Below are 56,229 nucleotides of genomic sequence, written 5' to 3' on the forward strand. Positions count from 1 at the left end.
CCGCGCAAACAGGCCGGACAGATGACCGCACCCTGACAGGTCCAACCATCAAATCAATTTAACCCTTGCGCAGGGGCCATCCACAGATGACAGCACCGGTTGTCGTATGGCGAAGATGGTGCTGTCTCGACCAGCGGCATGCCGCGTTCCCTTGAGGCCATGCCATGCGCGCGCCGCAGGGCAGCGATCAGTGTTCGGTCGCGTTGACGGGGATTGCGCCTGCCGAGTATGATATGGCGCTTGCCGCCGGTGAGCGGCAAGGCAAGCTCGACCTCGATGACGGTGCGCTGCCTGCCGGCCGAGACCATGCGCTCGCCTTCTTCCAACGCATGGGCGAGCGCGATCGAGTGGTCGCCGCCAAGGGAGACAAGTAATCCGTGCGCGGTGAGCCGAACTTCCTCAAGGTCAGCCAAGGGATCATCGCTCCTTGGCAGCCAGCGAGTGAGCAGCTCGCTGATAATGGCATCAAGCCTGGGACCGGGCAGGCGCCGGACGATGTCGTCATCGAGAACGCTCTGGCCCTGCTGGAGCGGGGCCGAGACGTAGTAGCGGTAGAGCTTGCCATGGCGGTTGCGGGCAAAGGCAGGTGTCATGATTTCTCCAGCCGCATCGATGAGCTTGCCGGTGAGCGGGGCCTTGGCAACCGTGCGCTTGATCCCTGCTGCACGCCGCCGCGAGTTCGCATCGAGCTGCTGCTGGACCTGGTCGAACAGGCCTGCGTCGATGATCGCGTCGTGCTCGCCCTGGTGGGTCTCGCCCTTGTGAGTGATGAGGCCGAGATAGGTCTTGTTGCGCAGGAGATGGAACAGCGCGCCGCGGCTGAAGTGCGCGCCGCCCAGTACCTTGCCCTTCTGTGTCACATGCCGCTTGGAGGTGATGCCATCGGCCTCGAGCTCGCGCTGCAAGGTATAGACCGAGCCCAGCGCTAGATAGCGATGGTAAATATGCCGCACACGCTCGGCTTCTTCTTCGATCAGACGCAGCGTTCGCGATCCCGGCTCGGGGATATTATAGCCCAATGGCGGCAGCCCGCCCATCCACATGCCGCGGGCCTTGGACGCTGCGATCTTGTCGCGGATCCGCTCGCCGGTGACTTCGCGTTCGAACTGGGCAAAGGAAAGGAGCACGTTGAGCATCAGCCTTCCCATCGAACTCGTCGTATTGAACGACTGGGTGACCGAGACGAAGCTGACGTTCGACTTCTCGAAGATCTCGACGATCCGGGCAAAGTCAGTGAGCGAACGGGTCAGCCGGTCGATCTTGTAGACCACGACCACATCGATCAGTCCCGCTTCGATATCAGCCAGCAGGCACTTGAGGCCGGGGCGTTCCATATTGCCGCCTGAGAAACCGCCATCGTCGTAGTGCTCAGGGATGAGTGTCCAGCCTTCGCCGGCCTGGCTCATGATATAGGCCTCAGCGGCAACGCGCTGGGCATCAAGCGAGTTGAAATCCTGCGCGAGCCCTTCTTCGGAAGACTTGCGGGTATAGACCGCGCAGCGGATGGTATCCGTTTTGACCGTGCCCATTACTATTGCCTGAGGCCAAAGTAGCGCGGACCGTTCCAGCGGATACCGGTGATCGCGCGGGCAGCGGCCGAGAGCGAGGGATAGAGCTGGCCCTCCCAGCGAAAGCCATGCTCCTCGACCGTGACTTCGATCTGCCTGCCTTTCCAGTTGCGAGTGAGGCGTGCACCGATTCCGAGTTCCTTGCCTTCAGGTTCGACCGATCCGCTGCGGGCAAGTGCCTTCCTGGTCTCCGCTTCGAGACCGCCGAAGGCTTCGGCCTGCACGCGCCAGGCGAGTTGCAGCCGCATGAGCGGCAGCGAGCGCAGCTGCGGAGGGGCGCCAAAGCGCCGCCTCCATAATGCGCGCAGCTGATGGAGCTCCATCTCGCTTATGGCTGCAACCAGTTCCTCGACATCGGCAGTCATGCCGATTTGCCTGCGCGGTAGCGGCGCACCCCATCGATCTTCTCCGATGTTATGATGAGCCCGCGTTTCTTCAGTGCTCCGGCCATGGCGCCGCGCACCGAGTGCGTCTGCCATCCGGTGGCCTCGGTCATCTCGGCAATGCTGGCGCCGTCCTTGCGCAGGAGCAGCGCTTCGAGCTGGTCGAGCTTGCTTGCCGATTTGGTCGTCGTGTCGGTCATGGTTCGTCTCCGCTGATGCGGCGACCAGAATAGCCGCCGTCACCGGGACAAGCCCGAACAAGCCGGGCGCACAAACAGCAATGCTCGACTTGACAGTGAAGTCCAGTCGAAACCGCGAGGTCCCGCGGCTTGCTCATCGATTGGGGAAAACGGTTCTTGCGGTCTTCCTGTTCACGTCTTGTTCGCATAGAATATAGGCATGAACAAACCGATGCATGCGGCAGCCTCTCCTGCCGATCGCCGGCTTGAGGTCACCTACCGTGACCCGGCAAGCCTTGTTCCCGACCCCCGCAACGCCCGGACGCATCCCAAACGGCAGATCGCGCAGATCGTCGCTTCGATCCGCGCCTTCGGCTTTACCAACCCGGTGCTTGTTGATCCCGGCGGGATCATCATCGCCGGACACGGTAGGCTCAAGGCGGCCAGGGAACTGGGCCTCACGGAAGTTCCAGTCATCGAACTCGACGGTCTCAGCGAAGCCGAGAAGAAGGCGCTCAGGCTCGCTGACAACAAGATCGCGCTTAATGCCGGGTGGGATCTCGAGATCCTCAAGCTCGAGCTGGCCGAGCTCTCATTGCCCGAGATCGATATTGATCTGGGCCTGACCGGCTTTAGCCCGGGCGAGATCGATGTGGTTCTCTCCGACATCCCCGATCCTGATGACGAGGTCATTCCTCCAGTTCCTGAGAATGTTCGGGTTCGGTCCGGCGATATCTGGCAACTGGGTGAACACCGTGTTGCCTGCGGTGACGGCAGGGACAGCGCCTTCCTTCAGAGGCTGGTTGGCGAAGATGCCCGGATCGACTGTGCCTTTCTTGATCCCCCGTACAATGTGAAGATCAACGGCCATGCCAATGCCAAGGGTCGTCACCGCGAGTTCGCCATGGCTTCGGGCGAGATGAGCGAAGCTGAGTTCCGCACTTTCCTTGCCGATACGCTGGGCGCCTGTGCGTCTGTCTCGCGCTCAGGTGCGGTGCACTTCATCTGCATGGACTGGCGCCACATGGACGATGTCACGGCGTCGGTCAGCGATGTCTACTCCGAGCTGCTCAACATCTGCGTTTGGAACAAGAGCAATGCCGGAATGGGCTCGCTCTATCGTTCGAAGCACGAGATGGTGTTCGTCTACCGGGTCGGCGACACCCCACACACCAACAATGTCGAACTGGGAAAGCACGGCCGCAACCGCACCAATGTGTGGGACTATCCCAGCGTCAACTCGATGCGCGGGTCACGCCGCGAGGACCTTGCGCTGCACCCGACGGTCAAGCCGGTTGCCATGGTCGCGGACGCTTTTCGTGACGTGACCCGCCAGGGAGAACTGGTGCTCGACACCTTCCTTGGTTCAGGCACCAGCCTCATCGCTGCCGAGCGCGTCGGTCGCAGGTTCCGCGGCCTCGACATCGATCCCGCCTATGTCGATCTTGCCATGACCCGCTGGTCCGAGATCACCGGCAAGGAACCCAGGCTGCTCCATCGCGAAGCGGGAGGAAATGCGGCATGAGCAGCGACACGCGCTTCAAGCCGGGCCAGTCCGGCAATCCAAGGGGGCGGCCGAAGGCGCGCCGGCCCAATATATCGGCCTTTGACATCATCCTCGACAAGCGCCTGACCGTCAAACAGGGCGGCGTCGAGCGCGAACTTACCATCGAGGAAGCGCTGCAGCTCCAGACCTACCAGGACGCACTCAAGGGTAGCCGCATGGCGATCCGCAAGGTTCTCAAGATGATCGAGAAGCGCGAGGCAGCGCTTGCCCGCAATAACCCGCCGCGGCTACAGCCGGTAAAGATGGTCACTGAGTACGATGCCGACAATGCCTATGGAGCACTCAAGCTCCTCGGGATTATCGAAGCTGACCCCAAGTGGAGCGGTGAAGGCGACGACACCCGGCTTTGCGTATCGACCTGGGCGGCACAGGCTGCGCTCAGCAGGCCGGGCCGAAAGAAGTTTAGCGAGAGGCAAGAGCAGGACATCAAGCTCTACACCCTCGATGCGGATAAGCTGCGCTGGCCGCGCGGGTGGACCGTATGAGCTGCGAGGAGCCGATCGGCTATGCCAATCCGCCTAGCTCGTCCCGGTTCCGCAAGGGCCAGTCCGGCAATCCACGTGGACGGCCGAAGAACCGGCATCGAGAAATCCCCTACGACGCCGTGCTCGGCCAGATGGTAACGATCAGGGAAGACGGCCGTGAGCGGCGGGTTACCGCCGCCGAGGCCTTCCTGCTGCAGCTGACGCAGAAAGGCCTCGTTGGTGACAGCGCCGCGGCGCGCGCATCGCTTGACGCTATCGAAGCTGCGCGGGCTGCGAGAGGCGCCGATGAAGCTAAACCGTTTAATTTAACTATCTCGATCATCGGCATGAGCGTCGGGGTGATACTGGACACCTTGGGCCTGGCGTTCAAGAGATACCCCCGCGACGAGAAGCGCGTGCGCAGGGAGATCAATCCCTGGATCGTCGAGGCAGCACTAGCAAGGATGGGTGAGCGCAAGCTTACATTCGATGAGCAGCGCGAGGTGTTCACCAACACCCGCACCCCGCACAAGGTCACATGGCCCGAGTGGTGGGAAGTGAAGGATTGAAGGTCCACTTTGCGCCCCAATCCAAGACGTAGGCTTCCGATTTCTTAGTTCCCGAAAGCGGACCTTCTCTGCGGCCATTCCGGCCAAGGAGAATGAAGATGACATACTCACAATATGACCCAGTGGGGCACAACCGTGTGCCGTGGAACTTTGGCGCCAAGATCGGACCCAAACGCCCGTTCAATCAGAAACAGATCTGGGCGATCCGGTTCTTCCTAGATCGCGAGAAACGCATTCGGGATCGAGCCCTTTTCGATTTGGCAATCGACAGCAAGTTGAGAGGCTGTGACCTCGTCGCGCTCAAGATCGGAGACTTGGTCAGTGGGCCAGAAATCAGGACACGGGCCACAATCACCCAACGTAAAACCGGGCGCCCAGTTCAATTTGAAATAGCATTGGACGCCAGAGCAAGTCTGTTAGCTTGGCTTGAACGTCGAGGTGGCTCCGTGGATGACTATGTTTTTCCAAGCCGCGTCGATCACACGCGGCATCTCAGCACGCGCCAATATGCTCGGCTGGTTGATGAGTGGGTAGAAGGAATTGGGCTCCGCACCGACGAGTACGGAACCCATTCGCTTCGTCGCACGAAAGCGTCGATCATCTACAAAGCCACCGGAAACATACGGGCGATCCAAATACTGCTTGGCCACTCCAAGATCGAGAACACAGTCCGTTATCTTGGCGTGGACATTGAGGACGCGCTCACACTAGCCGAGAAGACGGAGATTTGACCCATACTGGGCGCCAGCTTTTGATCGGTTGGCGCCCCTTGTTGGTATTTATGGAAATCTGAGGCCCTTACCAGCCGAATTCGAAAGAGAGCGTCAGTGAGCTCGCCACAGCTCCAAGAGGATCGCAGATGTCATGCCATGCGGACAGCCAAAAATCGATTTCTGCAGTTCGCGGGATTAATTTTGTGTTTAGGATCGTCTTACATTTGCAGTCGCACAGGATTTGATGTTGGACCAGTTCGAAAAGGATCTGGTGGATTTGATCCCACGTCTGCGTCGGTTTGCTCGATCGCTTACGGGAAATGCCGTTGAGGCAGACGATCTCTGCCAGGCAGCCATCGAAAAAGCGCTCAAGCATCGAATACAGAAACGGTCGGATGGTCGGCTGAGAAGGTGGATCTTCATGATTGCGCGCAATCACTGGCTGGACGAAGTGCGCAAAGGTCAGCGCATTAATTCCCATTTTGTATCGATCGATGACGCGAGCGTAGCCCTGGTCTCGAACTCTTCGACTTGGGATGATCCGGAAAGCGCAGTGACTGTGCATCAGTTACTTCAGGCGCTTCCGCTAGAGCAACGCGAGGCAGCCGCTCTCGTTTGGGTGGAAGGCTTTGCCTATCGAGAAGCGGCTGCCATGCTCGATATCCCCATAGGAACTCTCACCTCGAGACTGTCGCGGGCAAGAAGCCGCCTGATAGCAGAATTGGAGGAGTCATGATCACTGAAGCACAATTGATGGCTTATCTTGATGGCGATCTGACTGTTAAACAGCAGAAAGAGATCGAAGCAGCGCTTCTGGGCAACGTCCACTTGCAAAAGCTGGTGAAGGACGAGCTTACCCTCAGGCGCAAAGTGGGGCAGTTTTATGCTCCTGTCCTGGATGAGCCTGTACCCGCGCGCCTGTTAAGCCCGATTGTCGAGGGTATCGGAAAGTCCGCAGTTTCAGTGAGGTCGTGGTTTGATATCGGCAGGTGGGGCTGGAGCCTTGCCGCGCCTCTTACGGCATCCCTCGTCATTGGCATATCTCTGGGATTCGCACTTACAGGCTCTGACAAAGCAGAAATTGGTGCTACCTCAGCACCAGATCCCAGGGTGGCCATGGCGCTTGAGGCTCAGCTGGCATCAACCCAGGGGCCAGACGCCGAGGTTCAGATCGGCATTACATTCGCACGTGCTGATGGGCAGATCTGCCGAACCTACCAGACGGCAGATGGTTCGGGGTTGGCTTGCTATGCCAATTATGAGTGGCAGAATTTGCTTTTCATTCCAGGCAAGGATGGCCAAACCGGCCAGTATCGTCAGGCGAACAGTTCGGCAGCTATAGTAATGAATCATGTACAAGAAATGATTGTCGGAGAGCCAATGGACGCAGAGCAGGAACGCAAAGCTCGTGATGCAGAATGGGGCTCCGATTTCGTGCAATGACCCTCACAATTTTTTCTCGGAGCTGGTTTCGCATTTGCGCGCTTAGCCTGATCGTAGCTGCCCTTTCGGTCAGTTCGGCAAGCGAAATGGCGGCGGCTCAGAGCCAGGCCCAACGCGGCGTTGATGCAGCTACTCAGGCTCAGCATCGTGCGACCGATGCAATCGACCGGGCGAATGCTGCACAGGCACGCGTCGTTGCGGCGGCGGAACGGGCCGCAAGTGCGCAGGATCGTGCAAGCAGCGCAATAGAAAGTGCGAGCAATGCGCTTGAGCGAGCTTCGGGTGCATCGGGCAGGGCCAATCAAGCAGCAAGCGATGCTTTGGACATTGCGAATTCCGCTAGAAATGCGGATCACAGCCCAGACTTGAATGGCAAGCGATACGAAGCGCTGGCCCAAGCCAATCCCGATGCCATTGAGCTCGTAGGCGGCGTAGCGGCAGTGCGCGGGGAGATCGTTGCGGTCGATCCAGGTGACAATGTGCTCAATGCGATACTCCGAGCCGGATTCACGCTCACTTCGGAAGAAATCATAGAGGGAATCGAGCTACGCCTCGCTACCTTGCAGGTGCCAAAGGGCCAGACGATTGAACAGGCACTTGATGTGCTTCGCCGGATCAGTGCCGATACGCAATTCACCGCCAACCACATTCATTTACAAAGCAGCACGACATTGTCCGAGCGTTCGCCTGCTCCGCTCGCACCTTCATTGCCCATCGCGCAAGCTGGCATCGGCCTGATTGACGGAGGCGTTGCCAAAACCCCTTTCAATTCTCGCTTGATGCAGAGGGGTTTCGCTCGCGGAGCCCCGGTATCTGATTCCCACGCCACAGCGCTTGCTTCGCTTGCAACTGGCACAGGAAAGATCAAAAGCGCTGCTCCCGGAGCTCCACTACTGGTCGCCGACATTTACGGAATCGATCCCCGCGGTGGCAGTGCCGTCGCACTGGCACGCGCGCTTGGATGGATGGCAACGCAGCGGGTGCCAGTCATTATTGTCGGACTGGTTGGGCCTGCCAATCCCATTGTCGAGCGCGCAGTGCGGAGCGTGCAGGAACAGGGGATCCTGATTGTCGCAGCAGTCGGGAATGCTGGTGCGGCAGCTCCGCCTATGTATCCCGCCGCATACCCCTCGGTCATCGGGGTGACCGGGGTTGATCGGCGCAACCGAGCACTCGTCGAAGCTGGCCGAGGCCCTCATGTCGACTTTGCTGCGCCTGGCGCGGATATTTTCGGAGCTTCAGCGACGGGTGAAATGGTTCGTGTGCGAGGGACCTCCTACGCTGTACCGCTGGTGGCGGGCAGGCTGTGGCTGTTGCATGATCTGCCAGATGCTGTCGCGGCGCTGATAGAGGAAGCCGCCGACCTTGGCGAACCTGGGAACGACTCAATTTTTGGCCACGGATTGGTGTGTGGCGCCTGCAGGTAATTTTCAGCGTTTGGGGATTAAAACCGGGTCAGTGATCGTCTTACCAATGTGTTTGTCAAAAAAAATGGAGATAGAGATGAAGCTTCTCAAGATCACAGGCAGTGCGCTTTTGCTTGGAACCAGCAGTTTTGCGCTCGCACAGGACGCTCCTGAAGAAGCCGAAGCGCAGGACGAGTTCGGAGCAATGGTAAGTGCCTATGCGCAGGAAAATGCGCAGAATGGCGGCATCGGCGAATATGTCAGTGAGCAGGCGCAAGCCCTTGCCGCACAGCGCCGCGGCCAAGACGATGGCGATGCTGATGCCGAAGAAATTTCGGAAGATGAGGAATCTGAAGGAATTGGCGAGACTGTAAGTGCGGCAGCGCAGGAAGCTGCGCAATCGGAAGACGGCGAACCTGGCAGTGTTGCTGATGCAGTGCTCGCGAATACACCTGCCGCCGACGAGGCGCGCGATGCCGTTGCGGATGCTGCTGCGGCAGCTGCCGATGGCCGAGCCCGCGCCGATGAAGCGCGCCTGAGTGCGGCTTCAGCTGCGTCGGCCGCGCGCGAAACGGCCGATGCCGCAAGGCAAAATGCGGCAAATGCTCGTGAAGCAGCGCAGAGTGCGCGTGACAATGCCCGCAACATTCCGCGTCCCGGTCGACCGGGTTGAACGGGCGGTTGAACACTTGATTGGATTGCAAGGGCGCGAGTTGTATTGGCTCGCGCCACAAAAATTTGGGGAGAGTTATGAGGAAACTTCTGGCAATCGCCGCTGTGGCTCCGGTGTGCCTGGCTTCGGCTCCGGCTATAGCGCAAGAGGTTACAGTTTCTACCGGCGTGGACTATAGCGAAGGTGAATTTGGCACGGGTATAGACACCACCATCCTGGTGGTGCCGTTTTCAGTGCGTACGAGTTTTGACGGATTCTCGCTGACTGTCACCGTGCCCTATCTCGAAATCGACGGTTCGACATCCGTGATCGGTGGTGGGGAAGGGCCGATCATCATCGATCCCGATCTCATTGAAGCCAAACGCAGCGGTATTGGCGATGTCAACATCCGCGCAAGTTTGGATCTGATCGATCTTGGTGGCGCAAAACTGGCAGCGAATGGCCGGGTCAAGGTGCCCGCCGGGAGCAGATCAAAGGGACTTTCTACCGGAGAAGTAGACTTTGCTGGCGGCATTGAGCTGGCTGCGACGCAGGGCGTTGTGCAACCATTTGGCGAGATTGGATATCGAGTTCTGGGTGATCCCGAGGGAATTGATCTTCAGAACGGAATTTACGGTTCGGCAGGGGCCATCGTGCTATTTCCCGGCAATTTGGTCGGCATCGCCAGCTATGATTATGTCGAGGCCAGTTCGAGCACGATCGAGGACACACACAGTCTCTTTGGTGGTCTGGTCATTCCAGCAAGCGATCGGTTGAACCTGACAACCTACGGAACAGCGGGCCTTTCAGAAAGTGCCGCGGATTGGGGGGTTGGCGTATTGCTCAGCCTCAAGCTCGGCAGCTGAGATATTCGGATCGACCGGGCTGCTGCCCGCGATAGATTTGCATTCGCTGAAGCGACGAACCCAAATAAGCAGCGCACACATGCGCGCTGCTTATTTGTTCTAGGATCTAGATGCGAAAATCGCCGTACCGGGCGCTAACGCACGCCGATCGGATCGGGGTTTCCGTCTGGATCGCCCTTGACGGTCCCGTTAGAGTTCGGCGCCCCATGCAGTAAAACACCTGCGAGGTGCGGTGCTGCCATCGAGGTTCCGCTAATCGTATTGTAGGAACCGTCCTTCCAAGTAGACTTGATCGAAACACCGGGCTCGGCAAAGTCGACAGGCGGATTGCCGTAGTTGGAAAATGAAGCCCAGTTGTCGCCTTCGGAGAAGGCAGAAACGGTGTAGATGTTATTGCCGTTTGCACTGGCGGGTGAATAATTATTCGCATCGTCGCCACTATTGCCGGCTGCCAGGGTGAACTTGATGCCCGAGTTCGCTGCGGCAATCACAGCATCATTGAGTGCTTGCGAGAACGGCCCGCCCAAACTCATGTTGGCAACATCGCCGACCGATCCGTTTGCTGCCACATAATCCACGCCTGCAATGACGCCTGAATATGAGCCGCTTCCGCGCCGATCGAGAACGCGCACCGCCACAACTGGGGCCCCAGCCGCGACGCCAACCACCCCTAAATCATTGTCGATCGCAGCGATCGTGCCCGCGACATGGGTGCCATGGCCGTTCTCATCGTCGGCCCCTTTGCGGCTATTGGTGAAATCCTTGCTCAAGGTGCGATCTACGTTGAGGTCTGGATGGTCGAGGTCGATGCCAGAATCGATCACCCAAGCCAACCCGCTTGTACCGGTGCCAGCGCCACCAACGCGCGTAATGCCCCAGGGGGTGGATTGCGGGGACGTGGTGTCGCCCCCGCCGCCAGGTCCCTTTCCAGGCGGTGGAGCCAAAGGTTCAACCCGCATGACCTGATCGGGTTCGCAATAGGCAAGGCTAGGGTTCTGGGAGAGCATGCTCCTGACTGCTTGTTCCGATGCCCGAACAACGAATCCGCGAATAGTATTGGAAAAAACCCTGCCGACCTGACCGCCCGCATCACGTGCGACCAACCGGGCTTCGGCACCGACACTGCTGCCTGGGACAGCATAGTGCGGGCTAAAGACGCATATAAACTGGCCTGCGATTACCTCAGCTCGCGGGGGTGCGTCCCTGACGTCCGCCTGCGCCAATAAGGCTGTTGATGAAATCGCGAATGTTCCAGCTGCTAAAGCGAACAACTTTCCTATTTGCATGTGAAACCCCTCCTACCCAACCATCGGAAGCTTACACCAATGCTGATTGGATGACTAGTCTTGGGCAATTCGGACGCTGATTGTCCAGCGTCTCATTCGCGCAGTCTCAGTGGGCACGACAAGCTAACAGCAAATGATCGGCAACTAGGGCGTTTGTCGAGCGGCAACACGCCACCTTTTGCCAGCCAAAATCAGACATTCCGCTACCGGCCCAGGTCCGGCCAAAGAAAGGCCCCGCACGCCTTGGAGGCGGCGGGGCATCAGGAGAGGGATCGGAATGTCCGAGCCCTTCGGGTCGCGATATCTGCCTAGGTTGTCATTGTGACGAAGCTGAGAAGGGGTGTCGTTAAAATCGCGTGACCGCGATTGCGCCGTAACATGGATGCCGGTGCTACTTCTGAGCGAGCATCCTGCGTGTTTGCTCGCTCCAGTGGGGCGCAATCGCACCGGTTGCCAGCAGCGCCTTGGCATCAAGCGCAGCGGGCGTTTTGCCTGCCAGGATCGCCTCGACCACTTGCGGCGAGAGGAAGGCGAGCCGAGCCACGCGGGTAATCCAGGACACACTGACGCCTTCCTGGTTGGCAAGCCGGGTGGCGTCGATTTCGCCGCGCGAGAGAATGCCCCACCATTGATGCGCCTGGGCAAGCAGCCTCAGGAGCGTCGGGTCTGGGCCGCGCGATCCGGCCGGGATTCCGCTGTCGTCGACCAGCCTGAGCGATTGCCCCGAGCGGGTCAGCCGTATGTTCGCCATGTGCCGGATCGTCGATGGCGCATCGGAGCCAAGGTTCAGCTCGAGCATGTCAGCGAGCGCCTGGGCCGAGATGACAAGCTCGAGCCGATCGGGATGGATGACCACGTGATCGATGAGGGACTTGATCGAAGAGCGACGGAGTCGACCAAGTTCGGTGCGTAATTGCTCGAGCGTGTTGGTTGCCTTGGCGAACTGGGCGGGTGAGATATCGATCTTCAGGTGCCGGGCGAGGGCGAGCGGGTCAGCGAGTACTTCCACCAGTTCGCTTGCGACTGCCTGCTCGATTTCCCTGGCCGGGATGCGCATGCTGTCGCGCGGCGAGCTTCCGGCGTCGTGATGCGCGGACTTTGAGACATAGTAACGATACCGCCTGCGGGTAGTTGTCCCTCCGCCGGTGCAGGGCTTGCTGGTGTGAACCGGGATTAGCGTCTCGCCGGATTGATCGAACAGCTTTCCGGCGAGGAGGGCAGTGCTGACCTCGCGCGCCGTGCGCGTGCCGCGGACATTCTCCGTCAGCTGCTGCTGGACTTCATCCCATTCCTCGCGCGGTATGATGGCAGGATGATTGCCGGGATAGACCTTGCCCTTGTGCGCGATGTCGCCGGCATAGATCGGATTCCTCAGGAGATGATAGAGCTTGCCGCGGGTGAAGGCGCAGCTGCCATAGCTCTTGCCATTGGCAGTCTGGCGCCGCGGTGTTTTGATCCCTTCGCGCGCCAGCTCTTCTGCCACCAGCCTGACATTGCCCAGCCGGCGATAGCGCGCGAAGATATCGCGGACGAGGACGGCGTGCTCCTCGACAATCCTGAGGCTACGCCCATCAGGCTCATAGCCCAGCGGCGGAATCCCTCCCATCCACATGCCCTTGGCCTTGGAGGCGGCAATTTTGTCGCGAATACGCTCGGCAGTGACTTCGCGCTCGAATTGCGCGAAGCTCAGCAGCATGTTCAAGGTCAGCCGTCCCATGCTGGTGGTGGTGTTGAACGACTGGGTGACCGAGACAAAGCTGACCCCTGCATCGTCGAAGGTCTCGACCAGCTTGGCAAAGTCGAGCAGCGACCGCGTCAACCGGTCGACCTTGTAGACGACGATGATGTCGATCCTGCCTTCCTTCACATCGGCCAAGAGGCGCTGGAGGGCAGGGCGCTCGAGCGTACCGCCCGAAAGCCCGCCGTCGTCATAGAAATCGGGGAGGAGCTTCCAGCCTTCCGATGCCTGGCTCAGCACATAGGCGCCGCAGGCTTCGCGCTGGGCATCAAGCGAGTTGAAGTCCTGCTCAAGCCCCTCCTCCGATGACTTGCGGGTGTAGATTGCGCAGCGGATGATCTTGCTCATGCTGCCCTTTTCGTCTGCTTCAGCCCGAAGAAGGCAGGGCCCGACCAGCGTGTGCCGGTGATTGCCCGGGCGAGGCTGCTTAGCGAGTTCCATGTCTTCTCGTTCCAGCAGATCGCACCATCATCTCCGATAGTGACCACATGCAGCACGCCATTCCATTCGCGCATCAATCGCATGCCGGGCTCGTGCCTGCGGGTCTTGGTCTTGCCCGCTGCGAGCTGATCGAGTGTCTGCTGCACCTGTCGTGACAGGCCTCCATGTGCCGCGGCCTGCACCTCCCATGCCAGCGCCAGGCGCAGCAGTGCGGCGCTTACACGCGGGACTGGCCGACCGGTGAGACTGGACCATCGCGCGCGCAGCTGCGCCAGAGGCATCGCCTCCAGCGCAGCCAGTTCATGCTCGAGATCGCATTTGCCTCGTTGCGTCATCAATCCGCTTCCGCGATCCGGTAGCAGGTGACGTCATCGCGCTTTGACTTCACGATCGTGTGGCCCTTCTTCCTCAGGCCCGTCAGGACAGCGCGTGCGGAATGTGGTTGCCAGCCCGTGGCATCGGTCATCTCGGCCAGCGTCGCGCCTTGCTTGCGTTCGAGCATGGCAGTGACCTGGTCGATCTTGCTGGCGGGGCGAGGGACTGAGGTTGTGGTTGCAGGTGAAGCCTCGGCGGTCGCCGGTCCCTTGGGATTGCTCTTTGCCTTCGTAGTCATGGCGGTGTTCCTTGTTCCGGAGCAGCGTGATTGCTGCTCCCACCACCCAAGGCCCCGATGCGCATCAAGCGGTGGGGCTGCGACGGCCGTCAGGACCGCGATTCAACAGCGACAGCAATGCTTGCTTCGTGCGCCAAGTCCAATGGAATGTGCTGGAAAGGCTAGGGATTGGAGTAATAGGCGCGTCATTTGGGAACTGTGCACTCTTGCGCTTTTTCGGAGTCGAAATCAGATAGGGTCGGGATCTGAAACCGGGGGCACACCATGACCATTGAGCCACAGGCGTTATCGGCGTCAGCGTGCCGCGATGCCCGAGCCCTGCTTGATCTCACCCAGGAAGAGCTAGCATCAGCCGCAAGTATCAGCGTCTCGACACTACGTCGCTGTGAGCGCGGCGAACCGGTGAGCGATTATGCAAGAAAGCAAATCCTCGCTGCGCTCGAAGCGCAAGGTGCGACATTTATTGGGGCAAAAGCGTTAGAAAAGCTTGGCGGAGTCCGACTTGAAGAATGATAAAGCGATCTATGTGAAGTGGGCCGCCGAGCTGAATTCGCGTTGGACTAACAGCACCGAAAGCCGGATGAATTAGATTCCGATCGCTGGTCGGGTCAGCTTTGCGTCATGGTCGGCATACAGACACCATCGAGCGCAAGAACGTGGGTAAAGCGTCCCAGCGCCATCCAAGAGCCGATCGAGAAGGTCAGGTCGACAATCTCGCGATCGCTAAAATGGGCGTGCATCCGTTCCCAGAAATCCTCGTCATCGTCCATCGATTGCGGTGTTTCACCGAGCCGTTCGGCATATTCGATCGCCAGCCGCTCGCGCTCGCTATAGGCATCCGAGGTACGCCAGTTCAGCACCTCCGTGTAGAAGCGTTCGTCCGGCGGAGTGTTGTCGCGCGCCTTCGCGGCCTTCTCGACGCTGCCACCGCTGCGCTCGATATGGCCGGGCAGATCGCGCGCCGCCCGCATTTCACGACACAGATTGCAACCGTTGATCAATGCGGTGCGCATACGGGCTGCTTCCATTTCGCGCATGGAAAGCTGTGAATTCTCGTAAACCGCCAGCGAATAGCCCGCCGCCGCCGTGCCGATTTCGGGCGTGTATTCGGCCCAAACATAGGCCAAGGGGTCGTGCGCGTGCTCTTCGGGAACATGTACGCGAGGCATGATTTTCTCCTCTCCTTCGACTTGTGATTTTGCGGTATCCACTGATCGAGGCACGATTGTGGCCGTGCGGCTTTGTCAAAGCAATGGCGGGTGGTCGGCGAGACTGCTTGCCGGAGTGGAATCGCTTCGGCCCTATGTTCGCGACCGATATCAGGCGACAGCGCATCAGTCGCATCAAGGGCTACTCCCAGTGGCGTTGATATCTCGACGAGTGCTTCGTCAAGATCAACGGCGAGACACATTACCTCTGGCGCCCTGTCGATCATGAGGGTGAAATCCTGGAAAGCTACGCGAAGAAAAAGTGCCATAAATCAGCTGCAATGGCTTTCTTCTAGAAGACACTGAAACGCCATGGAAGCCCAGTCGAGATCGTGACCGAGGGGCTCAAATCTTTTCCTGCTGCATTGAAAGAGCTGGGCCTGAATGTCCGTTAAACGCGGAACCGTCTTATTTGCGGACGGGTCGCAGGTCGAGGATGACCTTTTCGAGGTGATCGATCACCAGTTTGACCGTATCCTCATTGATGCCATGGGTCAGCCGGTTGATCGCCATGCCTTCGAGCGTGCTTTGCGTCAGCGCCAGAGCAACCTCGAATGCCTGGGGATCGTCACGCCATTCCGGAAATAGTTCGATGGCCAGGTCGTGCCAACGCTCTCGGAATTCGAGCCGGACGGGTTCGAGCGTTACAGCGAGCTCCTTGTCTGTGCGCGAAGCAATCGCGAGTTCCTGGAAAGCGATGAAATTCGGCCGGGTCAGTTGGCCCCAATAGGCATGGAGGAGAGTGCGCGCATCATGATCCAGCGTGCCTGCTGAACGTCGGAAGGCGCGCAATTGCTTGTGATGCAGCTCTATCAAAGTCGCCTGGAGCAGTTGCCGCCTGGTCTCAAAATGGTGCAGCATGGCGCCACGCGACAGTCCGGCATCGTCTGCGACCTTGGGCGTCGTGGTGTTGGAATAGCCGTATTTCACTAGGCAGCGGATGGTCGCCTCGATCAGGCGGGCACGGGTCTTTGCGCTCTTGATCGCCTGGGCGGTCGGTTCGATGATTGGCTGGGCACTGGCTGGACCCCTCTCCTTGTTGCGCTGCGTTGACGAACTGCGTGGCATATTCGGGGCCTCATACAAAATAAGCAGGCGTGCCTGTTTTTAATGATGACATATCTTGTGCAAAAAGGACTAGTCAAACGAATCAGTTGGAGAGCTATCGTCATGGGCAAACTGGAAGGCAAGACCGCGCTCGTCACAGGGGGTGGTTCGGGGCTTGGCAAGGCCGACTGCTTGCGTCTCGCGGAGGAAGGCGCGATAGTTTATGTGACGGATGTGAATGCGGATGCTGCTGCTGCGGTGGCCGCGCAGATCGGCGGTGCTGCTGTTGCGCTAAGGCATGATGTCGCATCCGAAGCAGACTGGCAGGCGGTCTATGACCGGATCGCAAGTGACCACGGTCGCCTTGATATCCTCGTCAACAATGCGGGGATTGTCTTGGTCGCGGACCCGGAAGCGACCACGGTCGCGCAGTTCGACCGCGTCATGGACATCATGTGCAAGGGCGTTTTCCTGGGCTGCAAGCTTGGTCTGCCGCTTCTGGCGAAGTCGGATAACGGTTCGATCATCAACATGTCTTCGACCGCCAGCCATTTCGGTTATGCTCCGTTTTTCGCCTATTCCGCAGCCAAGGGCGCAGTGCGCTCGATGAGCAAGTCGATTGCAGTGCATTGCCAGGACCAGGGCTACAAGGTGCGCTGCAACACGCTGCACCCGTCATCGATCGAGACGCCGATGATCCAGAGCGCAGAGGGTCGCGCAGGGGAAGAGCACGCCATTCCCGAAGGTGTCTTGCCCGCCGGGGCGACAGGTGCGCCAAGCGACGTCGCGAACCTCATCGTCTATCTTTGTAGCGACGACGCGCGCTTCTTGACGGGAGGCGAATATCTCGTCGACAATGGCTTCAGCATCCGGCCATGAACAATCATGTCGGACTTCTTTGATGGAGTTCAAGGCTGATTTCCCGAGTTGAGAACCCGGGCTTCTCAGGCAGGAAAGCCTTGGTCATTGGTGTCTCCAGCGTCTGCGGTACAGCCGTCGCCAGCATTGTTCATGCGCCGCCGGGCAAGACCGGCTTCGCTCACGAGTGCGAGCGTAGGTACGTCAGCTGCATTTCTTGCGCCAGGCAATCGAGGATCGGCGGCACCAGCCGGTCGTGGAAATCAATTTGCATGTGGTGCTCGAAGGCAGCTTCGTCCTTGAACGTGGCAATGCAATAAAAGAGATCTTCGTCCTCTTCCGACTGCATGATCTCGTACACCCATGCATCTGGTTCAAGTTCGTGAACCAGCGCCTTTAGTTCGGTCTGGAGCGCGATGAATTCCGCGCGCTTTTCGGGCTTCGTGTGCAGCGTTGCGATAAACGACTTACCCGGGGCTCCGCCGCGTTCAGGCTTTGACATCGTAAAGATACTCCCGGTGATAGGTGCCATCAATGCAATCGATCATCCGTGCGATGATCGGCGCGCTTTGCGGGTTCTGCTGATGGGCAAGGTCTGCCGACTCGTCGGTAAAGCTTTCGAAGACCGCGAAGGCGCCCGGATCTTCCAGCCGATAGAACTTGTATTGCAGCGTATCCGCTTCGGTAGCTGCAATGGCTTCCATCGCATCGATCAGTTCGATGAATTCGGCCTCTATGCCCGGCTTGATATTGAACCGGGAAAGGAAAGTGGTGGGCATCAGGGGCTCCTGCTCTTTTATTTCTCACCGTTGATGTAGCGATCCAGCTCGACATGGAAATGACGCAGCCGGGCTTCCTGTTCGCTCCACAGCGGTCCTGCGAAGCCGCGCGAGCGCGCACCCTTCTGCACGATCGGCAAGAGTTCGCTGTCCTGGTCCAGAACCTCGCCCAGTTCAGGCGGTTCGCCCAGCTTGCTGTGGATGATATCAGGCCGGATCATTCCGCTGGTATCGGCGTCCTCGGCCAATCCCATCCACGCTGGCGTGGAATAGCCGGGAATGTCTTCCGGCTTGAACAGGATGATAGTCTCGTAAGTGAACTGTTCGGGATCGGCCGGGTGCGGCATGAAGCGGTGAATGAAGACCGCTTCGGGATGGCAGCCAATCTGGATGTTGGGGAACAATCCGTAGATGGTCGAATCGCTCAACTGTGTGTCACTGAATTTTTCATAGCCGAGGCCGTACATGACCGAACGCTCGCGCTTGGCCTGCTGAATGGCGGCACGGCTTTCCTGTGCAGTGCCGGTGAAGCTGTCAGGGTCGATGCCTGCATCGGCCAGCATCATCTTGATCCCGGCATTCACGGTTTCCTGATCGGGAAAGCGTGGGCTTGGTTGAGCAAAGGGGACGAACTGGCGGCTCATGCCATTGGGAAACAGATCGATCTGCGTGCGATCATCCATCACAGCCTGGGTCTGTGGATGGACTGAGTGGAGATGATAGATCTCGTAGAACGCGTCAACGCCGCCTTTCCAGTTGGCAGCCCAGTCCGATCGCTTGTGCTGCACGACATGCATCTTGCCGATGTCATAAAGGGCGAGATGATCCGCAACTTCACCGAGATACTCCGCCAGCGGCATGACATCGTCATTCATCGAGATGAAGATCAGTCCGGCCATCGTTTCGCAGCGCACTTGCTTCATGTCGGTGCCGTGGCAAAGTACGTCGGGATGGAAGGTTTCAGCATCGGTTACGGAAATATTCTTCCCGTCGAGCGCGAACTTCCAGCTGTGGAACGGGCAGGTGAACTTGTCCGCCGAACCGAAATCATCGAGGGCTATCTGGCTGCCGCGGTGCGGGCAGACATTGTAAAACGCGCGTACGCTGCCGTCATCCTGCCGGACCACGACGAAGGATTCGGTGCCGATGTCGAACCGCAGCCAGTCGCCTTCATCCGGAATGTCGCATTCGACGCCCGCGAGTAGCCAGGTCCTGGTGAAGACCCGCTTCCATTCCGCGTCCCAGAACTCGCGCGCATAATAACGCGAAGGATCAGGCCGCGAAGTCCCATTGTCCGGGCGCGGACGCTCGGCATTGAAGGGGTGGGAATCGCCATTGTGAATATCCCAGTTGCGGAAATTGAAGTGCATTTTCGCCGTTCTCCCGTGCCAGCCTGTCCGACTGTTACAGCAATGCCATTGATGCCAAATAAAAAACAATCATGATTGATTGACATATTTTGCTGTGGCAGGAAGATAGAGTCAAATGGGAAGGGGCCTGAGCCGCTATCCCTAAGATAAGAGGGTGGGAGAGATCTATGTCCAAGAGCTTGCTTAAATGCGGCGTTGCCTTTGCTGCGATGTCTCTCGGCATCATGCCGGCGGTCGGATATGCACAGGCTGCACAAGGAGCGGCTGAAGCCGCTGTTGCGGAGGATGATGAACAGGGGCTCGGCACGATCCTGGTCACGGCGACCAGGCGCGAGACCGACCTGCAGCGCACGCCGATCTCCGTATCGGCCATCGATGAAACGCTGATCGAACAGGCGAGCGTGGATACGATCGGTGGACTAGCGGCCTTTTCCCCTAACTTCTCGGCTGAAACGATTACCGGCTTCAACGCGGCGAGCTTCGCGATGCGCGGCGTGGGCCAGAACAACATCATCGTGTATTATGAGCCGCCGGTGGTCGTGCTGGTGGACGACTTCGTTATGCCTTCGGTCCAGACCCAATTGCTCGACACCTTCGATGTGGCGCAGGTTGAAGTGCTGCGCGGCCCGCAAGGCACGCTGTTCGGCAAGAACTCCACCGGCGGCGCGGTGACCGTGCGGACCAAGCGGCCGGAACTGAACTACGTCGGCGTTGACGGGCAGTTCAGCTATGGCGATTTCGGCACGGTGGCGGTGAAAAGCGCGGTCAACGTCCCGCTTGGCGACATCGCAGCGATTCGCCTCGTCGGCGGCTACGAGAAGACCGACGGCTATTATCGCAACGGGGCTTGCTATGGCCCAGTGAACAACCTGTCCGGCATTCCGTCGAAATGGGACGGTGCAGAGGGCTGCCTCGACGGGCGCCGCGTTGGCGGCAAGGATGTATGGAATGCCCGGGCGAAGCTGCTGCTCGAACCGAGCGATAACATCAGCGCGCTGTTCCAGTACGAATGGCTGCGCGACCGTTCGGGTACCGTTCCTTCGGTCAACGAGAACGATCGTTACACCGGAAACGTCGGCTTCCTGACCGATTTCCTCGGCCTCAATGTGCCCAATCCCAACAGCAATGACCCGCTGGACAATGCCGGCATCACGCTGCGCGGCGATGCCTTCCTCGGGCGCAAGCAGCGAATCAATGTCGATGGCCTCTATGCCAATATCGACATCGATACCGAGGTCGGGACGCTCACCTCGGTCACCGGGTGGCGAAAGCAAATCTCGCGCCTGCCGAACTCCTATGCCGGTGTGACGGCGATCGGCACCGATGGCCAGCCGCTTTCGGTATTCGACGCCAGCCGCGACGATGATCGCAAGACGTTCCAGCAGGAAATCCGCTTCGCCAGCGATCTGGGAGGGGCGTTCGATTTCGTCGCCGGCGGGTTCTATCAGAACGATAAGGCCGACTTCTGCGTGTCCCAGATTCTCGGCTTCCTCGACCTCGTTTCGGGGCCGCTTCCGTTCGGCGCCTGGAACGATACGCCGTACATCCTCTGCAATGCGCAAAAGGCGGAATCGAAGGCCCTGTTCGCCGAAGGAACGTTCGAGATTTCGAATGGCCTGACGCTAACCACCGGCGTCCGCCAGACGTGGGACGACAAGGTCTGGCGCGGGCGGCAGCAGACCTTCATTCCGGCACTTGAAGGCGGCTTCGACTTCGGCATCTCGATCGACGAACCGCTGGATGCGAGCGTCTACAATTATCCGGCGGGCGTGGTGCGGGTGGACGACAAGTCCGACGAGCTGACCTATCGCATCAGCCTCGGCTATGAAGCGAACCCCGACCTGTACTTCTTCGCGACGCATGCCACCGGCTACAAGGGCGGCGGCTTCAACGACCAGATCGGCGGCTTTGCGCCTTATGGCGCGGACCTCGATTTCTTCGCCAGCGACGCGCGCGCGACCGATCCGGAAAAGGCGAAGAGCTTCGAAGCAGGGGTCAAGGCCGGCCTGCTCGACAACCGTCTGCGGGCCAACCTGACCGGCTTCTACGTCGAATATTCCGATCTCCAGAAGCAGCTCAATGTGCCGATCGTCGTCAACGGCGCGCCCAACCAGGTGACGCTGTTCTTCAACGCGGCATCGGCCACGGTGAAGGGCATTGAAGCCGAATTGACGGCCAAGCCCGTTGACAACCTGACTCTGCGCGGCGTTCTGGGATACCAGGATGGCAAGTACGACGAGTACGACGCACCCAATGCCGGATATGATCTTGCGACGGCGCCGCTCGACCGTGCCCCGAAGTGGCAGTGGACCCTCGACGGTACCTATACTCTACCGGTTGGTTCTGACTGGGAGGTATCGCTCAATGGCAATGTTGCCTACCAGAGCCGCAACCTGTTCACTCAGGCGATCGACGATCCGCTCGGCAACACCTTCCTCGATGCCCGCACGCTTTTGAATGCGTCGCTTACTCTGGCGCAGGCGGATGGCGACTATTACATCCGCGTGGTCGGCCAGAACCTGACCGACGAGCGCTATCGCACGGCATCGCAGAATGTTGCCGGCCTGTGGCTCAACAGTCAGTTCGGTCCGCCGCGCTACTTCGGCATCGAGCTCGGAGTCAGCTTCGGAGCCGGTAGTTAATGATGCGATGGAATGCCCTGGTCGGGCTGGCGTTTGCGACATTGCTCGCCGCTTGCCAGCCCACCGGGGACGCTGACAGTAATGCTGTTGCCGGGGGCGAAGCCACTCGCGTAAGTTCAACGGACGAGTTCGTTTCGCGCAGCGGCACTCCCATCGATCCCGAAACACATCCGGGCAAGGCACTGTTCTATGAAAGCTGCGCTGGTTGCCACAGCGGAGCCGTTCCGAAGGCGCCGGCCATCGTCTGGCTGGAGATGCTCGAGCCGGACATGGTGCTCGATGCGCTGAACAACGGAGTGATGAAGCAGCAGGCGGCGCACCTTTCCGCGACACAGCGCCAGGAGATTGCCGAGTATCTTGCGCGTATCGAACTGGACGATTACCAGCCCCCCGCGCCGCCGCCGGCCTGCACCGGCGATGTGGCAAAATTCGCCGGGACGCCTCCTGCCGCAGTAGGCTGGGGCCATGACACCGGCCGCTTCGTCCCTGCGTCCGTGGGTGGCCTGAGTGCTGGCGACCTCAAGGGGCTCAAGCTCAAATGGGCATTTGCCTATCCCGGCGCAAATCGTGCACGTTCGCAGCCGACAATAGGTTGGAACACGATCTTCGTCGGAAGCCAGACGGGCAAGGTGTACGCCTTCGATCTCGCTACGGGTTGCGCCAAGTGGGTTTTCCGCGCGAGTGCAGAAGTGCGCAATGCGATCGTTACGGATGCTGATAACAAACGCCTGTATTTCGGTGATATTCTCGGCCGAGTGTATGCAATCGACGCGATGACCGGCAAGCAATTGTGGCAGGTCAAGGCCGATGACCACCCCAATGCCACGATCACCGGCACACCTGCACTTGGCGGGGGTGTGCTCGCAGTAGCGATTTCATCGTTGGAAGTGACTTCGGCAGCCGATCCAAAATACGATTGCTGCTCCTTCCGCGGCGCAGTGCTCGCGCTCGATCCCAAGACCGGCAAGAAGCTTTGGAAGACTTACACGGTGCCCGCCGAGCCGCGCGAGCAAGGCCGCACCAGTGCCGGTGCCCGAATTCTCGGGCCTTCGGGCGCACCGGTGTGGGGCAGCCCGGCCTATGACGCGAAGCGGGGTCGCTTCTATTTCGGTTCGGGCGAGAACTATTCTTCCCCCGCCGACGAGAACAGCGATGCACTATTCGCGGTCGACGCCAGGACCGGTCGCAAGCTGTGGCAGGTTCAGTTCACCAAAAACGATGCCTGGAACGTCGGCTGCATGATCGGCAACGAAAACTGCCCGAAAGAAAAAGGACCCGACCTCGATCTGGCAGCATCGCCGATCGTCGTGCCGCTTGGTGGCGGCAAGGATATCATCGTGGTCGGCCAGAAATCGGGTGTTGCCTATGGCGTCGATCCGGACACCGGCAAGATCGTGTGGAACCGTCGGCTTGGCCATGGCGGAACGCAGGGCGGGGTTCATTTCGGCATGGCGCGCGAAGGGACCAGCATCTACGTACCCATCGTCGACATGGTCGATACCTATGACGGGCGAACTTATGATCCCAAGCTCAACGGAGCAGGCATCCACGCGATCGAGGCGGCCACGGGCAAGGTCATATGGCGCCAAAAGGCGAAGGACAATTGCGGTGACAAGCCCTATTGCGATCCCGGCGTGTCAGCGGCGGCAACCGCCATTCCGGGCGCTGTGCTGGCCGGGCACCTCGATGGCATGTTGCGCGGCTATGATCGCAAGACCGGCAAGGTGTTATGGTCCTATGACACGACCAAACCGGTAAAGACGATCAGCGGGGACACTACCCGGGGTGGTGCGATGAGTGGACCGGGGCCCACCGCATATAACGGCTATCTGGTCGTCAACAGTGGCTATGGGCTCTACTTCCACATGCCCGGAAACGTTCTGTTGGTCTTCGAGAAATCGCGCTGACATGGCGTTGGAGATCGTCGCAAGGCTGGGAGATCTGCCCCAGAAAGGAACGCTGGCGATCGAGCACGGCGGCGAGAAAATCGTTCTGGCGCGAAGCGAGATGGGCGTGTTCGCGGTGGAGAACCAATGCAGCCATGCTTTCCAGGAGCTGCACGGGGGCAAGGTCAAGAGAGTATTCATCTTCTGCCCGCTTCACGGAGTGCGGTTCGACCTCCGCAACGGCTGCCCGAGCGGCAATCTGACCGATAAACCGATCAAGGCCTGGCACTGCGAAGTGCTGGGCGAGGAAATTGCAATCGATCTTGATCGCCGCCTCGATCCAGGGGCCTGACGCGCATGCGGTTGCTGCATTTCGATGCTAGCCCGCGCGCGGATCGCTCGCGGTCGCGCGCGGTGGCGGAGAGCTTCCTCGCCGCATTGCCGACCGGGGTGGAGGTGACGCGGCTGGACCTGTGGGAAGCGCAGCTACCCTCGCTCGGCGGCGACATGATCGAAGGGCGCTATAACCTCATTATGGGCGAGGATGTCGCGCCCGCAGTAGCAGCGGACTGGGCGTTGATCAGGCGCTTCACGGACGAGGTGCTGGCACATGACGCCTGGCTGATATCGACCCCGATGTGGAACTTCGGCATTCCCTACAAACTCAAGCATTTCATCGATGTTGTGACGCAGCCGGGTATGGCGTTCCGCAATACTCGAGCGGGAGACGTCGAAGGCCTGGCGGCGGACAAGCGGGTAGCGGTCATCGCCGCAAGCGCCATGCCGTTCGGTGCGGATCCGGGCATCGAGAGCCTCGATTTCCAGCTACGCTATCTTGAAAGCTGGCTCGGTTTCATCGGCGTCAGCACGGTCGACAGCGTCAGGGTTGCCCCGACTTACGGACCCCCGGAGGCAGTTGATGCGGCAATGGCCGAGGCGCATCGCCAAGCGGCCGAAATCTCCGCCAAATGGTTTCCAGGTTAATCCGCCGCGCGGCTGTAGACCAGGTTTATACTGTTGAATTGCAGAACGATTTCCTCGTTCTGGTTGCGCAATTCGTAATAGGTTATGGCGGTTCCGCGTGGTTTTCCGCTGGTGGAATATGTCAGTGAGATAACCCGGGATGTCGCATAGACCGTGTCGCCTGCACGCAGCGCGGTCTTGAGACGGAAGTTGTCAAAGCCGATGCCTCAAACGAAGTCGATGTCGCTGTTGATCTCGTGGTCGAGCTGCCGCCAGATCGCCAGCACATGTACGCCGCTGGCGACGAGCTCGCCGAAATGCGAGGTACGCGCGGCCTCCGGATCGGAGTGGAACCATTGCGGGTCATACTGCCGCGCAAAATCGACGATTTCCTGCTGCGTCACCGTTCGCAAGGAGGATCACCGGATCTCTCCCAGTTCCAGATCCTCGAACTTGCGGGGTGGGCGCGGCCGATCCATCGGTTTAGCTAGCGTCATCCGTTTGGTCTGCGCAAGCAGCATTTTAAAAAACAATCATGCCTGAATGTTTACTTCCCCGGCGCGGCTGGTAAGATCGCGCCACGGGAAGAAGGACAAGGCAGGCTATGGCAGGCATCGCCCTTGGGCAGAGCATATTCCAGATGTCGTGGTTCGTCCCCGACCCGTTAGAAGCAGTAAGCCGCTGGCAAGCGACCACCAGTGAAGGATCGTCCCTGATGGCATCGCAGCTGGAGCGTTATCCCGACCAGAATTTTGAAGTCGTCAGCAGCGGGCTCTTCGGCACGGCGCAGTCCGGCTTCTTCGCCAGGGCGACCGAGGAACGGGATGGCGATCCAGCAACGCTGCTTCGCTAGATCTAGCTTCCGAAACTTGCGGCACAGGGCATGAAAGATTGGGAGAGCAGTCAGATGAACGGTCCGCAGAGGCCAGCACGATGAGCGGCGAAATCTACACCATCGGCAAGATGCTGCGCGAAAACGCGCGGATCCATGCCGAAAACGATGCGCTGGTCTTCCCTGACAGGCGACTGACGCACACGGGCCTTTATGACGCGGCGATGCGCTGGGCCCGTGCGCTGACCGGGCTGGGCGTGAAACGCTTCGAGCATGTCGGCATCCTGCTGCCGACCTGTCCGGAATTCGTCGAGATCTATTTCGGCTGTGCGCTGATCGGGGCGGTGGTGGTGCCGGTCAATGCCCGCTACCAGCCGGGAGAACTGGCATATCTGGTCAAGGACGCCTCACTGGTCATGCTGGTAACAACCGGCAAGGTGGCAGACGCGGTCGACTTCGGCGAGCGTCTGGCAAAGGCGCTACCTTCGCTCGCGAGGGCTGACAATCCCGAGGCGCTCAGCCTTCCCGAAGCGCCGGAATTGCGCCAGGTCATCTGCCTGGAGGAAAATTGCGCCGCCCCGATGATGGCACGCAACCGCGCCATGGCGCTTGGTGAACGCATCGCCGCAAGCGACGTCAATGCCATCACTGAAGCGGTCGACCCGAAGGATGTGGCGCTGATCCTCTATACCTCGGGCACGACCTCCAGCCCCAAAGGCTGCATGATCAGCAACCGCGCGATGGTCGGCAACAGCCGCAACCTGGGGAAACGCTACCAGGTCACGGCAAGCGACCGGGTGTGGTCACCATTGCCCATTTACCACATCGCCGGAATCCTGCCGATGATGATGGTCATCGATGTCGGTGGGGCCTATCTCACGGTCCCTTATTTCGATGCCGGGACGGCGCTTGCGATGCTGGAGCGTGAACGGGCGACGGTGGCTTATCCCGCCTTTGTGACCATCATGCAGGACCTTATCACGCATGAAAGCTTCGCGAAGACCGAGCTTTCGATCATGCGGCTGATGAATAGCAATTTCGCGGTCCAGCCCGAATGGATCAAGAATGCCATGGTCGAGGCCATGCCGTCGATCATCCATGTCGGTACCTATGGCCTGACGGAAGGGGCAGGCACGATTTGTACCAGTCGGCTGGACGATAGTTTCGAATTGCGAACGACCCGGCTCGGCGTCCCGCTGGACGAATGGGAAGTGCGCATCGTCGATCCTGAAACCGGCAAGGAATGCGCGACCGGCGAACGCGGCGAAATCTGCGCGCGCGGCCCCAACATGCTGATGGGTTACTACAACGCGCCTGAAAAGACCGCGGAGTCGATCCGCGATGGTTGGCTGCATACCGGGGATATCGGCTCGTTCGACGAACATGGTACGATCATGTTTCATGGCCGCACTAAGGACATGCTCAAGGTTGGCGGCGAGAACGTCGCGGCAGCCGAGATCGAAAGCGCTTTGCAGGCGCATCCGACGGTCAAGCTGGCCCAGGTCGTGGGCATTCCCGATGCGCGCTATGTCGAAGTGCCGGCCGCTTTCATCGAACTCGTTCCCGGCGGCGACGTGACCCCGGAAGAGCTGGTTGAGCATTGCCGCGGGCAGATCGCAAACTTCAAGCTTCCGCGCCACGTGCGCTTCGTACATAGCTGGCCGATGTCGACCTCCAAGATCCAGAAGTTCCGGCTCCGCGACGAGCTGATCGGCGAACTCGGGATCGAGGCATGAGCGCGCCGATGCAAGGCAAGGTCGCGATCATGGATCTCTGATTGATGCCTTTGAAAATATAACATTAAATTCTTGAAAAGAATTCAAAATGACTGAAAAGCAAAATAAATTAGATCAATCTGTTTCAGAGGGAAGGAGTTCGCCAAAGGCAAATAGTCTTTTGAGTGATAAATTGAGTTCCTACATTGGTCGGACGTCCGAACCGCGGACCGAAATAGCCTCGCGCCGTGAAATACGTAAGTATTCAATTGCTACAGGATGGAAGAGAAAGGAATATCTTGATGGCGACGTGGCGCCACCCTTGTTCCATCTTGCCTTGTTCTGGGACATAGTGGAACTTGACCAGCTTAGCCCCGACGGCGTTTCGATCGATCGATTGCTTCCGAAATTCCCGCTCGAAAAGGCAATGGCTGGCGGACTGAGCATCGACTATTTCAGGCCTATCATGGCTGGCGATGAACTGATTGCCACCCGCACCTTGACCAACATCTACGAAAAGACTGGCTCGCAAGGACCGATCATTTTTTATGAAGTTGTCATGCGCGTAGAGACTTCAGTTGGCGAACTTGTCCTTACTGAAAAAACAACACGGCTTTTGAGATAACTGCTATGTCGAAAATAACGAACCTGAAGCCGGACGACGCCTTGCCAGGCCGGGTCTATTGTCCCGATAACGTCCAGAATTTCATGTATAGCGCCGCGATCTGGAATGCCCATCGCATCCATTTCGATATGACCTATGCCACCGAAGTAGAAGGCTATCCTGGCATCGTGATGTCAGGGCCGATGCTCGGCGATTGGCTGACCCAGTGCGTCATAGAATGGCTAGATGGTGAAGGCCGGATGACGCATCTTGAATACTCGAACCGAAAAGCCGCCTTTATCGGCGAGACGGTCACGTCAGGTGGCCGGGTGATTTCGGTGGATCATGACAATGGTTCTGCCACACTTGAAATCTTCATCAAGAATGAAGCTGGCGAGGTGATCGTTCCTGGCACAGCCGTCGTCGCCTTCGACAAGGCCTGATCGGAATTAACGTTGGAAAGTTTGCGCGGAAAAGTTGCCATCATCGGGGCCGCGGATACCGAGGTGGGTAAGCTGCCCCAGTTCAGCCCCACCGGCTTGTGCATCGATGCGGCACGCCGCGCCATGGCAGATGCGCAAATCACCAAGGACAGGATTGACGGCCTGATCACCTGCAATTCGATGGCCGAACCCTATATGTATCACGCAGAGGCAATGGCGGAGTATCTGCAGATATTCCCCCGCTATTGCATTGGCGTGAGTGCCGGCGGCAGCACCACCTTTTCGATCCTGCATCATGCCGCCGCCGCGATCTTCAGCGGCATGTGCACCACCGTCCTGATTACAATGGCGGACAGTTTACGCAGCGGCCTGACCCGCGACCAGGCCATGAAAATGCAGTCGTCGGCCGGCCATTCCCAGTTTGAAATTCCCTTCGGCCCGACAGTTCCTGCCTTCTACGCCCTCATCGCGCGCGCCCATATGGAGAAATATGGCACTACCGCTGAACAGTTCGCCGCCATCGCCGTCGCCTGCCGCAAGCATGCCTGCCTCAATCCGACGGCCGAAATGCGCACTCCCATCACCATCGACGACGTGATCAATTCGCGGATGATCGCCGATCCCTTGCACCTGCTCGATTGTTCGCTGGTTTCGGATGGTGGATCCGCGATCATCATGACTTCGGCCGAAAGAGCCGCAGATTTTCCACATGATCCTGTTTATATTCTGGGCGTCGGCGAAGGCCATGGCCATGAGCATATCAGCCAGGCCCAAAGCCTGACCACGTCCTTCGCCGTGGAATCGGGCCGTCGGGCCTATGCCATGGCCGGGCTGGGACCGAGCGATATGGACTTTGCGCAACTATATGATTGTTTCACCCCCACGGTCCTGGTGGAACTTGAAGACCTTGGCTTTTGCGAAAAGGGCGAAGGCGGCGCGTTTGTGGAAAATGGCAATATCGAGTTTGGCGGCAGGTTGCCGGTCAACACCCATGGGGGGCTTTTATCCCATTGCCATCCGGGCAATCCTGGGTCGATGTTTGCGCTCACCGAAACTGTGACCCAGCTTCGCGGTACGGCGGGCGCGCGTCAGGTCAAGGATGCCCAGGTCGCGATGGTGCATGGCCAGGGAGGCATCATGTCAAGTCATACCACAGTGATCCTCGGAAGGGAGCGCCATTGATGGAGGACCATGTAGACAAATTCCTTCCCCGCCCGACACCGGAATCCGCACCCTTCTGGCAAGGCTGCCAGGATCACAAGCTTTTGCTCCAATACTGCACGTCCTGCGGCACCTATCAATTTTACCCGCGCGTGATCTGCGCGAACTGTTTGTCCGAACAGATTGAATGGCGCGCGGCAAGCGGGCGCGGCACTGTGAAAACCTATACGATAGTCACGCGCGCCATATCGGAGGCTTATGCGTCCGATGCCCCCTACGTTATCGCCCTCATCACCCTTGCAGAGGGGCCGCGCATGATGAGCAATGTCATTGGCTGTGACGCTGAAAGCGTCAAATGCGGTATCGCCGTCGAAGTGGTTTTCGAACGTTGGTCGGCTGAGATAACCATGCCGAAATTCCGGCCCGTCGCCGAATAGCTGACAGGTTTGGCTGGCAGCGGCAAGTCAACAGGTTGAGATAGCGCTTGTCCGCGATCCTGAAAATTCATCCACTTGGCTTTCAAACGAGACTCCAGACCGGCCACGCGCAGAGGAAATGCTCATGACCCATGATGAAATGGTTCAATTCGTCGATGATCTCTACGGTGCGATGCGAAGTGGCGATTGGGAACGCGCTAACGACATGTTGACGGATGATCTCGTGATTACGGAAGCGGCAGGGCTTCCAATGGCTGGGACATACAAGGGCAGAAACGCCCTGCGCGAGCTCTCTAGAGACGTGTTCGCAAGATTGGGTGTCGCCGGTCTTGAAAGAATCGAGACGGTAACCGGAGGCGACTATGTTGTTGCAATCTTGCGGATGAAATTTGCAGGCGAGGGCCTGGAAGACGCGGAATTGTGCGAGCTATTCCGTTTCCGCGATGGCAAGTGCTGCGAGATAAAGCCGTTCTACTTCAATCCAGCTCCCGTTCTTGCTGCGGCCAAGCAAAAGAAGCTGAGCTCCAGATAGATCCTGAGTTGGCACATTGATTGCGAAGAGAGAGAAAAGTCAGACTGACAGCATCTCCTTGCTGATTACTTACATGCCAACATTGATTGATGCGCTAGCGCGGTTAGGCGCGGAAGATTGGCCACCCTCTTTCGGGCCTCCGGGCTACTGGCATTACCCCGGATGACGCGACCCTTGATTCCGTGGAAGATTGCCGCGAGCCGAAAAAAATTGAAGGCAAGGTAATATTCCCAGTGAGGAATTTCAGAGATTCCTGTCCGTCGGCAATATGCAGCCAGATAGGTACGCTCGTCAGGGATGTTGAGTGCCTCAAGGTCTGCCCCAGCGAGCCCCGCGACAATCTCGGGCGGCATCCGGTACATCATGGCGTGATACGCGAAATCGGCGAGCGGATTACCAAGGGTCGACAGTTCCCAGTCGAGCACGGCCAGGATGCGCGGCTCGGCAGGGTGGAAAATCATATTATCGCAACGGAAATCCCCATGGGTGATGGTCGTGCGTTCGCCGGCAGGAATATTCTCGGGCAGCCAAGCAATTAGTTCGCCCATCGCCGGATCGCGACCCGCCGCTTCGTCGGCCAGATATTGCCGAGTCCATAATGCAATCTACCGTTCTAGGTACTGCCCCTGCTTGCCGAAATCCGAGAGGCCGACTTCCGCAAATTCAACGCCATGGAGCCGAGCGATGGTTTAGTTCATGGCGTTGAAGTAGGCTGGTCGTTCCGCATCCGGTACGTCGGGGAATGTTGCGTCCCAGAAGATCCGTCCCTTGACGAGTTCCATGACGAAGAAGCCCGTTCCGACGATTGCATTGTCTTCGCATACGGCGTGAATCTGTTGCACCGGTACTCCGGTACCCTGTAGCGCTGCCATGATCCGGGCCCCACGCTGGACTGCATGCGCGCCCTTGAGCAACTTGCCCGGCGGCTTCTTGCGCATGACATAATCGCGCGTCGTGGTAACCAGGCGATAAGTCGGGTTCGATTGACCGCCCGCAAAACGCTCGACGGTCAGCGGTCCCTCGAAGTCAGGGACAGTGCGCGAGAGCCAGTCTGCCAGCCGGTCGATGTTGAAATCAGTGGTGCTCATATTGCACGAGCGCGGTCGCACGGTCGTATGGCGTCAATTCGTCAAGACGACCCTGCTCCACCTTTTGCAGCCAGTCAGGATCAGCCAGCAACACCCGACCCAGCGCGACCAGGTCGAACTCGCCGCGCTCGAACATGGCGACGAGTTCCTCCAGCCGGTTGAGCATGGGCGAGGAAATGCCTTCGACGAAGTCCTGCATCAGGTCGCGGTCCATCCCGATCGAGCCGACCGTGATGACCGGTTTGCCGGTCACTTCCTTGATCCAGCCGCCCAAGTTCTTGTGATCGCCTTCGAATTCTGGCTCCCAGAAGCGGCGCTGCGATGCGTGAAAGATGTCGACCCCAGCCTTGACCAATGGTTCAAGCCATCGATGCATTTCTTCCGGGTCGCGCGCGAGTTTCGCATCGTAGTCATAAGTCTTCCACTGCGAAACGCGCATGATGATGGCGAAATCTTCGCCCACCGCAGCGCGGCAAGCCGCAACGGTCTCTGCCGCGAAGGTCGCGCGATCGGCAATGTCGGGCCCGCCAAAGCGATCGTCCCTGTGATTGGTCTTGTCCCAGAAGAACTGGTCGAAGATGTAACCATGCGCACCGTGAAGCTCGATCGCGTCGCAGCCAATCTCCTTGGCCGACCTGGCCGATTGCGCGAAGGCGGCGATGGTATCAGCGATGTCCTCGTCGCTCATGGCGCGGCCACCGGGCACGTCCGGGCCGCAAAAGCCGGACGGGCTGACGAGCGGCGCATGCGGTGAATCCGGATAGTTGAAATCTTCGCACCCACCTACATGCCACAGCTGCGGAACGAATGTACCGCCAGCGGCGTGGACAGCATCAACCGCCACTTGCCAGGCGGATAGCGCTTCTTCGCCAACGAACAGTGGGACAGAGTCGGCCGCAACGGTATGGTCGATCGCAACCCCGGTGCCTTCCGTGATGATCGTGCCGATCCCCGCTGCGGCGCGCAGCCGGTAATATTCGGCGCCTTCACTTGTCAACACACCGCTAGGCGCGAAATAGCGCGACATCGGAGCCATGCAGAAGCGGTTGGGAGCTAAAAGCGATTTGCAGGCAAAGGGGGTGTGGAGCGGAGCCAGCAAATCAGCCAGGTCATTGCTAGATACGATGGTCGTCAAGTCAGCCTCCGGACAAAAGCAAGCAGCGCCTCGTTATAAGCGGGCGCATTCTCAAGGTGGGGGGAATGGCCAGTATCCATGGTAAGCAGTTTGCCTTGCCCCGCGCAGCTTGCGGCAAACGCGGCGATGGCGGGATCGGCAATGGTATCCTTTGCGCCTCCAATGGACAGCACTGGAAAATTATAGGAAGCGAGAAGTTCGCGCTGATCCAGGTTGGCAAGATCGGCCAAGGTCTCACTGGCACGCGGAGCCGATGCCAGGAAGCCTCGCTCAACCCAAGAGATTAGCGCCTCACTTGTCCCCGGGGCAGCCGCACCTTCGGCAAGAGCGCGGAAAAAGCCGGCCCGGTCGGCTGTGATCGCGGCGCCGATTGCAAGCACGTCTCCAGGCATATCTCCGTGCGGAAAGCCTTCGGCCTGAGTATACCGTGGCGAAGCACCGCAGGTAAGCACGATGCCGGCCACCTTTTCACCAAGCAGCTCGGCCGCGGCGACCGCCACTGCGCCGCCCAGCGACCAGCCGTTAAGCACGACTTTCGTGGCGCCGCAGCACTCCACGATTGCCGCAACATCGCGAGCGATTGCGGCGATCGACATATCCGTGCAGTCGCGGTCCGAACGGCCACAGCCACGATGGTCGATCGCGATCGCGCCGTGGCCGGCCCCTGCCAGCGCTTCGATTGCCGAAGCCCAATATTCGCCCGACATGCCCCAGCCATGGATCAGCATTACCGGCAGCTTTTCGCCCCGGTGATGCTCATAATAGACGCGACTACCGTCTTCTGTATCGAGATAGGCCATGTATACTCCTACTCTGGCGGTGAAAGTGTAACGCCTGGCAGCGGATTGAAGTGATACATCTTCACACTGCGGTGAGCGATCTTCCAGATGCCGTCACGGCGTTCAAACTGGTCAAAGTAGCTGGCACTGATCGTTTGCGCCTGACCGTCCGCCGTAGTGCCGATGCAATCGACGTCGCAGACACCGGTTGCACGGTCAGTACCATCGAAGGCGACCACCAGGTTGGTGGTGAAATGGCTCGTTGCACGCCAGGCGGGCCACAGGATGTTCTGTGTCACATGCGCGATTCCTTCGTAGCGTTCGAACTTGCCGAACGGCGGGCCAATGTCCCACACCGCTTCCGGCCACCATATCGCAAGAAAACGATCCCAGTCATGCTTGTCGAAGCCATGACAGTATTCGCTGACGAGATCGTGCAGCGCGAAACGGCTCTCGATCTGGTCGAGCCGCTTCGCAATGTCTGCAAGACTGGCTTGGGACTGGTTCATGGCAGGCGCTCGCTTCAATCCAGATAGGCGGCGAATTTCTCGCGCGCGATGGCCAATTGAGTCGGGACGTGGTAGCTGGGGAAGGGGCCATCAGACGGCTTCGCATCGCGCAAGAGGTCCTTCGCCACGACCACTTTGTGAACCTCGGTCGGTCCGTCGACGATCCCCATTTCAGGAACATATTGCCACATGTCCATCAGCGGTGTCTCGTTCGACATCCCCAGTGAGCCGTGCAGATGCAACGCGCGGTAGACCACGTCCTTGAGCACGCCCGGCATAGCCGCCTTGATCGCGCTAATCTCGCGCCGGACCGGCCTGGTATAGGCTTGGTCGCGGTCAAGTAGCCAGGCGGCGTAGAGCACGTGCAGGCGGAACTGGAGGATCTGCGTATAGCTGTCGGCGATCTTTTCCTGCACCATCTGCTTGTCGGCCAACAGCTCGCCCTTGGTGGTTCGGCTGACCACGCGCTCCTGCATGTATTCCATCGCTTTGTTCAGCATTCCGACGGTCCGCATTGCGTGGTGGATGCGTCCACCGCCCAGGCGTGATTGGGCCACCTTGAAGCCCCCGCCGACTGGTCCCAATCGGCTAGCTTCTGGCACTCGGCAATCGGTGAAGCGGATGTAGCCATGCACCCCGCTGCCGATCTCGTCCTTCGGACCGACTGCTGTATTGCGCACGATCTCCATCCCCGGCGTGTCTTTCGGGACGATCAGCATGGTCGAGCCTTCGTGGACCTTCACGCTCGGATCAGTAATCGCCATGACGATCAGGAATTCGGCGACGCAGGCATGACTGGCGAACCATTTTTCGCCATTGATTACCCACTCGTCGCCATCGAGACGCGCCTGGCAAGTGAATTGGCCAGGATCCGCCCCCGCCTGCGGCTCTGTCATCGAATAGCAGGAGACGATTTCGCCATCGAGCAACGGCTGGAGGTATTCCGCTTTCTGTTCCTCGGTGCCGAACCTCGCCAGGATTTCTGCATTACCGGTATCGGGAGCCTGTGTGCCGAATACCGTTGGCGCAAATCTGCTGCGGCCGAGGATCTCGTTCATCAGGCCGAGCTTTAGCTGGCCAAAGCCCTTGCCGCCCAATTCCGGCCCGAGGTGACAAGCCCACAGGCCGCGCTTCTTCACTTCTTGCTTCAGCGGCGCCATGGCCCTCGCCGCTGGCGAAGCTGGATCGACGTGCGCGGCGGGATGGCGGAAAACGAGGTCCAGCGGCTCAATCTCCTCCTTTACGAAACCGCGCATCCATTCGAGCTGCACCTCGAATTCCGGATCAGTTGAAAAATCCCAAGCCATTCTTGCCCTTTCTGGTCTTATCGCCCGGTGATGGAGATCAATGTCCAGCATACCATGCGCCGTCGATACAAAGTTCGGCGCCGGAGACATATTTCGCTTCGTCCGAAGCGAGGTAGAGACTGCCATAGGCAACATCCATAGGCTCGCCGGCATCGCCCATTGGGATTGCCGCCTTAAATGCGGCGTCCTGTTCGGGCGTGATGTCACCGAGGATCGGGGTCTTGATCTGGCCCGGGAATATCGTGTTGACGCGAATGCCATGCCTGGCGAACTCGAGCGCTGCGCCCTTGCTCATCAAGCGCACTGCGGCTTTCGACGCGTGATAGGAAATAGCGCCCGGGCTCCCCATGAGTCCGAACAATGAACTGATGTTGATGATCGAGGCGTTGCCGCAGGCGAGCAACACGGGGATCGCCGCCTTCATTCCGAGAAACACGCCGGTCTGGTTGATCGCGATCATGCGATCCCAACCTTCCAGAGTCTCATCGATAATGCCGCCCGGGTGGAAAATCCCCGCATTGTTCACCAACGTGGTCAGCTTGCCGAATTTCGCCACGGTCTCTTCTACCGCTGCGCTCCAACTGTCGGCATCGGTCACGTCGAGGCGGATGAAAGAAACCCTACAGCCTTCTTCCTCGTCGATCGATTTGGCGACCTCCCGCCCCAAGTCTTCCTGAACGTCACCGATCAAGACTGCGGCGCCTTCTCGCGCGAAAAGTGTGGCCTGAGCCTTGCCGAGCCCACTTGCTCCGCCTGAAATCAGAGCGACTTTTCCTGCCAGCCGACCCGACATCACATGCTCTCCCAGATTTGTCGTTTTTGCTATCCTATATGTTCTACACACTTACTAGATGAGAACAAGCAAGAATATAAGATAGGTCCACGGTCTATCTTTATTATATATAAATCAGCAATTTGAAATTCATCCGCGGCGACAGGGCGGGCCGGCAACTTGGCCCCAGGGCGCAATTGGATATAATTTGCTTGTCGATAGCAAGCAAATATAGCATGATCAAATCAGTGCGTGACTCGCGAAGCAAAAACAAGCTGCGAGCTGACAAAACGCCTTCTGAGGGGAGAGCAAAGCCAATGATCAATCGCTTCAAGGCCGTAATGCTATTGGCCACCACCGCCGCCCTGCCGCTGGCGGCACCCGCCGCCCAAGCGCAGGATGGAGCTTCTACTGAAGGGGCCGGTGGGCTCGACACGATTGTTGTCACCGCGCGCAAGCGGTCGGAAGACATTCAAGATGTGCCTGCTTCGATTAGCGCGTTGTCAGCCTTTGAACTCAACCGACGGTTCGATTCGGATGTGCGCGACTTCGCGGACTCGTCGCCCAACATTGTTATCGATGACACCCAACAAGGTCCCGGCGGCGTTGCTGCGGTCTATATTCGCGGCATCGGTGTGGCGGACGTCGAAAAGTCGGTTGATCCTGCGGTCGGCGTGGTGTTCGACGATATTTACATTGGCCAAAGCTCGGGCAGCCTGTTCAAGGCAATCGATATCGACCGTGTGGAGGTGCTGCGCGGTCCACAGGGTACACTGTTTGGGCGCAATGCGACCGGCGGGGTGATCAACCTCGCGCGATCCAAGCCGACCTATGACCTAACGGGCAAGGCGCGCGCCACTTATGGACGCTTCGATACAATGAAGTTTGAGGGCGTTGCGAGCGGCGGCCTGTCCGAAAAAGTAGCGGTCAAGGTCAGCGCCGCCTACGAAAGCAGCGACGGCTATTTCTACAATGATTTCTATGACCAGAAAGCGCAGCGTTCGGACTTTTTCGCAGTAGGCGCAGCGCTGCTGTTCGAGCCGAGTGACGCCATGACATTTCAGCTTAGCTACGACCATCAGGAAACCGATCAGGATCCGCCGCAGCTTCTCGCTATCAATCGCGATACCGATCTCTTCTGTATTGCATACAATCAGTGCTCACCCAGCCCAGGCGTCCCGACCTCTGGCGATCGCTATGTCAGCGTCGGCGACGGCCCTCTGGGCAAGAATGCCAGTTTCAAGTTCGACATGGCGATCGGCAAGGTAACTTATGACCTCGGATCGGACCTCCAGATCAATTACATCCTTGGCTGGCTCAAGACCGATGAGGAAATCACGCAGGACTTCGATTCCGCGCCTCTGACCCTCTACCACACCGATCGTCCGGCGCGTTGGCGGCAGACAACCAACGAACTGCGCCTGGCTAAGGGCGGCACCGGTCCCCTCACCTTCGTGATGGGCGCTTATCTGTGGGATTCGCGCTACACCATCAACCTGAAGAACTACATCGGCTTTGCCGAGTTTCTCGGGATCCCCGGCACACCTCTGCTTACAAGCTCACAGGACGTCACTCAGACCAACAAATCCTGGGCGCTGTACGGGGAAGCGGACTACGAGCTTACCAACCGGCTGACTCTGACGCTTGGTGCCCGCTATACCCACGACAAGAAAACCAGCCTGGTCAACGACGGGACTACCTTTCTCTACGATACGCTGGTGGAAGCCAATCCTTACGCGGCCTTTCCCGGAGCGATCGTGATGACCACTCCCGTGAAAGCAAGCTGGTCAAAGTTCACACCACGCGTGTCGCTGAGCTATGACTTGACCGATAGCGCCATGGCCTATGCATTGTGGTCGCGCGGCTATCGCGGCGGCGGCTTCAACGGTCGCCCCTCGACCATTGGCGCTGCCACGATCCCTTATGATCCGGAAACGCTCGACAACTACGAGATCGGCTTCAAGACCGAATTCGCGGGCGGCAATGTGCGGCTTAACGGTGCAGCGTTCCTGATGAAATACAAGGATATGCAGCAGGATCTTGATGTCCCAGCGCCGGGCACATCAACCGGCCGTGAGAACCGCACCATCAACGCTTCCTCGGCCGAGTTCAAGGGCATGGAGCTCGACCTGACCGCGCGGGTCAGCGAGAATTTCCGATTCAACGGCAACCTCGGTTATCTCGACGCGCAATACGAGAACTTCTTCGGGGACATCTACAGCACAGGCACCCCGGTGGACGCGACCTTCCTTAATATCCGTCGCGCACCGAAATGGACTTGGAGCTTGGGCGCCACGTATGAAACCGACATCAGCGACAATGCTTCGGCATGGATTTCGGGTGACGTCCATTACATCGGACCGCACGAAATCACCTTCCTCAACAACCCCAACCTACGCAATGACGGCCAGTACCTGATCGATGCCTCCGTGAACGTCCGGTTCAACGACACGACGGTGAGCCTGTTCGGCAAGAACCTTTCGAACGAGAAGGGTTGGACAATCGGTTACGACGTACAGGGTGTCTGGAGTTATGGCGCACCGCGTCCGCGCACGACCTATGGCGTTGCAATAACCCAGACTTTCTAAGGGGAACCGATGGCAGACGAGGATCTCCCGGCATCGCCGCGGCGATGGGTAGTGACAGGTGCCTCACGCGGGATCGGCAGGGCCATCGCTGAACGCGCGTTGGCAGCCGGGGACCGGGTCTGCCTCGTGGCTCGCAACACCAATATCGCCACGATCGCCAGCGAGCTTGGCGAAAGGGCGATGGGCGTTGCGGCCGATGTCACGGATCCCGAAGGGCTCCAGCAGTGTTTTGAGGCCATTGCAGAAGCTTGGGGCGGTATTGACGTCCTCGTCAACAATGCCGGGCTGCACCGCGGCGGTCTGGTCGATCGCATTGCGCTCGATGATTTCGGCGCGGTGCTCGACACGAATGTCAACGGTCCACTCAACACGATCCGCGGCTGTCTGCCACATTTTCCTGCAAGCGGGGGCGCCATTGTGAATATCGGTGCTGTGGTAGGGATGCGCGGATTTGCCGGGGATGTCGCCTATGGCTCGAGCAAGGCGGCGATTGCCGGAATGACGCAGGTGCTGGCGGTCGAACTGGCGCGGCGCGGCATTCGCGTCAATCTCGTCATCCCCGGTTTCGTCTCCACCGAGATGACAGCGGAAATTCCGGAAAAGGCCCGTGCGCGGATTATCGAGGACATCCCGCTGCGCCGCGAGGGGAGTGCCGAGGAAATCGCCGATGTCGTCTTCTGGGTGGCCGGCTCAAGCTATATGACAGGATCGATCATTGCGACTGATGGCGGACTGATGTGCAAGCTGTGACTGATCACGCGGAGAGCGGCCAGGTGGAACGCTTTGCTAACTGGGTCGAGCAGGAAACCGGGATCCGGAACGCGCGGATCATCCGCCGACTGACCGGCGGCAATGCCAATGTTACCAGTCTGGTCGAAAGCAGCGACGGGATGCTCGTTTTGCGCCATCCCCCGGCCGAAACCGTGTCCGATCGGGCAGCGGCCGGGATTGCGCGCGAATATCGTTTCGTTTCAGCGCTTACGGGAAAAGCCCCGGTGGCCGCTCCGGTGGGTTTTTGCGACGATCCAGGGGTGATCGGCGCCCCGTTCCTGCTGAGCCGGTTTGTAAGCGGGGAAGCGATCACAGATACCCTGCCCACTACATACCCGGATAGCATCGAAACAATAGATGCGCTGGGCTTCGCGCTGATCGAAGCGCTTGCAAGCGTCCACGCGATCACGCCAGTTCCTGCCGGGCTTGGCCAAGTCGAAAAGGCACAGGAATTCGTGACACGCCAGATTGCGCGCTGGCGCGATGTCCGGCGCCAGCATGCTGTGCGCGAGTTGCCGTTGATCGAGACTTTGGGCGCGTGGCTGGCGGACAACGCACCCTCCTCGGAAACAGTGCGGATCGTGCATTGCGATTACCATCTCGACAATGTGCTGATGGATACAGCTGATCCTCGGGTCAAAGCGATTCTTGACTGGGAGATGGCCACCTTGGCCGATCCTTTAGTGGATGTCGGGCTGGTCACGGCGATGTGGAACCGTGACGAGAGCTTGCCGCGGGGCTTTGGCTTCGTCCAGCGCGTGTCGAATGTGCCCGGCGTTGTCCCGGGCGTGGAGCTGGCTGTGCGTTGGTCTAATCTTACCGGGCTTTCGATCGCACAGCTCGCCTATTTTCAGGCCTTTGCCATGTGGCGCCTCGCTGCAATCGTCGAAGGTGCCTTCGTCCTTTACCGGCAGGGCCAGGTCGAGGGTGCATATGAGCGGGGCCTTGAGCAGGACGTACCCGCTCTGCTCGATGAGGCTGCGCGGTTCGCGCGCAAGGCCGGCATGCAATGATGGACGCCACCATGATGCACGAGCCGCTGGGCACGGCCTCGATCGTCGCGCATGGCGAGCGAATCCATGCAACCAGCCGGATCGGCCTGTTCGATGGCGGACAGGTAACCTGGCGCAGCTATGCCGATACCGCCGAGCGTGCGCGCCGACTCGCTGCAGCCTTGCAAGCCTCAGGAGCGAGCAAGAACACCAGGGTTGCGACGCTGAGCTGGAACGACTTCGCACATTTCGAAGCCTATCTTGCAGTCCCAGCCGTAGGCGCCGTGCTGCATACGTTGAACCTGCGCCTGCACCCCGAACAACTGCAATTCATCATGACAGACGCAGAAGACGCGTTCCTGATCGCGGATGGTGACCTGCTCGCCGGATTGATCGACGAAATGAACGCTCTGCCCCTGCTGGAGCAAGTGATCGTTACCGGAAATACCGACGGACTTGCGGCCCTGCAGAAGCCTTGGACGGCCTATGAAGACTTCATTGCCGCGCACGCGCCACTAACCCACTTCCCGGAGCCTGACGAAACTGCGGCGGCTGCAGTCTGCTACACTTCCGGAACAACCGGCAATCCGAAAGGGGTGGTCTATTCGCAGCGCACGATTTTCCTGCATAGCCTTGCGTCGATGGCGGCGAATGCCTTTGCCCTGAGCGACCGGGACCGAATCCTGCTGATGCCACCGATGTTCCACGCAAATGCCTGGGGTTTACCTTTTTCTGGCTGGCTAGCAGGGGCGGATTTCGTCCTTCCGGGACCACATCTGCAACCAGAGTCGATCCGGCAGATGGTGCGCCTGACTGCCCCCACCTTCACCGCCACAGTGCCGACGATCCTCAACGACCTGCTGCAGGCCGACGCGGCCGATCCTGTCGATATGTCGAACTTTCGCGTAATCATTGCGGGCGGCTCGGCCGTATCGCAGAGCCTCATTGCCAAAGTCGAAGATCGATGGGGCATCCCGCTAATCCAGGGCTGGGGGATGACCGAAACGAGCCCACTGTGCGTGCTATCGCACCCCGCCGCCGACGCCAAAGGGGAACAAGCACATCGCCTGCAGGCAAAGAGTGGTCGGCCGGTAGCCGGCGTGCGGGTACGACTGGTCGACGAGAATGGGGCTGCCGTCGCTGAAGACGGCAGAACAGTCGGGCGACTGCAGCTCAAGGGGGCGTGGATCGCGCGCGGCTACCACCGCGGGGTCGGAGCAGATGTGCTGACCGAGGATGGCTGGCTAGATACTGGCGATGCCGGGACAATTGATTCGCGCGGGTATGTCCAGGTGACCGACCGGCTTAAGGACCTGATCAAATCGGGTGGCGAATGGATCCCCTCAGCCGAACTTGAGAACCACATCGTCGGGCTGCCCGGCGTCGCACTCGCCGCTGTCATTGGGGTGGCTGACCCGCGCTGGGAAGAGCGCCCTCTGGCAGTCGTCACGACTACTGATGGTGCAACGCCAGACTTTAAACAATTGCGCGGCGCCCTGCGTGACCGGGTTGCGCGCTTCTGGATACCCGAATATTGGGCGCATGCAGACAAGCTTCCCCTGACCGGGGTGGGCAAGATCGACAAGCAAGCCTTGAGGGCTTCGGTTGCCCGCGGCGACATGCGTTTCGAAAGGGTCGACGAAGTTTCATGAGCACATTGCCGACAAAACAAGGCAAGGCTTCGCTTCGCACAGTTGCGGAAGTCCCTGTGGTCGAACCGAGGCGCAAGCGCTCGCGGCAAAACACCCGGCGACGCACGCAGGCCGAACGGACCGCGGAATCCGATGCCCGTATGTTCGAAGCAGCCAAGCAGTTGATTATTGAGCAGGGCACACATGCGACAACGCTGAAGGCGGTGGGCGAACGCGCCGGTTATTCGCGTGGTCTCGCCTCCAACAGGTTCGGTTCGAAGGACGCGCTGTTCGGGCAACTCGTCTTGCGCTTCAACGCTGGCTGGACGCAGGAACTGGCGAACAAAGTCGGCCGGCGTACCGGTGCGCAGGCGTGTCTGGCCGCCCTTCACGCGGTGGAAGACTTCCTGCTGAACCACTCGGAGTATATGCAGGCCATGTACATACTGTGGTTTGAATCGATAAGCTCGCACAATGACGTGCGCAGCCACCTTGCCGCCTATCACGAAATCTATCGCCGCGATGTAGCGCATTGGGTTCGCGACGGGATCAATAGCGGCGAGATAGACGCCGCGATTGACGCCGAGTCGTACGCGGTACAGTTCTGCAGCTTCATTTTCGGTACGATTTACCAATGGCTTGTGGCGCCCGGTAGCATCGATATTTCGCGCCAGTTCGACGCCTATCGCCGCGCGACAGCTGACGCCTTTGGCGTATCGCCCAAAGCGCAAATCGGAAACAATTAACCTATTGAAATAACGTGATTGTCTCCTCTACTATTTGTGCTTGCGCTAACAGTTGCTAGACGCTAACAACTAAAAATGTAGCGCATATAAGGCGCAATGGGAGATGGGCTGAAAAATCAGACCTGGATGCGGAGGCCGGTTGTATGATGCTGTGCAATAGTGCCTGGGGCCGGTTGATCGAAGGGCAGGCCAATAGATCCAATCGTACCGCGCAGCCATGCACGGCATGACCGGACGGCCCCTGTCGATGAAGATATGGCGCGACAGATCTTCCATCTGCCAGAATGCCGAGGACTGCGACCGATGAGCCATCCAAACCCTATCGACAGCGGCCTGATGCGCCCCCCGCTGGAGGGTGTGCGCGTTATCGAGCTGGCTGGCATCGGCCCAGCGCCGTTCTGCGGAATGATGCTTGCTGACCATGGGGCTGAAGTCATTCGGATCGATCGGCCTGGAGGCAGCGACCCCCTGGCCCAAGACCAAGGACGCGATGTCCTCTTGCGCTCGCGACGCTCGATCACGCTCAATCTCAAGCAGCCCGAATCGGTGGAGATTGTCGCCAAGCTGGCAGAAACCGCTGACGGGTTGATTGAAGGATTCAGGCCAGGTGTTGCGGAACGCCTGGGCCTTGGTCCGGAAGTACTGATGAAGCGGAACCCCGCCCTGGTCTATGCACGCATGACCGGCTGGGGCCAAACAGGCCCCTTGGCCGACAAGGCCGGGCATGATCTCAATTATATTTCGCTCAGCGGCTGCCTCGCCGCGATCGGGCCGGAAGACCAGCCCCCCGCGCCTCCGCTCAACCTGATCGGGGACTATGGCGGCGGTGGCATGCTGCTTGCTTTTGGCTTTGTCACAGCGCTGCTAGCCGCTCGTGAAACTGGCCGCGGGCGGATCATTGATTGCAGCATGGCTGACGGCGTTGCGACAATGCTGGCGGGCATGTGGTCGCTCAAGCATAACGGCATGTGGAGCGCAGGCCGCGGCCGCAACCTTCTTGATGGCGGCGCCCCTTTCTACAGCTGCTACACCTGCGCTGATGGCACATTTATCGCGATCGGCGCGATCGAAGCGAAGTTCTATGCGAGTCTGCTTGACGCTCTCGGACTGATAGACGATCCCCTGTTTGCCGAGCAGCTCGACCAGACAAAATGGCCTGCCATGCGCGCCCGCCTTGCAGAGATTTTTGCTGCTGCACCACGAGCTGTATGGACCGAACGGCTCCAGCATCGCGACTGCTGCTACAGTGAAGTGCTGACGATGGAGGAAGCTCTGGACGACGAGCACAACAAGGCTCGCGAGAGCTACATCGAAAGCAACGGATACATACAGCCACGACCTGCCCCCCGCTTTCTGGGCACTGAAATGGTCGACCCAACCATGTGGCAGCGCGATTCCCACCGAAAGGCGATCCTGCAAGAAGTGAGCAGCGCCAGTCCAGGTATCAGCTTGCGCGAAGAGATGAAGGAGTACGAGTGATGAGCACAATGACTGACAGCATTGGCGAAGCTCCCGAATTGGAGAAGAGCAAAGAACGTAAGTTCGACTTCGATGTAATCGGCATCGGCGCCGGTTTCGCAGGGCTTGCTCTTATCCATTACCTTCGTGAGCTTGGCATCTCGGTCCGCATTTTCGATAAGGCATCGGATATCGGTGGCACCTGGACCTGGAACCGTTACCCAGGCGCGGCCACAGATAGTGAGAGCTATTACTATTGCCTGACCTTTTCGAAGGAACTGCTCCATAAGTGGTCATGGTCGAAGAGGTATCCAGGTTGGGAGGAAACGCTCAACTATTTCCATTTCATCGCTGACGAATGCGACATGTGGCCCAATATCCAGCTCAACACGGAAATCGTCGAGGCGGAATATCTGGCTGATCGTGGTTGCTGGAAGGTCGAGACTGCCGATGGCAAGACCTACACGAGCAAATATCTTGTCAGCACCATGGGCATGATCTCTGAACCGATGATCCCGAACATGAAAGGCATGGACCGGTTCAAGGGGCCGCTGTTCCACTCGGCACGCTGGCCGCAAGAAGGGCTGGACTATGCCGGCAAGCGCATCGGCATCATCGGCGCTGGCGCAACCACAGTCCAGATGCTGCCGGTGTTGGCGCAAACGGCGGGCAGTGTGACCGTATTCCATCGGACGCCCAACTACATCCTGCCGGCGATGCAGAAGCCGATGACTCCGGAGTGGGAAAAGGAGATCAAAGACAATTACGATGCAGTCATCGCCAAGTGTCGCAACCATGTGTTCGGCATGGCATTCGACAGTCCTGTTGGAAGGAACGCAGTCGATACCCCGCCCGAAGAGAGGCAGCGCATCTTCGAAGAAAATTGGACCGGCAGCTTCCGCTGGGTTTTCGAGACCTTCGACGATCTTCTCGTAAACCCTGACGCGAACCGGCTGGCGGCGGAATTCATCACGTCCAAGATGAAAGAACGGGTCAATGATCCCGAGATCGCCGAGCTGCTTGCACCCAGCTTCGATGACTACCCGCTCTTTGCCAAACGGCCACCGTTAGATCATGGATATCTCGAAGCCTACAACAGGGAAAATGTCCACTTGGTTGACATCAAGGATCGCGAGCCGCTGGTCGAAATCACCGAAAGCGGTATCCGCACTACAAAGAACGAGTACGAGTTCGACATTATCGTTCTGGCGACAGGCTTCAAGGCCTATACTGGCGCGCTGGAGGCGTTCCCGATCCGCGGCATCACCGGCCAGACGCTGAACGAGAAGTGGCGCACCGCTTCAGAGTGCATCATGGGCGTATGCGTGGCCGACTTCCCCAACCTGTTCATCGTGACAGGGCCGCAGGCGCCGTTTGCTAACCTGCCGACTTCGATTGAACAGAACGTGATCTGGATCACGCGCTGCATCGAAAAGATGGAACGCGACGGCTATGACGTGTTCAAGCCGCGCAAGGAGGCCGAGCAGGAATGGACCGCGCATACCGCCGAAATTCACGCCCAGACGCTGATGGCCGAAGGCGACAAGGTGAATTCCTGGATGATGGGCGCCAACCGCGACGACAAGCCGCCGCGCGTGCTGATCTATTTCGGCGGGGCGAATGCCTATTACGACAAGCTCGATCAATCGGCGGAAGAAAGTTTTCCGGAACTCGAATTCTCCCGGCGTGCGGGGTGATGAACGGGCGGGGACTGCCAGCTTAACTCTTGCAGAGCGCGTTGAAGCGCAAAGGCGGGTGTTGTCAAAAGGATGGCGACCTAACGGCCGGCTGGTCTTGTCAAAAGGATGGCGACCGATCGGCGAGCTTGCTAACTTGAGCGAATGAGCAAGCCGGAGAATCCGTTCGCTTACTTCCACTCGTCTCCCGAAGTGATCCGCATGGTCGTGATGTTGTACATTCGTTATCCGCTTAGTCTGCGGAATGTGGAAGACCTGCTTTTCGAGCACGGATACGACCTGTGCCACGAGACGGTGCGGCTTTGGTGGAACAGGTTCGGGCCCATGGCACTGTCAAACCAAATGCACCTGCTTGAATCGTGAGCGACTGAGGGTAGGGTAAGCCATGCCCCGACCTCGTAAACTAGCCAGCCCATTCCGCTACTTCAACTCATCGCCTGAGGTGATCCGCCTCGTGGTTTTGATGTATGTGCGGTTTCCGCTTTCGCTCAGGAACGTGGAGGACCTGCTCTTCGAGCGAGGGATCGACATCTGTCATGAAACCGTGCGGCTGTGGTGGAACCGTTTTGGCCCGCTGTTCGCTGCCGACATCCGGCGGCAACGTGTCAGTCGGATGAAGGGGTTCCGGCAGTGGCGCTGGCACCTCGACGAGGTGTTCGTAAAGATCAATGGCGAGCGGCATTACCTGTGGCGCGCTGTCGATCACGAAGGCGAAATCCTCGAGAGCTATGTTACCAGGAAACTGGATAAAGCTGCGGCCTTGGCATTCCTGAAGAAGGCGCTGAAACGTCATGGAAAGGCCGAGACGATCGTTACCGATGGCTTGAAATCCTATCCTGCTGCAATGCGTGACCTGGGTAATCGAAATCGCCGTGAAATGGGCAGGTGGCTGAATAATCGAGCCGAAAATAGCCACCTTCCATTCCGACGAAGAGAACGCGCAATGCTGCGATTTCGACAAATGAAATCGTTACAGAAATTTGTCTCGGTCCACGCCTCACTGCACAATCATTTCAATTCTGAACGTCACCTCGTCGATCGCCAAACATACAAAGCTCGCCGCTCAGCCGCCTTGGCTGGGTGGCAAAACCTCATGGCCTGAAGTCTAACCGTTCTAGCGATAGCTGCGCCTTTCGGAGACGAGTTGCGATTGGACTGACACCACCCTTGTCAGGCTCATTGAACCTCTTAAGACCGTACCAAACCCGCCAACCCCGGACTTCGCAATTCTAATGGGCGATAAGGAGTTTTGGTTCGAAACCACTGAAGCCGATCGCCCTGGCCGAAAGCGAGGAGACGAACTCCAAACTCCCGAGGATACAATCGAGCGGATTCCAGATGATCACTGGGTAGAACCATCCGAATATCAGGGCCTGGTGAGGCAACGCGTTTTGGCCAAAGCAAGGAAACGATATGCGAAGTGCGATGGACTGATAATTTGGTCAAACGCGTTCCCTATCGCGGAAGAGGAAAGACTCACCTTACCTTGGTGGCGTGCAGCAGTAACGCCAGCGGAAGACAAGTTTGACGAAATATGGGTTGGCAAGGGCCAGGAACTGGTTGAGTCGTTTCAGCGGATTTTCTGAACGTCAGCCCAGCTCTTTGAAGCCTGATCTTCGAGACCAGTCAAAAACTTGTGAAACGGAATGACCGCTTTCAGCTAATCGATGAGGCTTTCTGACGGTCCGATACTGGGGTGGGAAGCTGACGCTGTTGTGACCCAGCCGGCTCGTCAACCTTGCCCTGGCCATTTTTATTTCAAGACAACCCCTGCCCAAGTTGTTACGCCTCCACCCGGGTCGCTCAGAGCTTCAGTGAGAAGCATGAAATTGCTGGGGGGCAATCATAGTGAAGTTTGTTTTTGCGACTCTTGTCGCATCTGTCACGGCGGCGTCGCTGGTGCTGCCAGAGGGCGTCAGCGCACAGTCAGCCTCGCCTCGGTACGAGCTTTCTGTCGAGCGGATCCACGGCGAGGTCTACAATCCTTGGACCCAGGCAGTGGATGCAGTTGAGCTGCGTGCGTTTCAGGGAGAAGGTGGACAAGGACTGGTCGCTCCGACCATGCGGGTTTCGCCTGGGGAAATCCTGAGCCTCAGAGTGCAGAACAAGCTCGCGACATGCTCTCCCGAAGAGATCACGAAGCACGAATGCTACAACTCCACCAATATTCACACGCATGGGCTGTGGGTCTCGCCCAGCGGCAATAGCGACAATGTGATGATTTCAATCAGCCCGGGTGAGCAGTTCGAATATGAATTTGTGATCCCACCAGATCATCCTTCCGGGACATTCTGGTACCATCCCCACATGCATGGCGCGACGAGTATCCAGCTTGGATCTGGCATGGCGGGCGCGCTGATCATCGACGGCGACCGTGTTCCTACAATGACCTCGCCCGGCGACATAGATATTCTGTTCTCTCAGCGCGATGGTCAATCCTTCGGCGAGAAGATCATGGTGTTCTCGCAAATTCAGTACGGGTGTCACGATCAAGAAGGAAAGCTCAAGGCACCCATCTCGCCTGACCCGGAGGCCAGACCATGGGAGCAGCCTGCGTGGGCCTGCGAGGCGAGCGATGTAGGCACCGTTGACCGGTGGAACCAGTTCGGCGTGTCTATGGAGAACAGGTCCAAGCGCTTCACAGGGATCAACGGACAAGTACATCCGACTTTGAGCGGGCTGGAAACCGGTCGATTCCAGCGATTGCGAATGATTCATGCAGGGCTGCGGCACGCTGTTAGGATGAGCATCCGCCGCCTCGCCGATGGTGCACCACCTTTGCGCGATGTGCCAGCCCAAGACCATCGTGCATGGATCGCCCAGTATTGCACGGGCGAGCCAATCGAGCAGTTTCATTTTGCGGATGACGGCCTGACCCGTACTTCATTCAGGCGCACGACTCAGATAAGCATGTTTCCAGGCTCACGCTTGGATTCACTGGTCTATTTTGAGCAGCCCGGTCACTATTGCATGGTGGACGATCAGCGGTGGCGGATGCAGCCCGACGAGTATCGCATGCTAGGCATTTTGGAGGTGAGCGGCCGTACTGCAGCGGTTGCGAACGTGGCCGGCCATCTAGCCGAGACCTTGATGGCTACTGCAGAGCAAAAGATCACTGATAGTGCGGTGCGCGAACGGATCGTCGCAGATCTTTCTGATGGGCTTAAGATCGGTTCCTTCTCTTGGCATGAGCCTGTGTCGGATGAGGAGATCACTGGTTACCAAAAGGCTGCGATGACTATCGAGGTTCACGAAGACGGATCGGAAACCTACAGCATCGACGGTCAACCGCATGAGCATGGTCGCATCGACCGATTGTTGACGGTAGGGGATGCGGAAGAGTGGGAACTGACCTCCACCCTGGGAGGCCATCCGTTCCACATTCACGTTAACCCGTTTCAGGTGGTTGCCATCCGCGACCGCGAGGGCCGGGATGTTACCATCGAAGGTAGCGAGGCATATGACCCCGATTATGGTGGCATGATCGGTGGCTGGCGCGACACTCTTATCGTCAAGCAAGGACGGGTAGTGACCATGCGGACTCGGTACCGGCGATACATCGGTGATTTCGTGATGCATTGCCATCTCGCCAGTCATGGCGACATGGGCATGATGCAGAATGTTCGTTTGAAGATGCCGGGAAATCAGCACACAGCGAACAAGGAATTTCTTATCCTTGACTAGATACAGGCTGTCGCGATCCCACAATTCAACGGAACGGGGGAATTTGCGAACGGGTCTGCGATTGGCTCGTGAGTGGACTGGCTCTTTTTCTCGAGCGCAGCAGAGACTTGATTATTCCGGGTAAGCGGCAATGCACTCTAATTCGACGCGGGCATTAATTGCGAGGCCATTTGCTCCTAGTGCGCTTCGGGCAGGAAACGGCGGATCGAAATACTTCGTGTAAATCTCGTTGAAGGCTCCCCATTCCTCAATGTCGGCTAGGAAAACGGTGCACTTGACCACATTCTCCATTCCAAGCCCACGTCTTTCCAGAGCGCCCTTGATGTTCGACATCACTTGTTCAGCCTCTGACCCGATGCCTCCCTCAACCAGGTTTCCTTCCGAATCTTCCCCAACTTGGCCCGATAGGAATAGGAGGTTGCCGACTCTTACGGATTCTGAAAACGGGTAACCCATTCCCGCATACGGTCCATCATCGAATTTCTCGACCTGCTGGGCGTGCAGACCAGCTGAGAAGGCAATTAAAAGGGCAGCGCCGATTGCGCCGATCCACGCACGAATACGATCCATTGCTCAGATATCCCAAAGTGAACTTCAGCGGTAATTGGTAAGGATATATCCGGACGTGTCAAAGCTTCCGCTTACGGGTCGTGAGCGGACAGGCCGCTTTGGGCCAGTAGCTTGGAAAAGCCACCAGCACGCTCTCCGAATGGTTTCAAGGGCTGATGAAGGGCCGCTACTAATCGGGCGTGAACCCGACCTCGTAGCATGGCAGTAATTAGAGGAAGTAGCTTAGCTGAACTCCCCGTTTGCAAATGCTTCCGCCATAGCGAACTTCTTGATCTTGCCCGAGCCGGTTAGGGGAAACTCGTTCACCCATATCCAATAAGCAGGCGTCTTTTGCGGCGATAGTTGCTTACGCACATGGGCCCTAAGCTCGGCCGCATCAGGGGCGTCAATGCCCTCGGCCTTACGCATGAAGCAAGCGACTTGCTCTCCCCATTTCTCGTCAGGCACGCCAACAACCGCGACTTCGACGACAGCCGGGTGCTCCATCATGGTGTTTTCGATTTCGGCAGGGAAAAGGTTCTCGCCGCCGCGAATAATCATTTCCTTCACCCGTCCGGTAATCCTCAGATATCCGCGCGAGTCCATGGTCCCCAGATCACCCGAATGCAGCCAGCCTTCAGCATCAATGGTTGAATCAGTGGCTTCGGGATTGTCGTTATAACCCGCCATGACATTATAACCACGGACGCAAATCTCGCCTTGGGTGCCCAAGGGGCAAATTGAATTGTCGACGACATCGCGGATGGATACTTCCATATGGGCCAATGGCTGGCCAATTGTCTGGGTGCGATCTATTTCATTATCATGGCGCCAGCCCATGGTGATCAAGGGTGATGCTTCTGTTTGGCCGTAAACAACCTGGACTGGCACGCCGAACACTTCTTCTGCATTCCGGGCCAATTCGGGAGAGACCAACGCCGCGCCACTCATCAGTGCTTTGGCCCCGGTCATTTTGCGGCCTGAACGCCGAATTTCCTCAATCATCATCACCAGCATCGTGGGGACACCGCCGCCAAATTCGGGTTGCTCTCGTTCGAGAACTTCAACGACCATTACCGGGTCAAAGAATGGGAAGATCCCCATAGTTCCGCCAATGGCAAGACCTCCAAAGATCTGCGCAGATGCGGCCGCATGAAACAGGGGCGTCGTTACGATTTCCTGTTCGCCGGGTTCAAACCCCCAACGGGCGAACATGTCAGCAGCGTTCTGTAGCACCGCGCCTTGCTTGAGCAGTACGCCTTTCGGAAATCCAGTGGTGCCCGAGGTGTATTGGATCTGAAGAATATGGCCGGGCGTTGTCTCACGCAGACTGCCGGGCAGATCGCAAGCGTGAAGGGCGTCTAGGTCGGTGAATTCAATAACAGTTGTGACAGAGTTGAGATCGCTACAGGCCTCATCAATGATCGGACGGAGCGGCGTGCCACGCGCATCCGGCCCGTGGTAGATCGCTTCTGCGCCAGACTGTTCGACCACGTAGCGCAGCTCTCGCGAAACATAGGCTGGGTTGACAGTGACAATCGTTAATCCCGCAAGCGCGGCAGCAAACTGCGTGAGCACCCATTCGGGGCAATTCGTAGCATAGATCGCGATTCTGGCACCGGGTGCATGACGAGCAGCGAAAACGCGTCCCAGCTTTGCGCAATCGCGTTCCATATCCGCAAAGGTCCACTCCCGGCCGATCTGGCCATCCGGTAGCACTTCGCGTAACGCCTTTTCATCGGGGCGCGTCTGTGCCTGTTCACGTATCAGACCTGCGATAGTCATTTCGCGAAACGGCGTATCAGCTTGGGCAGGAAAATAGCTCTCAGTCAGCGAGACCTTGTACATTTGCACCTCTCTCGCGACCCGTCCGAGGAAGACTAACTGAAAAGGTAGATCTGACAATAGTCTGTCAGAGACGCTGCGACCCAAATGTCTGCAATTGAGTCGCAAGCTGAATGTCCGGTTTCTAGTGCTAACCAGCTACGAGCAGACAGTCTGCTTGTGGCCCAGTTCGGCTCCCCAGAATGATAATGCTATCTATGTGAACTCTGATTTTCGTACCAACCGTTTGATGGCTGGCTAAACCATGTGGTCTATTGCCACAGCACTCCTTCTCTATCTCGTGGGAACGGGAGTCTCACCCGAATAATCGTAAAATCCCTTACCGCTCTTGCGGCCAAGCCAGTCGGCCTCGACATACTTAACTAGCAGCGGTGCCGGGCGGTACTTGCTGTCACGAGTGGTCTTGTAGAGTACCTTGATGATGTCGAGGCAAGTGTCGAGACCGATGAAATCGGCCAGCTCAAGCGGCCCCATCGGATGGTTCAGGCCCAGCCGACAACCCTTGTTGATATCGTCAATATTTGCTGTCGACTGGCCGAGCACGAAGATCGCTTCGTTGATCATCGGTAGTAGAATGCGGTTGACCACGAATCCCGGATCATCCTGCGAAAGGACAACTTCCTTTCCCAGGCTCTCAGCGAATGATACAATCCGCTCGGTTGTCTCTTTAGATGTGGCAAGTCCGGGGATGACCTCAATCAGGCCCATTACTGGAACTGGGTTGAAGAAATGCAAGCCGATGAACCGTTCGGGGTCGGGCGAGTAATTGGCCATGCGGGTGATCGGGATTGAGCTGGTGTTCGACGCCATGATTGCCGCTCTTGCCAGTACCTTGCCGGCTGATTCGAAAATTGCCTTCTTGATCTCCTCGCGTTCCGTTGCCGCCTCGATAATCAGATCGGCATCGACCATCGCATGGTAGTCCCCCACAGGAGTAATCCTCCCCAGGGCAGCTTCGGCGTCAGCAGCTTCGATCTTGCCCCGCCCAACCAGCTTGACGAGGCCCTTTTCGATTTTCGTCCTAGCTTTCTCCGCAAGGGCAATGTCGACATCGCTGAGCAGGACCTTGACGCCATTCTGGGCAACCGTCTGGGCAATGCCCGAACCCATTTGTCCTGATCCAATTATTCCAATCTGCTGCATAGCTTGGCTCCAATCGCGTCAGAATTGATCGGCATCCAGAGCCATCATCGTACCTCCAACCTAGCCATAGTGGTGAATTACTTAGTCGGCTTCAGGCGCGGCCAAAGCCGCGTCTTTGAAGCCCTCATCCAAAGGCGTCTTCATGATGTGATTGGCGTAGTTGCTCAACGTCTTCCATGCGACGCCGAGTACTACGTCCAGAGATTGCGCCCGCGTAAAGCCTGCCGACAAGAATGCGTCCAAATCGCCGTCATCGAGCCTGCCGCGTTTAGTCACAACCGTAGTTACAAACACTCTAAGTGCTTCAAGGCGAGGGTCTGAGAATGACCGACCATATCTAAACGCGTCGATTACATCGTCAGGAATGCCGATTTGTCGGGCGCGATGGGAATGAGCGGCTTTGCAGTAGTCACATCCGTTCTCGTAGCTCGCTGACAGCGCGATAATCTGGGCTTCCGGCATCGTGAAACTCGATTTCGTCAGGATGGATGCGGCCAAAGCTTCATAGCCTGCCAAAGCGGCGGGAGCTTCTGCCAACATGGCCATTATGTTAGGAATAAAACCGAACTTTCTCTTTGCACTTTCAAGCGCCGGTCTTGCTGCGTCAGGCGCTGTCTCAAGCGTGTGAATTTCAAATTCCAACATGGTTGCTCCTCCCAAAAGTTGGCAAAAAAAGTGACGCCGGCCTGGGGCTTTCAGGCTTCGACGATTCCGCTGTTTTTAGTGCCAAGTTTCATCGCGACATCATCAGGCGCCCCATGGAATGCTTGGGCCGCTGCCTTTAAGATAATCGACGGCATCCATCTATCCTCATTTGGGTGATGGATGCCGTCCCAATTCTTAGTATCTAAAACTTGCGGCTACGCCAAAAGTACGGGGAGCGCCGAGATTGCAACGATGTATTCTTGTCGCGCCGGTCGGCCCGCCCAGCGGACTGTCAAATCGGCTGACGCAATAGGCTTTGTCGGTAAGGTTACGACCCCAAAGCGCCACCTCCCAATCGCCGCCATCTCCCTCAATGCCAACGCGCGCATTGAACAACGAGCGCTTTGGTTCGAGAGAAACAGGATCATTCTCGCCCGAAAGAAAGTGCTCGTCCAAGAACTGCCATTCACCGCGAGCAAACCAACCCATCTGGGAAGCGCCGGGAAGCTCATCTTCCCACACAGCGCTGATGGAAGTTTGCCATTTGGGCGAGGACTGGCGGCGTTGTCCAGTAAGATCCTGGACAACAACTCCTTCGCCGTTTGCAGCCTCTGTATCGGTGCACACCCGGGTCACGTTCTCGCACCCCAAAACTATAGTGGGAAGATCGCCTAAACCAAAGCCTGATGGCACTGGAGCGCCAAAATAGTCGGTATATTCAGAGTCAAGGTACGCCAGACCTCCTTGGACAGAAAATTGGTCCGTGAACTGCAGCTGGAAATCGACTTCCAGGCCCTGAACTCGTAAGTCACCGGCATTGAGAACCTCGAAAGACGTCGTCTCACCGTCAAATACCGTATCTTGGAAATCTTCCAATTTTGTTCGGTATAGAGTGGCGTTCACCTGAGCACGGCCGTCCCAAAATTGGCTCTTTACACCCAGTTCATAATTGGTGGTCCTTTCCTCACCGAATTCACGGCGAGAGGCATTGGGCCGGCCATTAAACCCTCCGGACTTAAATCCGGTTGAGACCGTCGCGAAGAACATCACATCATGGTTGAGGAAATAGCGCCCGTTAAGTCGCCAAGTAACGGCCTCGTCCGTACGATTGCCTTCAAATTCGTCTGCACGGATGAAGAATAGAACCGGAGTGTTGACAGAGAGGAATGTGCCTTGCTTATCGTCGCGCGTATACCGGAGCCCGCCTGTCACACTTAATTTTTCAGAAAAGTTGAGGGTCACCTCGCCAAAGGCGGCAATGCTCTCCAGATCGGTTTTGAAATCTCCGACAGAATCTGGCTCACTATCGAAGCCTTCGGCGGCGCAGCTGGCCGCGCGTCCTGCGTTGTTCGCATAGAATGGTAAGAGGCAGGTGTCAGGTCCAGCAAAAAAGATATCGCTGATGTAGTAGTCCTCTTTGTAGTAAAAAAGCCCGGCCAGATATTCGAAAAATCGCCCGGTCGGAGAGAGGACACGCAGCTCTTGGCTGAATTGCTCTGTCCCCTGTGGGCGCACGAGATCCAAAACCTCGCCCGGAAGATGCAGGACATCGCCGGTATATATATTATCCCACTTCCGATAGGCGGAGATTGATGTGAGAGTATGTTCCCCAACGTCCAGGTCGGCTTGGACTGAGAAGCCGTAATTCTCGTCGCTCCCATCGTCCGTGTTGACCAAATTTGATGTTTTGAAATCTAGATCTGTGTCGGTGATGGTCACTCCAAAAGCCGCTTCTTGCGTGGCGACAAAATTGTCAGTGAGATTAACGAACTCCGCTTCTCCGAAGGACCCATTTGTCTTTACGTAATCCGCAGCGAGATTTATCGACAAATTTGCTTTTGGTTCCCAGAGCAGCTTTAATCGTCCACCAAATTCTTCGAGATCATTAACTTTGCGGCCTTCAAGTTCGTTCTCGAAATAGCCGCTACGGTCAGTGGTAACGAAGGAGGCGCGCGCTGAAAGTGTGTTGGACAGCGCGCCGTTGATATACCCCTTTGCCGAACGTTGCTCGAAATTGCCTGCCTCTAGTTGAAGGTAAGCTTCAAAATTCTGGCTAGCTGGACGGGTCGTGATGTTGATGGCTCCCATGGGCGTATTGCGTCCAAACAGAGTGCCTTGTGGGCCGCGCAGAAGTTCAAAGGTTTGAATATCAAATAGCGTGCTGACGATCGATGCTGAGCGGGGTACGTAAACTCCATCGACGAATACTGCGGCGCTGGGCTCGATCCCACTATTGCCGGGTGAGCCGACACCCCTCACACTGATCAGCGTGTTGCCAATCGTATTCTGCGTGGTGATATTCAAATTTGGCGAATACGCCGCTATATCCCTAACGTCATCTAGGCCGTTAGTTTCTAAGTACTCGCCTGAGAATGCCGTTATGGATATCGGCACATCTTGCACATTTTCTGCGCGCTTTTGCGCTGTGACAATGATGACCCCCGGCGAGCGCGACGCTTCTCTATTTTCGCCTGTTTGCTCGGCATCTTGTGCGAAAGCAGGCGTGGTGGCCATCATACTCAATG

At 58.2% G+C, this 56,229-nt stretch carries 55 protein-coding genes and 3 pseudogenes (1 of these 58 only partly in view); 34 read left to right on the forward strand and 24 right to left on the reverse strand.

The genetic code is table 11. From position 1 onward, the window contains the following. Positions 1-53 precede the first annotated feature (53 nt). Genes ACX2DJ_RS12625 through ACX2DJ_RS12635 form a run of 3 tightly spaced genes read right to left on the reverse strand, consistent with a single transcriptional unit; the run spans position 54 to position 2,151 of the window. Entirely contained in the window at positions 54-1,529 is a 1,476-nt protein-coding gene (locus ACX2DJ_RS12625; RefSeq protein WP_462573094.1) for a recombinase family protein, read from the reverse strand. Positions 1,530-1,531: 2 nt separating this feature from the next. Then, positions 1,532-1,933, reverse strand: coding sequence for a DUF2924 domain-containing protein (locus ACX2DJ_RS12630; RefSeq protein WP_462573095.1), 402 nt, complete (start codon positions 1,931-1,933; stop codon positions 1,532-1,534). Next, the gene (locus ACX2DJ_RS12635) at positions 1,930-2,151 is read right to left on the reverse strand and encodes a DUF3489 domain-containing protein (RefSeq protein WP_462573096.1); all 222 of its coding nucleotides are present in this window, start codon (positions 2,149-2,151) and stop codon (positions 1,930-1,932) included. Before ACX2DJ_RS12635 ends, ACX2DJ_RS12630 begins: the two co-directional genes overlap by 4 nt. Before the next feature lie 199 nt (positions 2,152-2,350). On the opposite strand from ACX2DJ_RS12635, the gene ACX2DJ_RS12640 reads away from it, so the two are divergent. The 9 genes from ACX2DJ_RS12640 (at position 2,351) to ACX2DJ_RS12680 (ending at position 9,810) form a co-directional block, all read left to right on the forward strand. Next, a complete protein-coding gene (locus ACX2DJ_RS12640) occupies positions 2,351-3,655 on the forward strand; it encodes a site-specific DNA-methyltransferase (protein ID WP_462573097.1) in 1,305 nt (434 codons plus the stop codon). Next, positions 3,652-4,182, forward strand: a complete 531-nt coding sequence (locus tag ACX2DJ_RS12645) for a DUF5681 domain-containing protein (RefSeq protein ID WP_462573098.1) — start codon at positions 3,652-3,654, stop codon at positions 4,180-4,182. Before ACX2DJ_RS12640 ends, ACX2DJ_RS12645 begins: the two co-directional genes overlap by 4 nt. Beyond that, the gene (locus tag ACX2DJ_RS12650) at positions 4,179-4,730 is read left to right on the forward strand and encodes a DUF5681 domain-containing protein (RefSeq protein WP_462573099.1); all 552 of its coding nucleotides are present in this window, start codon (positions 4,179-4,181) and stop codon (positions 4,728-4,730) included. The genes ACX2DJ_RS12645 and ACX2DJ_RS12650 overlap by 4 nt, the downstream gene beginning before the upstream one ends. Before the next feature lie 98 nt (positions 4,731-4,828). Beyond that, the gene (locus ACX2DJ_RS12655; RefSeq protein ID WP_462573155.1) at positions 4,829-5,461 is read left to right on the forward strand and encodes a tyrosine-type recombinase/integrase; all 633 of its coding nucleotides are present in this window, start codon (positions 4,829-4,831) and stop codon (positions 5,459-5,461) included. A gap of 226 nt (positions 5,462-5,687) precedes the next feature. After that, positions 5,688-6,179, forward strand: coding sequence for a sigma-70 family RNA polymerase sigma factor (locus tag ACX2DJ_RS12660; protein WP_462573100.1), 492 nt, complete (start codon positions 5,688-5,690; stop codon positions 6,177-6,179). Next, complete coding sequence (locus ACX2DJ_RS12665; protein WP_462573101.1) at positions 6,176-6,886, forward strand: anti-sigma factor family protein; 711 nt, start codon at positions 6,176-6,178, stop codon at positions 6,884-6,886. The genes ACX2DJ_RS12660 and ACX2DJ_RS12665 overlap by 4 nt, the downstream gene beginning before the upstream one ends. Positions 6,887-7,251: 365 nt before the next feature. Next, a complete protein-coding gene (locus ACX2DJ_RS12670; RefSeq protein ID WP_462573102.1) occupies positions 7,252-8,313 on the forward strand; it encodes a S8 family serine peptidase in 1,062 nt (353 codons plus the stop codon). Next, the gene (locus tag ACX2DJ_RS12675) at positions 8,252-8,965 is read left to right on the forward strand and encodes a hypothetical protein (protein ID WP_462573103.1); all 714 of its coding nucleotides are present in this window, start codon (positions 8,252-8,254) and stop codon (positions 8,963-8,965) included. Before ACX2DJ_RS12670 ends, ACX2DJ_RS12675 begins: the two co-directional genes overlap by 62 nt. Before the next feature lie 167 nt (positions 8,966-9,132). Further along, on the forward strand, positions 9,133-9,810 hold the full coding sequence (locus ACX2DJ_RS12680; RefSeq protein WP_462573104.1) for a transporter: 678 nt from the start codon (positions 9,133-9,135) through the stop codon (positions 9,808-9,810). 134 nt (positions 9,811-9,944) lie between these two features. Here the strand turns inward: ACX2DJ_RS12680 and ACX2DJ_RS12685 are convergent, their stop codons facing one another. The 4 genes from ACX2DJ_RS12685 to ACX2DJ_RS12700 form a co-directional block, all read right to left on the reverse strand. Continuing rightward, complete coding sequence (locus ACX2DJ_RS12685) at positions 9,945-11,096, reverse strand: S8 family serine peptidase (RefSeq protein ID WP_462573105.1); 1,152 nt, start codon at positions 11,094-11,096, stop codon at positions 9,945-9,947. A 391-nt stretch (positions 11,097-11,487) separates the two neighbouring features. Further along, positions 11,488-13,182, reverse strand: coding sequence for a recombinase family protein (locus ACX2DJ_RS12690; RefSeq protein WP_462573106.1), 1,695 nt, complete (start codon positions 13,180-13,182; stop codon positions 11,488-11,490). Beyond that, the gene (locus ACX2DJ_RS12695; RefSeq protein ID WP_462573107.1) at positions 13,179-13,610 is read right to left on the reverse strand and encodes a DUF2924 domain-containing protein; all 432 of its coding nucleotides are present in this window, start codon (positions 13,608-13,610) and stop codon (positions 13,179-13,181) included. Before ACX2DJ_RS12695 ends, ACX2DJ_RS12690 begins: the two co-directional genes overlap by 4 nt. Beyond that, positions 13,610-13,888 (reverse strand): DUF3489 domain-containing protein, encoded by a 279-nt coding sequence (locus ACX2DJ_RS12700; protein ID WP_462573108.1) that lies wholly within the window; start codon positions 13,886-13,888, stop codon positions 13,610-13,612. Before ACX2DJ_RS12700 ends, ACX2DJ_RS12695 begins: the two co-directional genes overlap by 1 nt. A gap of 264 nt (positions 13,889-14,152) precedes the next feature. Here ACX2DJ_RS12700 and ACX2DJ_RS12705 point away from each other — a divergent pair, with 264 nt between their 5' ends. Then, complete coding sequence (locus tag ACX2DJ_RS12705) at positions 14,153-14,401, forward strand: helix-turn-helix domain-containing protein (RefSeq protein ID WP_462573109.1); 249 nt, start codon at positions 14,153-14,155, stop codon at positions 14,399-14,401. 95 nt (positions 14,402-14,496) lie between these two features. On the opposite strand, the gene ACX2DJ_RS12710 is transcribed toward ACX2DJ_RS12705, so the two are convergent. Then, on the reverse strand, positions 14,497-15,057 hold the full coding sequence (locus ACX2DJ_RS12710) for a carboxymuconolactone decarboxylase family protein (RefSeq protein ID WP_462573110.1): 561 nt from the start codon (positions 15,055-15,057) through the stop codon (positions 14,497-14,499). Between the two features lie 215 nt (positions 15,058-15,272). Here ACX2DJ_RS12710 and ACX2DJ_RS12715 point away from each other — a divergent pair. Then, positions 15,273-15,392 (forward strand): annotated as a pseudogene (locus ACX2DJ_RS12715) (DDE-type integrase/transposase/recombinase); the annotation flags it as partial. A gap of 112 nt (positions 15,393-15,504) precedes the next feature. Here ACX2DJ_RS12715 and ACX2DJ_RS12720 read toward each other — a convergent pair. After that, positions 15,505-16,164, reverse strand: a complete 660-nt coding sequence (locus ACX2DJ_RS12720) for a TetR/AcrR family transcriptional regulator (protein ID WP_462573111.1) — start codon at positions 16,162-16,164, stop codon at positions 15,505-15,507. A 102-nt stretch (positions 16,165-16,266) separates the two neighbouring features. On the opposite strand from ACX2DJ_RS12720, the gene ACX2DJ_RS12725 reads away from it, so the two are divergent. Further along, the gene (locus ACX2DJ_RS12725) at positions 16,267-17,022 is read left to right on the forward strand and encodes an SDR family oxidoreductase (protein ID WP_462573112.1); all 756 of its coding nucleotides are present in this window, start codon (positions 16,267-16,269) and stop codon (positions 17,020-17,022) included. 160 nt (positions 17,023-17,182) lie between these two features. Here ACX2DJ_RS12725 and ACX2DJ_RS12730 read toward each other — a convergent pair whose 3' ends face one another. The 3 genes from ACX2DJ_RS12730 to ACX2DJ_RS12740 are packed head-to-tail and all read right to left on the reverse strand — an operon-like array spanning position 17,183 to position 19,150. Beyond that, positions 17,183-17,503, reverse strand: a complete 321-nt coding sequence (locus ACX2DJ_RS12730; RefSeq protein WP_462573113.1) for a putative quinol monooxygenase — start codon at positions 17,501-17,503, stop codon at positions 17,183-17,185. Then, positions 17,490-17,780, reverse strand: coding sequence for a putative quinol monooxygenase (locus tag ACX2DJ_RS12735; RefSeq protein ID WP_462573114.1), 291 nt, complete (start codon positions 17,778-17,780; stop codon positions 17,490-17,492). Before ACX2DJ_RS12735 ends, ACX2DJ_RS12730 begins: the two co-directional genes overlap by 14 nt. Positions 17,781-17,797: 17 nt before the next feature. Then, entirely contained in the window at positions 17,798-19,150 is a 1,353-nt protein-coding gene (locus ACX2DJ_RS12740) for an aromatic ring-hydroxylating oxygenase subunit alpha (protein ID WP_462573115.1), read from the reverse strand. A 167-nt stretch (positions 19,151-19,317) separates the two neighbouring features. Between ACX2DJ_RS12740 and ACX2DJ_RS12745 the strand changes: the two genes are divergently transcribed. The 4 genes from ACX2DJ_RS12745 to ACX2DJ_RS12760 are packed head-to-tail and all read left to right on the forward strand — an operon-like array spanning position 19,318 to position 24,662. After that, a complete protein-coding gene (locus tag ACX2DJ_RS12745; RefSeq protein WP_462573116.1) occupies positions 19,318-21,792 on the forward strand; it encodes a TonB-dependent receptor in 2,475 nt (824 codons plus the stop codon). Continuing rightward, on the forward strand, positions 21,792-23,699 hold the full coding sequence (locus ACX2DJ_RS12750) for an outer membrane protein assembly factor BamB family protein (protein WP_462573117.1): 1,908 nt from the start codon (positions 21,792-21,794) through the stop codon (positions 23,697-23,699). The genes ACX2DJ_RS12745 and ACX2DJ_RS12750 overlap by 1 nt, the downstream gene beginning before the upstream one ends. Before the next feature lies 1 nt (position 23,700). Then, positions 23,701-24,030 (forward strand): Rieske (2Fe-2S) protein, encoded by a 330-nt coding sequence (locus tag ACX2DJ_RS12755; RefSeq protein ID WP_462573118.1) that lies wholly within the window; start codon positions 23,701-23,703, stop codon positions 24,028-24,030. Between the two features lie 5 nt (positions 24,031-24,035). Further along, positions 24,036-24,662, forward strand: a complete 627-nt coding sequence (locus ACX2DJ_RS12760; RefSeq protein ID WP_462573119.1) for an FMN-dependent NADH-azoreductase — start codon at positions 24,036-24,038, stop codon at positions 24,660-24,662. Positions 24,663-24,868: 206 nt separating this feature from the next. Here ACX2DJ_RS12760 and ACX2DJ_RS12765 read toward each other — a convergent pair whose 3' ends face one another. Next, positions 24,869-25,045 (reverse strand): MaoC/PaaZ C-terminal domain-containing protein, encoded by a 177-nt coding sequence (locus tag ACX2DJ_RS12765; protein WP_462573156.1) that lies wholly within the window; start codon positions 25,043-25,045, stop codon positions 24,869-24,871. Positions 25,046-25,281: 236 nt separating this feature from the next. Between ACX2DJ_RS12765 and ACX2DJ_RS12770 the strand changes: the two genes are divergently transcribed. The 7 genes from ACX2DJ_RS12770 (at position 25,282) to ACX2DJ_RS12800 (ending at position 30,365) form a co-directional block, all read left to right on the forward strand. Then, the gene (locus ACX2DJ_RS12770) at positions 25,282-25,494 is read left to right on the forward strand and encodes a hypothetical protein (RefSeq protein ID WP_462573120.1); all 213 of its coding nucleotides are present in this window, start codon (positions 25,282-25,284) and stop codon (positions 25,492-25,494) included. An 80-nt stretch (positions 25,495-25,574) separates the two neighbouring features. After that, positions 25,575-27,209, forward strand: a complete 1,635-nt coding sequence (locus ACX2DJ_RS12775; RefSeq protein ID WP_462573121.1) for a class I adenylate-forming enzyme family protein — start codon at positions 25,575-25,577, stop codon at positions 27,207-27,209. A gap of 88 nt (positions 27,210-27,297) precedes the next feature. Further along, entirely contained in the window at positions 27,298-27,813 is a 516-nt protein-coding gene (locus tag ACX2DJ_RS12780; protein ID WP_462573122.1) for an FAS1-like dehydratase domain-containing protein, read from the forward strand. A gap of 5 nt (positions 27,814-27,818) precedes the next feature. Next, positions 27,819-28,235 carry a hotdog family protein gene (locus ACX2DJ_RS12785; RefSeq protein WP_462573123.1) on the forward strand — a complete coding sequence of 139 codons (417 nt, stop codon included), beginning with the start codon at positions 27,819-27,821 and terminating at the stop codon, positions 28,233-28,235. A gap of 255 nt (positions 28,236-28,490) precedes the next feature. Then, positions 28,491-29,417 (forward strand): thiolase C-terminal domain-containing protein, encoded by a 927-nt coding sequence (locus ACX2DJ_RS12790; protein WP_462573124.1) that lies wholly within the window; start codon positions 28,491-28,493, stop codon positions 29,415-29,417. Next, complete coding sequence (locus tag ACX2DJ_RS12795; RefSeq protein WP_462573157.1) at positions 29,417-29,833, forward strand: Zn-ribbon domain-containing OB-fold protein; 417 nt, start codon at positions 29,417-29,419, stop codon at positions 29,831-29,833. Before ACX2DJ_RS12790 ends, ACX2DJ_RS12795 begins: the two co-directional genes overlap by 1 nt. 124 nt (positions 29,834-29,957) lie before the next feature. Then, positions 29,958-30,365, forward strand: coding sequence for a nuclear transport factor 2 family protein (locus ACX2DJ_RS12800; protein ID WP_462573125.1), 408 nt, complete (start codon positions 29,958-29,960; stop codon positions 30,363-30,365). 65 nt (positions 30,366-30,430) lie between these two features. Here the strand turns inward: ACX2DJ_RS12800 and ACX2DJ_RS12805 are convergent. The 6 genes and pseudogenes from ACX2DJ_RS12805 to ACX2DJ_RS12830 form a co-directional block, all read right to left on the reverse strand. Next, positions 30,431-31,453: pseudogene (locus ACX2DJ_RS12805) on the reverse strand (phosphotransferase family protein). Beyond that, positions 31,440-32,588, reverse strand: coding sequence for an NADH:flavin oxidoreductase (locus tag ACX2DJ_RS12810; RefSeq protein WP_462573126.1), 1,149 nt, complete (start codon positions 32,586-32,588; stop codon positions 31,440-31,442). Before ACX2DJ_RS12810 ends, ACX2DJ_RS12805 begins: the two are co-directional and overlap by 14 nt. Beyond that, positions 32,585-33,388 carry an alpha/beta fold hydrolase gene (locus tag ACX2DJ_RS12815; protein ID WP_462573127.1) on the reverse strand — a complete coding sequence of 268 codons (804 nt, stop codon included), beginning with the start codon at positions 33,386-33,388 and terminating at the stop codon, positions 32,585-32,587. Before ACX2DJ_RS12815 ends, ACX2DJ_RS12810 begins: the two co-directional genes overlap by 4 nt. A gap of 8 nt (positions 33,389-33,396) precedes the next feature. Continuing rightward, positions 33,397-33,876, reverse strand: coding sequence for a nuclear transport factor 2 family protein (locus ACX2DJ_RS12820; protein WP_462573128.1), 480 nt, complete (start codon positions 33,874-33,876; stop codon positions 33,397-33,399). 14 nt (positions 33,877-33,890) lie between these two features. Further along, on the reverse strand, positions 33,891-35,183 hold the full coding sequence (locus tag ACX2DJ_RS12825; protein WP_462573129.1) for an acyl-CoA dehydrogenase family protein: 1,293 nt from the start codon (positions 35,181-35,183) through the stop codon (positions 33,891-33,893). A 37-nt stretch (positions 35,184-35,220) separates the two neighbouring features. Beyond that, a complete protein-coding gene (locus ACX2DJ_RS12830) occupies positions 35,221-35,976 on the reverse strand; it encodes a glucose 1-dehydrogenase (RefSeq protein WP_462573130.1) in 756 nt (251 codons plus the stop codon). Between the two features lie 215 nt (positions 35,977-36,191). Here ACX2DJ_RS12830 and ACX2DJ_RS12835 point away from each other — a divergent pair, with 215 nt between their 5' ends. The 11 genes and pseudogenes from ACX2DJ_RS12835 (at position 36,192) to ACX2DJ_RS12885 (ending at position 49,522) form a co-directional block, all read left to right on the forward strand. Beyond that, positions 36,192-38,543 carry a TonB-dependent receptor gene (locus ACX2DJ_RS12835; RefSeq protein WP_462573131.1) on the forward strand — a complete coding sequence of 784 codons (2,352 nt, stop codon included), beginning with the start codon at positions 36,192-36,194 and terminating at the stop codon, positions 38,541-38,543. Between the two features lie 9 nt (positions 38,544-38,552). Beyond that, positions 38,553-39,293 carry an SDR family NAD(P)-dependent oxidoreductase gene (locus ACX2DJ_RS12840; RefSeq protein ID WP_462573132.1) on the forward strand — a complete coding sequence of 247 codons (741 nt, stop codon included), beginning with the start codon at positions 38,553-38,555 and terminating at the stop codon, positions 39,291-39,293. Beyond that, a complete protein-coding gene (locus ACX2DJ_RS12845; protein ID WP_462573133.1) occupies positions 39,290-40,327 on the forward strand; it encodes a phosphotransferase family protein in 1,038 nt (345 codons plus the stop codon). Before ACX2DJ_RS12840 ends, ACX2DJ_RS12845 begins: the two co-directional genes overlap by 4 nt. Beyond that, the gene (locus ACX2DJ_RS12850; RefSeq protein WP_462573134.1) at positions 40,324-41,958 is read left to right on the forward strand and encodes a long-chain-fatty-acid--CoA ligase; all 1,635 of its coding nucleotides are present in this window, start codon (positions 40,324-40,326) and stop codon (positions 41,956-41,958) included. The genes ACX2DJ_RS12845 and ACX2DJ_RS12850 overlap by 4 nt, the downstream gene beginning before the upstream one ends. 140 nt (positions 41,959-42,098) lie before the next feature. Beyond that, positions 42,099-42,683: a TetR/AcrR family transcriptional regulator gene (locus tag ACX2DJ_RS12855; protein WP_462573135.1), complete on the forward strand. Its 585-nt coding sequence runs from the start codon at positions 42,099-42,101 to the stop codon at positions 42,681-42,683. Positions 42,684-42,986: 303 nt separating this feature from the next. Next, positions 42,987-44,162, forward strand: a complete 1,176-nt coding sequence (locus ACX2DJ_RS12860) for a CaiB/BaiF CoA transferase family protein (RefSeq protein ID WP_462573136.1) — start codon at positions 42,987-42,989, stop codon at positions 44,160-44,162. Next, the gene (locus ACX2DJ_RS12865) at positions 44,162-45,838 is read left to right on the forward strand and encodes a flavin-containing monooxygenase (RefSeq protein WP_462573137.1); all 1,677 of its coding nucleotides are present in this window, start codon (positions 44,162-44,164) and stop codon (positions 45,836-45,838) included. Before ACX2DJ_RS12860 ends, ACX2DJ_RS12865 begins: the two co-directional genes overlap by 1 nt. A 201-nt stretch (positions 45,839-46,039) precedes the next feature. Beyond that, positions 46,040-46,162: pseudogene (locus ACX2DJ_RS12870) on the forward strand (IS6 family transposase); the annotation flags it as partial. A gap of 61 nt (positions 46,163-46,223) precedes the next feature. Continuing rightward, positions 46,224-46,940, forward strand: coding sequence for an IS6 family transposase (locus ACX2DJ_RS12875; protein ID WP_462573138.1), 717 nt, complete (start codon positions 46,224-46,226; stop codon positions 46,938-46,940). 130 nt (positions 46,941-47,070) lie between these two features. Next, on the forward strand, positions 47,071-47,424 hold the full coding sequence (locus ACX2DJ_RS12880) for a hypothetical protein (protein WP_462573139.1): 354 nt from the start codon (positions 47,071-47,073) through the stop codon (positions 47,422-47,424). 262 nt (positions 47,425-47,686) lie between these two features. After that, on the forward strand, positions 47,687-49,522 hold the full coding sequence (locus ACX2DJ_RS12885; RefSeq protein ID WP_462573140.1) for a multicopper oxidase family protein: 1,836 nt from the start codon (positions 47,687-47,689) through the stop codon (positions 49,520-49,522). A 111-nt stretch (positions 49,523-49,633) separates the two neighbouring features. Here ACX2DJ_RS12885 and ACX2DJ_RS12890 read toward each other — a convergent pair whose 3' ends face one another. The 5 genes from ACX2DJ_RS12890 to ACX2DJ_RS12910 all read right to left on the reverse strand — a co-directional run. Next, the gene (locus ACX2DJ_RS12890) at positions 49,634-50,092 is read right to left on the reverse strand and encodes a RidA family protein (RefSeq protein ID WP_462573141.1); all 459 of its coding nucleotides are present in this window, start codon (positions 50,090-50,092) and stop codon (positions 49,634-49,636) included. Positions 50,093-50,314: 222 nt separating this feature from the next. Beyond that, positions 50,315-51,919, reverse strand: coding sequence for a class I adenylate-forming enzyme family protein (locus ACX2DJ_RS12895; protein ID WP_462573142.1), 1,605 nt, complete (start codon positions 51,917-51,919; stop codon positions 50,315-50,317). A gap of 270 nt (positions 51,920-52,189) precedes the next feature. Next, entirely contained in the window at positions 52,190-53,059 is an 870-nt protein-coding gene (locus tag ACX2DJ_RS12900) for a 3-hydroxyacyl-CoA dehydrogenase NAD-binding domain-containing protein (RefSeq protein WP_462573143.1), read from the reverse strand. 81 nt (positions 53,060-53,140) lie between these two features. Beyond that, positions 53,141-53,704: a carboxymuconolactone decarboxylase family protein gene (locus tag ACX2DJ_RS12905; RefSeq protein WP_462573144.1), complete on the reverse strand. Its 564-nt coding sequence runs from the start codon at positions 53,702-53,704 to the stop codon at positions 53,141-53,143. Between the two features lie 195 nt (positions 53,705-53,899). Then, positions 53,900-56,229 carry the 3' portion of a TonB-dependent receptor domain-containing protein gene (locus tag ACX2DJ_RS12910; protein ID WP_462573145.1) on the reverse strand. The gene runs 142 nt beyond the window's last position, so only the last 2,330 of its 2,472 coding nucleotides appear in the window; its start codon lies beyond the right edge, outside the window — the gene reads right to left on this strand; its stop codon occupies positions 53,900-53,902.

Source organism: Altererythrobacter chaiwopuensis (genome assembly GCF_054957755.1).

Bases quoted from the DNA above. Each gene is read 5' to 3' on its own strand.
- ACX2DJ_RS12880 (WP_462573139.1), top strand. From the start codon at position 47,071: ATGGGCGATAAGGAGTTTTGGTTCGAAACCACTGAAGCCGATCGCCCT.
- ACX2DJ_RS12645 (WP_462573098.1), top strand. From the start codon at position 3,652: ATGAGCAGCGACACGCGCTTCAAGCCGGGCCAGTCCGGCAATCCAAGG.
- ACX2DJ_RS12900 (WP_462573143.1), bottom strand. From the start codon at position 53,059: ATGCAGCAGATTGGAATAATTGGATCAGGACAAATGGGTTCGGGCATT.
- ACX2DJ_RS12685 (WP_462573105.1), bottom strand. From the start codon at position 11,096: ATGCAAATAGGAAAGTTGTTCGCTTTAGCAGCTGGAACATTCGCGATT.
- ACX2DJ_RS12835 (WP_462573131.1), top strand. From the start codon at position 36,192: ATGATCAAATCAGTGCGTGACTCGCGAAGCAAAAACAAGCTGCGAGCT.
- ACX2DJ_RS12855 (WP_462573135.1), top strand. From the start codon at position 42,099: ATGTTCGAAGCAGCCAAGCAGTTGATTATTGAGCAGGGCACACATGCG.
- ACX2DJ_RS12860 (WP_462573136.1), top strand. From the start codon at position 42,987: ATGAGCCATCCAAACCCTATCGACAGCGGCCTGATGCGCCCCCCGCTG.
- ACX2DJ_RS12830 (WP_462573130.1), bottom strand. From the start codon at position 35,976: ATGTCGGGTCGGCTGGCAGGAAAAGTCGCTCTGATTTCAGGCGGAGCA.
- ACX2DJ_RS12850 (WP_462573134.1), top strand. From the start codon at position 40,324: ATGATGGACGCCACCATGATGCACGAGCCGCTGGGCACGGCCTCGATC.
- ACX2DJ_RS12775 (WP_462573121.1), top strand. From the start codon at position 25,575: ATGAGCGGCGAAATCTACACCATCGGCAAGATGCTGCGCGAAAACGCG.
- ACX2DJ_RS12875 (WP_462573138.1), top strand. From the start codon at position 46,224: ATGCCCCGACCTCGTAAACTAGCCAGCCCATTCCGCTACTTCAACTCA.
- ACX2DJ_RS12755 (WP_462573118.1), top strand. From the start codon at position 23,701: ATGGCGTTGGAGATCGTCGCAAGGCTGGGAGATCTGCCCCAGAAAGGA.
- ACX2DJ_RS12655 (WP_462573155.1), top strand. From the start codon at position 4,829: ATGACATACTCACAATATGACCCAGTGGGGCACAACCGTGTGCCGTGG.
- ACX2DJ_RS12695 (WP_462573107.1), bottom strand. From the start codon at position 13,610: ATGACGCAACGAGGCAAATGCGATCTCGAGCATGAACTGGCTGCGCTG.
- ACX2DJ_RS12635 (WP_462573096.1), bottom strand. From the start codon at position 2,151: ATGACCGACACGACGACCAAATCGGCAAGCAAGCTCGACCAGCTCGAA.
- ACX2DJ_RS12770 (WP_462573120.1), top strand. From the start codon at position 25,282: ATGTCGTGGTTCGTCCCCGACCCGTTAGAAGCAGTAAGCCGCTGGCAA.
- ACX2DJ_RS12710 (WP_462573110.1), bottom strand. From the start codon at position 15,057: ATGCCTCGCGTACATGTTCCCGAAGAGCACGCGCACGACCCCTTGGCC.
- ACX2DJ_RS12800 (WP_462573125.1), top strand. From the start codon at position 29,958: ATGACCCATGATGAAATGGTTCAATTCGTCGATGATCTCTACGGTGCG.
- ACX2DJ_RS12750 (WP_462573117.1), top strand. From the start codon at position 21,792: ATGATGCGATGGAATGCCCTGGTCGGGCTGGCGTTTGCGACATTGCTC.
- ACX2DJ_RS12785 (WP_462573123.1), top strand. From the start codon at position 27,819: ATGTCGAAAATAACGAACCTGAAGCCGGACGACGCCTTGCCAGGCCGG.
- ACX2DJ_RS12630 (WP_462573095.1), bottom strand. From the start codon at position 1,933: ATGACTGCCGATGTCGAGGAACTGGTTGCAGCCATAAGCGAGATGGAG.
- ACX2DJ_RS12905 (WP_462573144.1), bottom strand. From the start codon at position 53,704: ATGTTGGAATTTGAAATTCACACGCTTGAGACAGCGCCTGACGCAGCA.
- ACX2DJ_RS12650 (WP_462573099.1), top strand. From the start codon at position 4,179: ATGAGCTGCGAGGAGCCGATCGGCTATGCCAATCCGCCTAGCTCGTCC.
- ACX2DJ_RS12825 (WP_462573129.1), bottom strand. From the start codon at position 35,183: ATGGCTTGGGATTTTTCAACTGATCCGGAATTCGAGGTGCAGCTCGAA.
- ACX2DJ_RS12735 (WP_462573114.1), bottom strand. From the start codon at position 17,780: ATGCCCACCACTTTCCTTTCCCGGTTCAATATCAAGCCGGGCATAGAG.
- ACX2DJ_RS12690 (WP_462573106.1), bottom strand. From the start codon at position 13,182: ATGAGCAAGATCATCCGCTGCGCAATCTACACCCGCAAGTCATCGGAG.
- ACX2DJ_RS12840 (WP_462573132.1), top strand. From the start codon at position 38,553: ATGGCAGACGAGGATCTCCCGGCATCGCCGCGGCGATGGGTAGTGACA.
- ACX2DJ_RS12865 (WP_462573137.1), top strand. From the start codon at position 44,162: ATGAGCACAATGACTGACAGCATTGGCGAAGCTCCCGAATTGGAGAAG.
- ACX2DJ_RS12890 (WP_462573141.1), bottom strand. From the start codon at position 50,092: ATGGATCGTATTCGTGCGTGGATCGGCGCAATCGGCGCTGCCCTTTTA.
- ACX2DJ_RS12895 (WP_462573142.1), bottom strand. From the start codon at position 51,919: ATGTACAAGGTCTCGCTGACTGAGAGCTATTTTCCTGCCCAAGCTGAT.
- ACX2DJ_RS12705 (WP_462573109.1), top strand. From the start codon at position 14,153: ATGACCATTGAGCCACAGGCGTTATCGGCGTCAGCGTGCCGCGATGCC.
- ACX2DJ_RS12625 (WP_462573094.1), bottom strand. From the start codon at position 1,529: ATGGGCACGGTCAAAACGGATACCATCCGCTGCGCGGTCTATACCCGC.
- ACX2DJ_RS12725 (WP_462573112.1), top strand. From the start codon at position 16,267: ATGGGCAAACTGGAAGGCAAGACCGCGCTCGTCACAGGGGGTGGTTCG.
- ACX2DJ_RS12730 (WP_462573113.1), bottom strand. From the start codon at position 17,503: ATGTCAAAGCCTGAACGCGGCGGAGCCCCGGGTAAGTCGTTTATCGCA.
- ACX2DJ_RS12720 (WP_462573111.1), bottom strand. From the start codon at position 16,164: ATGCCACGCAGTTCGTCAACGCAGCGCAACAAGGAGAGGGGTCCAGCC.
- ACX2DJ_RS12665 (WP_462573101.1), top strand. From the start codon at position 6,176: ATGATCACTGAAGCACAATTGATGGCTTATCTTGATGGCGATCTGACT.
- ACX2DJ_RS12815 (WP_462573127.1), bottom strand. From the start codon at position 33,388: ATGGCCTATCTCGATACAGAAGACGGTAGTCGCGTCTATTATGAGCAT.
- ACX2DJ_RS12820 (WP_462573128.1), bottom strand. From the start codon at position 33,876: ATGAACCAGTCCCAAGCCAGTCTTGCAGACATTGCGAAGCGGCTCGAC.
- ACX2DJ_RS12795 (WP_462573157.1), top strand. From the start codon at position 29,417: ATGGAGGACCATGTAGACAAATTCCTTCCCCGCCCGACACCGGAATCC.
- ACX2DJ_RS12740 (WP_462573115.1), bottom strand. From the start codon at position 19,150: ATGCACTTCAATTTCCGCAACTGGGATATTCACAATGGCGATTCCCAC.
- ACX2DJ_RS12745 (WP_462573116.1), top strand. From the start codon at position 19,318: ATGTCCAAGAGCTTGCTTAAATGCGGCGTTGCCTTTGCTGCGATGTCT.
- ACX2DJ_RS12780 (WP_462573122.1), top strand. From the start codon at position 27,298: ATGACTGAAAAGCAAAATAAATTAGATCAATCTGTTTCAGAGGGAAGG.
- ACX2DJ_RS12700 (WP_462573108.1), bottom strand. From the start codon at position 13,888: ATGACTACGAAGGCAAAGAGCAATCCCAAGGGACCGGCGACCGCCGAG.
- ACX2DJ_RS12640 (WP_462573097.1), top strand. From the start codon at position 2,351: ATGAACAAACCGATGCATGCGGCAGCCTCTCCTGCCGATCGCCGGCTT.
- ACX2DJ_RS12660 (WP_462573100.1), top strand. From the start codon at position 5,688: ATGTTGGACCAGTTCGAAAAGGATCTGGTGGATTTGATCCCACGTCTG.
- ACX2DJ_RS12760 (WP_462573119.1), top strand. From the start codon at position 24,036: ATGCGGTTGCTGCATTTCGATGCTAGCCCGCGCGCGGATCGCTCGCGG.